The 55,838-nt window shown below is 73.8% G+C and carries 53 protein-coding genes (1 of these 53 running past the window's edge); 16 read left to right on the top strand and 37 right to left on the bottom strand.

Annotation, left to right across the window (positions count from 1 at the left end):
* Positions 1–708, top strand: partial view of a hypothetical protein gene (locus tag ACYVDA_RS19365; protein WP_460820143.1) — the 3' end only. Its footprint begins 780 nt before the window's first position; the window shows 708 of its 1,488 coding nt (coding positions 781–1,488); its start codon lies beyond the left edge, outside the window; it ends in the stop codon at positions 706–708.
* Positions 709–895: 187 nt separating this feature from the next.
* On the opposite strand, the gene ACYVDA_RS19360 is transcribed toward ACYVDA_RS19365, so the two are convergent.
* The 5 genes from ACYVDA_RS19360 to ACYVDA_RS19340 all read right to left on the bottom strand — a co-directional run bounded on the left by ACYVDA_RS19360 (position 896) and on the right by ACYVDA_RS19340 (position 6,005).
* Positions 896–1,984, bottom strand: a complete 1,089-nt coding sequence (locus ACYVDA_RS19360; protein WP_460820142.1) for an MBL fold metallo-hydrolase — start codon at positions 1,982–1,984, stop codon at positions 896–898.
* Entirely contained in the window at positions 1,981–2,760 is a 780-nt protein-coding gene (locus tag ACYVDA_RS19355; protein ID WP_460820141.1) for a sensor histidine kinase, read from the bottom strand. The genes ACYVDA_RS19360 and ACYVDA_RS19355 overlap by 4 nt, the downstream gene beginning before the upstream one ends.
* The gene (locus ACYVDA_RS19350) at positions 2,750–3,781 is read right to left on the bottom strand and encodes a cobalamin B12-binding domain-containing protein (RefSeq protein ID WP_460820140.1); all 1,032 of its coding nucleotides are present in this window, start codon (positions 3,779–3,781) and stop codon (positions 2,750–2,752) included. The genes ACYVDA_RS19355 and ACYVDA_RS19350 overlap by 11 nt, the downstream gene beginning before the upstream one ends.
* Positions 3,782–3,849: 68 nt before the next feature.
* Entirely contained in the window at positions 3,850–4,845 is a 996-nt protein-coding gene (locus tag ACYVDA_RS19345) for a PDR/VanB family oxidoreductase (RefSeq protein WP_460820139.1), read from the bottom strand.
* A complete protein-coding gene (locus ACYVDA_RS19340; RefSeq protein ID WP_460820138.1) occupies positions 4,842–6,005 on the bottom strand; it encodes an aromatic ring-hydroxylating dioxygenase subunit alpha in 1,164 nt (387 codons plus the stop codon). Before ACYVDA_RS19340 ends, ACYVDA_RS19345 begins: the two co-directional genes overlap by 4 nt.
* Before the next feature lie 107 nt (positions 6,006–6,112).
* Between ACYVDA_RS19340 and ACYVDA_RS19335 the strand changes: the two genes are divergently transcribed.
* Positions 6,113–6,922: an IclR family transcriptional regulator gene (locus ACYVDA_RS19335; protein WP_460820137.1), complete on the top strand. Its 810-nt coding sequence runs from the start codon at positions 6,113–6,115 to the stop codon at positions 6,920–6,922.
* Here ACYVDA_RS19335 and ACYVDA_RS19330 read toward each other — a convergent pair.
* Positions 6,854–8,263 (bottom strand): chloride channel protein, encoded by a 1,410-nt coding sequence (locus ACYVDA_RS19330; RefSeq protein ID WP_460820136.1) that lies wholly within the window; start codon positions 8,261–8,263, stop codon positions 6,854–6,856. The genes ACYVDA_RS19335 and ACYVDA_RS19330 overlap by 69 nt on opposite strands.
* Before the next feature lie 174 nt (positions 8,264–8,437).
* On the opposite strand from ACYVDA_RS19330, the gene ACYVDA_RS19325 reads away from it, so the two are divergent.
* Together ACYVDA_RS19325 and ACYVDA_RS19320 are read left to right on the top strand one after the other, a co-directional pair.
* Complete coding sequence (locus tag ACYVDA_RS19325; RefSeq protein WP_460820135.1) at positions 8,438–8,908, top strand: MarR family winged helix-turn-helix transcriptional regulator; 471 nt, start codon at positions 8,438–8,440, stop codon at positions 8,906–8,908.
* 37 nt (positions 8,909–8,945) lie between these two features.
* Positions 8,946–9,548, top strand: a complete 603-nt coding sequence (locus tag ACYVDA_RS19320; RefSeq protein WP_460820152.1) for a TetR/AcrR family transcriptional regulator — start codon at positions 8,946–8,948, stop codon at positions 9,546–9,548.
* A 95-nt stretch (positions 9,549–9,643) separates the two neighbouring features.
* Here the strand turns inward: ACYVDA_RS19320 and paaE are convergent, their stop codons facing one another.
* The 10 genes from paaE to nadA form a co-directional block, all read right to left on the bottom strand.
* Positions 9,644–10,720 carry a 1,2-phenylacetyl-CoA epoxidase subunit PaaE gene (gene paaE, locus ACYVDA_RS19315; protein ID WP_460820133.1) on the bottom strand — a complete coding sequence of 359 codons (1,077 nt, stop codon included), beginning with the start codon at positions 10,718–10,720 and terminating at the stop codon, positions 9,644–9,646.
* A 2-nt stretch (positions 10,721–10,722) separates the two neighbouring features.
* Complete coding sequence (paaD, locus tag ACYVDA_RS19310) at positions 10,723–11,292, bottom strand: 1,2-phenylacetyl-CoA epoxidase subunit PaaD (protein WP_460820132.1); 570 nt, start codon at positions 11,290–11,292, stop codon at positions 10,723–10,725.
* Entirely contained in the window at positions 11,289–12,224 is a 936-nt protein-coding gene (gene paaC / locus ACYVDA_RS19305) for a 1,2-phenylacetyl-CoA epoxidase subunit PaaC (RefSeq protein ID WP_460820131.1), read from the bottom strand. Before paaC ends, paaD begins: the two co-directional genes overlap by 4 nt.
* Positions 12,225–12,235: 11 nt before the next feature.
* Complete coding sequence (gene paaB / locus ACYVDA_RS19300) at positions 12,236–12,604, bottom strand: 1,2-phenylacetyl-CoA epoxidase subunit PaaB (protein ID WP_460820130.1); 369 nt, start codon at positions 12,602–12,604, stop codon at positions 12,236–12,238.
* A complete protein-coding gene (gene paaA, locus ACYVDA_RS19295) occupies positions 12,601–13,569 on the bottom strand; it encodes a 1,2-phenylacetyl-CoA epoxidase subunit PaaA (RefSeq protein WP_460820129.1) in 969 nt (322 codons plus the stop codon). The genes paaB and paaA overlap by 4 nt, the downstream gene beginning before the upstream one ends.
* A gap of 357 nt (positions 13,570–13,926) precedes the next feature.
* Positions 13,927–14,829, bottom strand: a complete 903-nt coding sequence (locus ACYVDA_RS19290) for an NAD-dependent epimerase/dehydratase family protein (RefSeq protein ID WP_460820128.1) — start codon at positions 14,827–14,829, stop codon at positions 13,927–13,929.
* Positions 14,830–14,863: 34 nt separating this feature from the next.
* A complete protein-coding gene (locus ACYVDA_RS19285) occupies positions 14,864–16,063 on the bottom strand; it encodes an MFS transporter (RefSeq protein ID WP_460820127.1) in 1,200 nt (399 codons plus the stop codon).
* A gap of 51 nt (positions 16,064–16,114) precedes the next feature.
* Positions 16,115–17,026, bottom strand: a complete 912-nt coding sequence (nadC, locus tag ACYVDA_RS19280; protein WP_460820126.1) for a carboxylating nicotinate-nucleotide diphosphorylase — start codon at positions 17,024–17,026, stop codon at positions 16,115–16,117.
* The gene (locus ACYVDA_RS19275; RefSeq protein ID WP_460820125.1) at positions 17,023–18,672 is read right to left on the bottom strand and encodes an L-aspartate oxidase; all 1,650 of its coding nucleotides are present in this window, start codon (positions 18,670–18,672) and stop codon (positions 17,023–17,025) included. Before ACYVDA_RS19275 ends, nadC begins: the two co-directional genes overlap by 4 nt.
* Complete coding sequence (gene nadA / locus ACYVDA_RS19270) at positions 18,669–19,673, bottom strand: quinolinate synthase NadA (protein WP_460820124.1); 1,005 nt, start codon at positions 19,671–19,673, stop codon at positions 18,669–18,671. Before nadA ends, ACYVDA_RS19275 begins: the two co-directional genes overlap by 4 nt.
* Positions 19,674–19,734: 61 nt before the next feature.
* On the opposite strand from nadA, the gene ACYVDA_RS19265 reads away from it, so the two are divergent.
* Positions 19,735–20,475, top strand: coding sequence for an NUDIX hydrolase (locus ACYVDA_RS19265; RefSeq protein ID WP_460820123.1), 741 nt, complete (start codon positions 19,735–19,737; stop codon positions 20,473–20,475).
* On the opposite strand, the gene ACYVDA_RS19260 is transcribed toward ACYVDA_RS19265, so the two are convergent.
* The gene (locus ACYVDA_RS19260; RefSeq protein WP_460820122.1) at positions 20,459–21,892 is read right to left on the bottom strand and encodes an MFS transporter; all 1,434 of its coding nucleotides are present in this window, start codon (positions 21,890–21,892) and stop codon (positions 20,459–20,461) included. The two genes, ACYVDA_RS19265 and ACYVDA_RS19260, sit on opposite strands and share 17 nt — an antisense overlap.
* 58 nt (positions 21,893–21,950) lie before the next feature.
* Here ACYVDA_RS19260 and ACYVDA_RS19255 point away from each other — a divergent pair, with 58 nt between their 5' ends.
* Positions 21,951–22,412 (top strand): winged helix-turn-helix transcriptional regulator, encoded by a 462-nt coding sequence (locus ACYVDA_RS19255; RefSeq protein WP_460820121.1) that lies wholly within the window; start codon positions 21,951–21,953, stop codon positions 22,410–22,412.
* A gap of 527 nt (positions 22,413–22,939) precedes the next feature.
* Here ACYVDA_RS19255 and ACYVDA_RS19250 read toward each other — a convergent pair.
* The 4 genes from ACYVDA_RS19250 to ACYVDA_RS19235 are packed head-to-tail and all read right to left on the bottom strand — an operon-like array spanning position 22,940 to position 26,362.
* Entirely contained in the window at positions 22,940–23,428 is a 489-nt protein-coding gene (locus ACYVDA_RS19250; protein ID WP_460820120.1) for a DUF1097 domain-containing protein, read from the bottom strand.
* A gap of 11 nt (positions 23,429–23,439) precedes the next feature.
* Entirely contained in the window at positions 23,440–24,465 is a 1,026-nt protein-coding gene (locus tag ACYVDA_RS19245; RefSeq protein WP_460820151.1) for an NAD(P)-dependent alcohol dehydrogenase, read from the bottom strand.
* Between the two features lie 5 nt (positions 24,466–24,470).
* Positions 24,471–25,313, bottom strand: coding sequence for a metal-sulfur cluster assembly factor (locus tag ACYVDA_RS19240; protein ID WP_460820119.1), 843 nt, complete (start codon positions 25,311–25,313; stop codon positions 24,471–24,473).
* Positions 25,310–26,362, bottom strand: a complete 1,053-nt coding sequence (locus tag ACYVDA_RS19235; protein WP_460820118.1) for an amidohydrolase family protein — start codon at positions 26,360–26,362, stop codon at positions 25,310–25,312. Before ACYVDA_RS19235 ends, ACYVDA_RS19240 begins: the two co-directional genes overlap by 4 nt.
* 220 nt (positions 26,363–26,582) lie before the next feature.
* Here ACYVDA_RS19235 and ACYVDA_RS19230 point away from each other — a divergent pair, with 220 nt between their 5' ends.
* The gene (locus ACYVDA_RS19230; RefSeq protein ID WP_460820117.1) at positions 26,583–28,091 is read left to right on the top strand and encodes an AAA-type ATPase lid domain-containing protein; all 1,509 of its coding nucleotides are present in this window, start codon (positions 26,583–26,585) and stop codon (positions 28,089–28,091) included.
* A gap of 259 nt (positions 28,092–28,350) precedes the next feature.
* Here ACYVDA_RS19230 and ACYVDA_RS19225 read toward each other — a convergent pair whose 3' ends face one another.
* From ACYVDA_RS19225 to ACYVDA_RS19200, 6 genes are all read right to left on the bottom strand, one after another.
* A complete protein-coding gene (locus ACYVDA_RS19225; RefSeq protein ID WP_460820116.1) occupies positions 28,351–29,001 on the bottom strand; it encodes a hypothetical protein in 651 nt (216 codons plus the stop codon).
* 102 nt (positions 29,002–29,103) lie between these two features.
* Positions 29,104–30,453 (bottom strand): lipase family protein, encoded by a 1,350-nt coding sequence (locus ACYVDA_RS19220; RefSeq protein ID WP_460820115.1) that lies wholly within the window; start codon positions 30,451–30,453, stop codon positions 29,104–29,106.
* 116 nt (positions 30,454–30,569) lie between these two features.
* A complete protein-coding gene (locus tag ACYVDA_RS19215) occupies positions 30,570–32,246 on the bottom strand; it encodes an urease subunit alpha (protein WP_460820114.1) in 1,677 nt (558 codons plus the stop codon).
* Positions 32,243–32,959 carry an urease subunit gamma gene (gene ureA / locus ACYVDA_RS19210; protein WP_460820113.1) on the bottom strand — a complete coding sequence of 239 codons (717 nt, stop codon included), beginning with the start codon at positions 32,957–32,959 and terminating at the stop codon, positions 32,243–32,245. The genes ACYVDA_RS19215 and ureA overlap by 4 nt, the downstream gene beginning before the upstream one ends.
* 4 nt (positions 32,960–32,963) lie before the next feature.
* Positions 32,964–35,924, bottom strand: coding sequence for an aminotransferase (locus ACYVDA_RS19205; protein WP_460820112.1), 2,961 nt, complete (start codon positions 35,922–35,924; stop codon positions 32,964–32,966).
* Complete coding sequence (locus ACYVDA_RS19200) at positions 35,921–36,973, bottom strand: agmatine deiminase family protein (protein WP_460820111.1); 1,053 nt, start codon at positions 36,971–36,973, stop codon at positions 35,921–35,923. Before ACYVDA_RS19200 ends, ACYVDA_RS19205 begins: the two co-directional genes overlap by 4 nt.
* A gap of 214 nt (positions 36,974–37,187) precedes the next feature.
* Here ACYVDA_RS19200 and ACYVDA_RS19195 point away from each other — a divergent pair, with 214 nt between their 5' ends.
* Together ACYVDA_RS19195 and ACYVDA_RS19190 are read left to right on the top strand one after the other, a co-directional pair.
* On the top strand, positions 37,188–38,048 hold the full coding sequence (locus tag ACYVDA_RS19195) for a 3-hydroxyacyl-CoA dehydrogenase family protein (protein ID WP_460820110.1): 861 nt from the start codon (positions 37,188–37,190) through the stop codon (positions 38,046–38,048).
* A gap of 79 nt (positions 38,049–38,127) precedes the next feature.
* Positions 38,128–38,526, top strand: a complete 399-nt coding sequence (locus ACYVDA_RS19190) for a PPOX class F420-dependent oxidoreductase (protein ID WP_460820109.1) — start codon at positions 38,128–38,130, stop codon at positions 38,524–38,526.
* Positions 38,527–38,562: 36 nt separating this feature from the next.
* On the opposite strand, the gene ACYVDA_RS19185 is transcribed toward ACYVDA_RS19190, so the two are convergent.
* From ACYVDA_RS19185 to ACYVDA_RS19175, 3 genes are all read right to left on the bottom strand, one after another.
* Positions 38,563–39,954, bottom strand: coding sequence for an NAD-dependent succinate-semialdehyde dehydrogenase (locus ACYVDA_RS19185; protein WP_460820108.1), 1,392 nt, complete (start codon positions 39,952–39,954; stop codon positions 38,563–38,565).
* Between the two features lie 88 nt (positions 39,955–40,042).
* Entirely contained in the window at positions 40,043–41,290 is a 1,248-nt protein-coding gene (locus tag ACYVDA_RS19180) for an NADH:flavin oxidoreductase/NADH oxidase family protein (protein ID WP_460820107.1), read from the bottom strand.
* 79 nt (positions 41,291–41,369) lie between these two features.
* Positions 41,370–42,002 (bottom strand): TetR/AcrR family transcriptional regulator, encoded by a 633-nt coding sequence (locus ACYVDA_RS19175; RefSeq protein WP_460820106.1) that lies wholly within the window; start codon positions 42,000–42,002, stop codon positions 41,370–41,372.
* A 77-nt stretch (positions 42,003–42,079) separates the two neighbouring features.
* Between ACYVDA_RS19175 and ACYVDA_RS19170 the strand changes: the two genes are divergently transcribed.
* The 4 genes from ACYVDA_RS19170 (at position 42,080) to ACYVDA_RS19155 (ending at position 46,501) form a co-directional block, all read left to right on the top strand.
* Positions 42,080–42,235 (top strand): hypothetical protein, encoded by a 156-nt coding sequence (locus ACYVDA_RS19170; protein WP_460820105.1) that lies wholly within the window; start codon positions 42,080–42,082, stop codon positions 42,233–42,235.
* Positions 42,232–44,172: a linalool dehydratase/isomerase domain-containing protein gene (locus ACYVDA_RS19165; protein WP_460820104.1), complete on the top strand. Its 1,941-nt coding sequence runs from the start codon at positions 42,232–42,234 to the stop codon at positions 44,170–44,172. Before ACYVDA_RS19170 ends, ACYVDA_RS19165 begins: the two co-directional genes overlap by 4 nt.
* Positions 44,169–45,110 carry an oxygenase MpaB family protein gene (locus ACYVDA_RS19160; RefSeq protein WP_460820103.1) on the top strand — a complete coding sequence of 314 codons (942 nt, stop codon included), beginning with the start codon at positions 44,169–44,171 and terminating at the stop codon, positions 45,108–45,110. The genes ACYVDA_RS19165 and ACYVDA_RS19160 overlap by 4 nt, the downstream gene beginning before the upstream one ends.
* A gap of 221 nt (positions 45,111–45,331) precedes the next feature.
* Positions 45,332–46,501 (top strand): PAS domain S-box protein, encoded by a 1,170-nt coding sequence (locus ACYVDA_RS19155; protein WP_460820102.1) that lies wholly within the window; start codon positions 45,332–45,334, stop codon positions 46,499–46,501.
* A gap of 1 nt (position 46,502) precedes the next feature.
* On the opposite strand, the gene ACYVDA_RS19150 is transcribed toward ACYVDA_RS19155, so the two are convergent.
* From ACYVDA_RS19150 to ACYVDA_RS19135, 4 genes are all read right to left on the bottom strand, one after another.
* Positions 46,503–46,928, bottom strand: a complete 426-nt coding sequence (locus ACYVDA_RS19150) for a DUF309 domain-containing protein (protein WP_460820101.1) — start codon at positions 46,926–46,928, stop codon at positions 46,503–46,505.
* 71 nt (positions 46,929–46,999) lie between these two features.
* Positions 47,000–47,965: an MsnO8 family LLM class oxidoreductase gene (locus ACYVDA_RS19145; protein WP_460820100.1), complete on the bottom strand. Its 966-nt coding sequence runs from the start codon at positions 47,963–47,965 to the stop codon at positions 47,000–47,002.
* A 121-nt stretch (positions 47,966–48,086) separates the two neighbouring features.
* A complete protein-coding gene (locus ACYVDA_RS19140; protein ID WP_460820099.1) occupies positions 48,087–48,992 on the bottom strand; it encodes a dioxygenase family protein in 906 nt (301 codons plus the stop codon).
* Positions 48,989–50,818 carry an FAD-dependent oxidoreductase gene (locus tag ACYVDA_RS19135; protein WP_460820098.1) on the bottom strand — a complete coding sequence of 610 codons (1,830 nt, stop codon included), beginning with the start codon at positions 50,816–50,818 and terminating at the stop codon, positions 48,989–48,991. The genes ACYVDA_RS19140 and ACYVDA_RS19135 overlap by 4 nt, the downstream gene beginning before the upstream one ends.
* A 76-nt stretch (positions 50,819–50,894) precedes the next feature.
* Here ACYVDA_RS19135 and msrB point away from each other — a divergent pair, with 76 nt between their 5' ends.
* Positions 50,895–51,317 (top strand): peptide-methionine (R)-S-oxide reductase MsrB, encoded by a 423-nt coding sequence (gene msrB / locus ACYVDA_RS19130; protein WP_460820097.1) that lies wholly within the window; start codon positions 50,895–50,897, stop codon positions 51,315–51,317.
* Positions 51,318–51,355: 38 nt separating this feature from the next.
* Here msrB and ACYVDA_RS19125 read toward each other — a convergent pair whose 3' ends face one another.
* On the bottom strand, positions 51,356–52,003 hold the full coding sequence (locus tag ACYVDA_RS19125; RefSeq protein ID WP_460820096.1) for a TetR/AcrR family transcriptional regulator: 648 nt from the start codon (positions 52,001–52,003) through the stop codon (positions 51,356–51,358).
* A 270-nt stretch (positions 52,004–52,273) separates the two neighbouring features.
* On the opposite strand from ACYVDA_RS19125, the gene ACYVDA_RS19120 reads away from it, so the two are divergent.
* Both ACYVDA_RS19120 and ACYVDA_RS19115 read left to right on the top strand, forming a co-directional pair.
* Positions 52,274–53,083, top strand: coding sequence for an acyl-CoA thioesterase (locus ACYVDA_RS19120; protein ID WP_460820095.1), 810 nt, complete (start codon positions 52,274–52,276; stop codon positions 53,081–53,083).
* Positions 53,080–53,907 carry an oxidoreductase gene (locus ACYVDA_RS19115; RefSeq protein WP_460820094.1) on the top strand — a complete coding sequence of 276 codons (828 nt, stop codon included), beginning with the start codon at positions 53,080–53,082 and terminating at the stop codon, positions 53,905–53,907. Before ACYVDA_RS19120 ends, ACYVDA_RS19115 begins: the two co-directional genes overlap by 4 nt.
* Positions 53,908–53,921: 14 nt before the next feature.
* Here the strand turns inward: ACYVDA_RS19115 and ACYVDA_RS19110 are convergent, their stop codons facing one another.
* Together ACYVDA_RS19110 and ACYVDA_RS19105 are read right to left on the bottom strand one after the other, a co-directional pair.
* A complete protein-coding gene (locus ACYVDA_RS19110) occupies positions 53,922–54,176 on the bottom strand; it encodes a YrhK family protein (protein WP_460820093.1) in 255 nt (84 codons plus the stop codon).
* Positions 54,177–54,613: 437 nt separating this feature from the next.
* On the bottom strand, positions 54,614–55,765 hold the full coding sequence (locus ACYVDA_RS19105; RefSeq protein WP_460820150.1) for a nucleotide-binding domain-containing protein: 1,152 nt from the start codon (positions 55,763–55,765) through the stop codon (positions 54,614–54,616).
* Positions 55,766–55,838 lie beyond the last annotated feature (73 nt).

Genomic DNA, 55,838 nt, shown 5'->3' with positions numbered 1-55,838 from the left:
CCGATCACCAAGATCAACGTGCCGAAGGTCTCCAGCGACTACACCACCATCGTCAACGCCAGCTACAGCGTCGGCGACGAGAGCATCACGCAGACCTACTACGTGCAGAAGACCGCCGACGGCTACGCGCTCAAGGACATGGGCGACGGCATCGACCTGAGCCGGCTTCGCGCCAACACCCTGCCGATGATGATCAACGGCAAGGAGGTGACCAGCGACAAGGTCTACCTCTTCCCCGGCGCCTACCAGTTCACGACCGGCAACGACAACGTCAGCTACGGCGACACCGGCAAGATCGTCATCAAGGGCGGCAGCGACTACGTCTCCACCCTCGACCTCGAGCCGACGCTGACCCAGACCGGCAGCCAGACCTTCACCCAGGCGGTGAAGGCCTCGGCCAACGCCTGCCTGCGCAAGAAGGAGATCTCGCCCGCCAACTGCCCCAACCGGGCCGGCAACAGCAAGAACTACTCGATCGACAAGAGCTCGATCGTGTGGCGGCTGAAGAACCAGGACGCGTTCGCCAACCTCAAGCCGCGTCTGGACTACGACAACCCGGCCCTGGCCAGCGTCTACCCGAGCCTGCAGTTCGAGGTGAAGGCCAACTGCAACGCCTCGAGCGGGCGGTGCAGCTCCTCGACGTACAGCAGCGGGAAGGTCGTCGTCGACCTGACCAAGGACCCGGTCACGGTCACCTGGGGCCAGTAGCCCGACCCCTGTGCACTCCCCCGACGACCCCGCTGCGGCCCGGTCGTCGGGGGAGTTCGCGCGTCGGGGGCGGCGTACGAGCGGCGACCGGGCGGCGTACGCCCTCCACCTTGTCGGGCGATCGGTGACCTCCTCGGCTGAACGTTCGGCCGAGAAGGTGACGTTTCCCCGGTAAACCGGGGAAACGTCACCCCCGCTGCACCACCGGAGCGAACCGCACCGCACCACCGGGGGTGGGCTCGGAGCGGGCCAGGCGGCCCTGGAGGGCCAGCAGCTCGAGGTGGGCCAGGGTCTCGAAGGCGGCCAGGGCGGCGTCGAAGGGGCCGAGGGCGTCGCGGTGGTGCTCGCGGCGGGTCCAGGGCAGCAGGCCCGCGACCTCCCAGGAGGTGCGCGCGCCGGCGTCGACGGCGTCCTGCGAGGCCCCGAGGCGTACGGCGTGGTGCTCGACCAGCTCGTCGATCCGGGCGTGCGAGGACTCGGTCACCGGGCCGTGGGCGGGCAGCAGCCGCAGGTCGGGCAGCGCCCGCACCTTGGCCAGCGAGGACAGGTAGTCGCGCAGCGGGTGACGCACCCAGGCCGGCTCGAAGCCGATCGAGGGCGTGATCGTCGAGAGCACGTGGTCGCCGGCGAGGAGCAGACCCGCGTCGAGGTCGGCGAAGACCACGTGGCCCTGGGTGTGGCCCGGGGTGGAGACCGCACGGAGACGGCGCGCGCCGAGGTCGACGTCGGTGTCGCGCTCGAGCCAGGTGTCGGGCGCGGCGTAGTCCTCGAGCGCCTCGGGGCGACGCGGCATCGCGGCGAGCCACTGCTCGGCGAGGTGACCGGCGCCGGCGGCGCGCAGCCGGGCGACGTTGGGCTCGGTGCGACCGGCGTCCCACAGGGCCCCGGAGTGCATCATCTCCAGGGTCGGGCGCTCACCGGCCCCCAGCGCGATCGGCGCCCCGAGCTCGCGGCCCAGCGCGACGGCCTGGGTGTAGTGGTCGCGGTGCATGTGGGTGACCAGGAAGCGGCGGATGTCGCGGACCCCGAAGCCCAGCTCGCGCAGCCCCGAGACCAGTGCCTGGCGCGACTCCGGGATGGCCCAGCCGCCGTCGACCAGCACCAGCCCTTCGTCGGTCTCCAGGACGTAGACGTTGACCGCCCGCAGCCCGTCCATGGGCAGGGGCAGCGGGATCCGGTGGACGCCGGGCGCGACGGTCTGCGCCCCGGGCTCGGCCCACGCGCCGCGGCCCGTCGAGACGTGCTCCGCGGCTCGGCCCCGGTCGGCGGTGGTCAAGCGTGGCGCGCGAGCGCGACGTCGACCGCGAGCGGCACGTGGAGCAGGAAGGTCGCACCGCGGCCGGGCTCGGACTCCACGACGACGCTGCCGCCGTGGCTCTCCGCGATCTGCCGCGTGATGAAGAGGCCGAGGCCCTGGCCGGGCTGGTTCCCGGTGCCGGGCTCGCGGTGGTAGACCTCGAAGATCCGGTCGAGGCCCTCCTCGCTGATCCCGGGGCCCGAGTCCTGCACCGCGATGGTGGCCCGGTTCAGGCCACGGTCGAGGGCGACCGAGACCGACGAGCCGAGCGGGGAGAACTTGATCGCGTTGCCCAGCAGGTTGCTCAGGGCCCGCTCGAGCTTGATCGGGTCGCCGTCGACCCAGCACCCGGAGCGGCCCCGGCGCTCGGGCTCGTCGACCATGAGCACCAGCTCCATGTCCTTCGACGCCGCCAGCACCCGGGTGCGCTCGACGACGGAGGTCACCAGCGCGACGAGGTCGATGCGCTTGAGGTCGACGCGGCTGTAGTCGTCGAGCTCGTAGCCCTGGCTCAGGTCGGCGATCAGCGCCGTCATGGTCTGGGCCGAGCGGTGCAGCTGCTCGATGCGGGCACGGACCATCGGCTCGAGACCGGTGAAGTCCAGCAGCAGCTCGCTCAGGCCGGTGATGACCTGAGCGGGGTTGGCGAGGTCGTGGACGGTCATGGCACTGAGCCGGCGTTGGGCCGCCAGCTCACTGTTCACCCGCCCGAGCTCCTGGAGGAGCAGCTCGTGACCTGCCTCGTCAGCCGGCACCGATCTTGTCCTCCGTCCAGCCTCGGCACAGCTCGAGCGCCCCCTGGGCGTCGGGCGCCCAGGCGTCGGCACCGACGCGGGAGGCGATCTCGGGGTTGATCGTGAAGGGGCGCCCGCCCACCAGGACGCGTACGCCGGCGCAGCGGGGGTCGGCGCGCACGGCGGCGATGAGCTCGCGCACGCCGCGGATGTGGCTGGCCATGGTCGCGGAGACGGCGAGCACGTCGGCCCGGTGCTGGGCGACCCGCTCGACGATGTCGAGGGTGGGCACGTCGGCACCGAGGTAGGAGGTGCGCCACCCGGCCTGCTCGAGCAGGTCGGAGATCATCCGGATGCCGACCTCGTGGGCCTCCGAGCCGACCGTGGTCAGCACGGCACTGCGACCGAGCAGGGTGCGGTTGAGCAGGAGCCGGGGGTAGAGCAGCGAGAGCGCGAGCTGGGTGATCGCCGTCGTGTAGTGCTCGTGGGCGATGCTGATCTGCCCCTTCTCCCACAGTCGCCCGAGCTCGTGCTGGGCGGGCTGGAGGATCGTGAGCATGATGTCGGCGACGTCGAGGTCGGCCATCATCGCCTCGCGGACGACCCGGATGGCGTCGTCGCGACGACCGGCCAGGGCGGCGGTGAGGTAGTCGCGGGCCGCGCCCGCCTCGAGCTCCACCACGTTGTCGAGCATCGAGCCGCTGGCACCGAGGACCGACGCGGCGTGCTGGTACTCCTGCACCTGCGCACGACCGGCCTCGTCCAGGTGGGGCGCGAGCGCCTCCCGCGTGGCCGCGTCGACCTGGTCGGGGCCGAAGGGGGCACCGGCACCCCGCAGACGCACGACCTGCCACCGGCGCTGGTCGGCCAGCAGCTCGGGAGCGTCCATGGAGATGGCGCTGTCGAGCGCCTCGAGGTTGAGGCGCACGACCTCGATGACGGAGGCGGAGACGAGCCCGAGATCGGCCGCTATGTCCTCGGCGAGCACCCGCGGCTCCACGGGGACACCCGAGAGAGCGGTGGCATCCCAGGAGACAGTCATGGGTCCACACTAGGTGCTTGAGCGTTGATAGACACGTGGTCGTCCAGATTCGTGCAGGTCAGCGCCCTTCACCCCAGCGACAGGGAGAGCGAGGCGGGTGCACCGCCGCCCCCGGAGGCCACCCGGGAGACGCAGGCGCAGACCGCCGTCCCCGCCTGCTGCTGCTCGCGGCTGAGGAAGACGTCGCGGTGGTCGAGCTCGCCGTCGGTCCCCACCACGCGCAGGCGGCACAGCCCGCACTCCCCCTTGAGGCAGTCGTACATCACCGGCGCACCGGCACCGACCAGCGCCTCGAGCATCGACTGCTCCGGGGCCACGGGCACCTCCAGGCCCAGGTCGGGGACGCGCACCACGAACGTCTCGGGCTCGAACCAGCCGCTGTTGCCGAAGGTCTCGAAGCGCAGGTTGGCGGCCGGGAGGTCGTGGCGCTCCCAGGCGCGGCGCACGGCGTCCATCAGCCGGATCGGGCCGCACACGTAGAGCTCGGTCGCGGCGACGGCCGCGTCGGCCGCCACCCCGGCGACCAGGGCCTCGACGTCCAGCCCGCTGCCCTCGTCCTCGACGTGGACGACGAGGTCCTCGCCGTGCCGGTCCGTGAGCCGGTCGACGTACGCGAGGTCGTCGCGGGTGCGGGCCAGCAGGTGCAGCTCGTGCTCGCGCCCGGTCGCCGCCAGCACCCGGGCCGTCTCGACCAGCGCGGTGACGCCGATGCCGCCGGCGACCAGGACGTAGCGTGCCGCCCCCAGGCGCAGCGGGAAGTTCTGCAGCGGCTGGCTGCACTCCAGGGTCTCCCCCACCCCCACCCCGTGGAGGTACGCCGACCCGCCGCGCGACTCGCGCACCCGCAGCACGGTGATGCTCAGCCGCCCGTCCTCGGAGTCCACCACCGAGTAGGACCGGGTGAGCAGGCGGCCGGGGTCGTGGGCCGAGGGCACCCGGAGGTCGACGTGCTCGCCGGCGACCGCGCGCCGCAGCCCGGGCCGCTCCAGGGTGATCCGTCGCGCGCGGGGGGTGACGTCCTCGACCGCGACCACCCGGGCCGGCGCCCAGCGGGTCTCGCTCACGCCCGCCCCTCCACCGGCACGGGCCGGGCGTCCCGCGACCCCGCCGCGGCGGCGCCGGCGCGGCCCTCGGCCTCGAGCATCCGGTCCAGGATCCGGCGGACCCACATGCCGCCGGCGTCGACGGAGAGGCTGTAGAACTCGTGGCCGGGGTTGGCCTCGATCGCGCGCTGCTGGGCGGCGAGCATGACCTCGTCCTCCCCGAACACCCCGTGCACGCCCTGGCGCAGCTGGGTGGTGATCAGCTGGCTCTCGAGGCGGTAGTTGCGCATGAACGCCCAGAAGTAGTGGCAGCTGCGCTCGTCGAGCGGGGTGATCGTGTTCATCACGTAGCCGTTGACGCCCTGGGACCGGTCGCCCTCGTGCGCCCCCGTGCCGGCCTTGGCCACCCCGACGTCGATGCAGATCGTCGACGGCGCGTAGTAGTGGATGACCTGCCAGCGGTCGACCGGGCCGGCGTACTCCGGGAAGACGTCGGCGAGGTTCTTGCGCCAGAACGGCGGCGGCTCGACGTCGAACATCCACCGCTCGACGGTGACGCTGCCGTCCTCCTCCAGCCGGGTGCTGAACTCCGAGCCGCTGAGCTCGGCCTGGCCCAGGCTGGCGCCGTGCACGAACTCCTCGTGGGTGAGGTCCATCAGGTTGTCCAGGACGAGCTGGTAGTTGCAGGGCGCCTCGATGGTCTCGCCGTCGCCGGCCCAGCCGGGGTCGTCCATCTGGTGCATGTCGGGGATCAGGTCGGGGTCGGCCAGGGTGACGTCGCCGGGCCACACCCAGACGTAGCGGTGCCGCTGGACGGCCGGGTAGGAGTCGACCATCGCGCTCGGGTTCACCGTCTCCTGGGCGGGCATCCTCGTGCAGCGCCCGGCGGAGTTGTACTGCAGCCCGTGGTAGGGGCACTGGATCCCGTCGGAGCCGACCAGGGTGCCCATCGACAGCGGCGCGAGGCGGTGCCAGCAGGCGTCGGCCAGCGCCACCGGGCGACCGTCGGCGGTCCGGTAGAGCGCCATCGGCCGGTCGGCGACCGTGCGGGCCAGGGGTGCCTTCGTGGTGACCTCGTGGTCCCAGGCGGCGGCGTACCAGGCGTTGAGCGGGTGGGGGAAGATCTTGGCGCTCACGCTGCCGGGAGGGGTCAGGCCGGCGGGGTGCGGGGTGGTCGTCATCGCGGTGCTCCTGGGGTGCGGGGAGCACCCACCCTGGACGTCCACCTGTGACGCCGACCACGGCCCTTCCGGTGGACGGAAGACTTCGTCGGTGCTTGGGTGGGCCGGTGACCACCCGGCCCGGTCCGAGCGTCAGCAGCCGCCTGCTCGGACTGCTCGACCACTTCAGCGCCGAGCACCCGCGGCTCACGCTGTCCGAGCTCAGCCGCGCCGCCGGGATGCCGCTGAGCACCACGCACCGGCTGGTGGCCGAGCTGGAGGACTGGGGCGCCCTCGAGCGCGGCGGCGACGGGCGCTGGCGGGTGGGGCTCAAGCTGTGGCAGGTCGGCTCGCTCGCCCCGCGCGGGCTGCCGCTGCGCGAGGCGGCGCTGCCGTTCCTGGAGGACCTCTACGAGGCCACCCACGAGAACGTGCAGCTCTCCGTGCTCGACGACGACCAGGTCGTCTACGTCGAGCGCCTGGCCGGGCGCGACGCGGTGCGGACCCTGGTCCGGGTCGGCGGCCGGTTCGCGCTGCACGCCACGGCCGGCGGTCTGGTGCTGCTCGCGCACGCCCCGCGGGAGGTGCAGGAGCGGGTGCTGGGCGAGCCGCTCGCGGCGTACACCCCCTGGACGGTGACGGCGCCGGGCGAGGTGCGGCGGACCCTGGCCGGAGTACGGCGGGACGGGTGGTGCTCCAGCGACCGGCAGGTCACCGAGGACGCCATGTCGGTCGCGGCGCCGATCCGCGACGCCCGCGACCAGGTGGTCGCCGCCCTGTCGGTGGTCGTCGCCCACGACCCGGGCCGCCGCAGCGAGCTGGTCGCCCTGGTGCGGGCCGGTGCCCGCGGGATCTCGCGGGTGCTGGGGTCACCCAGCGCCCGTCGCACCCCGGACGTCGCCCGCCTGGCCGACCGACCCGACCGGGGCCCCGCCTGAGGGTGCCGACGCAGCCGGGTCGGCCGCCACCAGGACCCCCTCGAGATCGATGCCCCGACGCAGCAGCTTGCGGGTGTAGACGGTGTCGTGGGACAGCAGGTGGCTCACCCCGGTGGCCAGCACGATGGCGAGCATCATCGGCAGGATGATCGTGTACTCGCCGGTCAGCTCGAACAGGATGACCACCGCGGTGATCGGGGCCCGGGCCGACCCCGCGAAGACCGCCCCCATCCCGACCAGGGCGTAGGTGCCGGGCGAGCCCCCGGCGCCGGGTGCCAGCTGGTGCACCACGGCGCCGAAGGCCGCCCCGAGCATCGCCCCCACGAACAGGCTGGGGGCGAACACGCCACCGGACCCTCCGATCCCGATGGTGAGGCTGCAGGCGAGCACCTTGCCCACCAGCAGCGCGAGCAGGAACGCCACGGCGTACCTCCCGGCGACGGCGTCGCCCAGGACGGGGTAGCCGACGCCGTACATCTGGGGCAGCGCGAGCAGGAGCAGGCCGAGCACGAGCCCGCCGACCGCCGGGCGCAGCCACTCCGGGCCGCGCCACACCCGGTCGCACAGGTCCTCCACGGCGTAGAGCACCCGGGAGAACCCGACGCCGACGACCCCGGCGAGGACCCCGAGGAGGGCGACGAGGGGGTACTGCACGAGGTGGGTGACGTGCAGCGCGGGCAGCCGCAGGAAGGGCGAGTCCCCGAGGACCGCGCGGCCCACCACGCTCGAGGTCACCGACGCGACCACCACCATCCCGAACGACTCGGCGGTCCAGGCGCCCAGGATCAGCTCCATCGCGAAGAAGACCCCGGCCAGCGGCGCGTTGAAGGTCGCCGCGATGCCGCCGGCCGCGCCGCACGCGACCAGGAGCCGGACCCGGCTCTCGTCCAGGCGCAGGACCTGGGCCAGCGAGGACCCCAGCGCCGAGCCGATCTGCACGATCGGACCCTCGCGCCCGACCGACCCGCCGCCCCCGATGCACAGCGCGCTGGCGAGCGACTTGACCAGGGCCACCTGGGGCCGGATGCGACCGCCGTGGCGCGCCACCGCGAGCATCACCTCGGGGACCCCGTGACCGCGGGCCTCGGGGGCGAAGCGGTGGACCAGCGGGCCGTAGAGGAGACCCGCGACGGCCGGCGCGAGCACCACGAAGAACGGCCCCAGCCAGGGCACCAGGGGGTTGGCCGCGTGCCCGGCGGCCGCGTAGTCCGCGTGCCCGCTGAAGAGCCGGGTCAGCCCCACGATCATCTCGCGGAAGACCACCGCCCCCAGCCCGGCGCCCAGGCCCACCGCCAGGGCCAGCCCGAGGAGCGCGAGCTGTCCGGGGCCGACCCGGCGCACGTGAGCAGCTCGGGACGGGACTGACGGGGCGACGGACATCATTCTTGCATTGTGCAATGATTGCAGGGACGAAGACAAATGGAGGTGACGCTGGGATGATGGCGAGGATGAACGGCTCACCGCACGACCCCGAGGACCAGACCCGCGCGGACCAGACCGTCGGGGACCACGCGCATGGGTGACGCCCCGGACCCTCACGACCAGGTCGTCAACGCCGTGCTCCGCGCCTCGAGGGCCCTGGTGGCGGTGTCGTCGCGGTCGCTGGCCGAGGTCGAGGAGACGCTGACCATGACCCAGTTCCGGACGCTGGTGGTGCTGACCGAGGACGGCCCGGTGAGCCTGCACCACCTGGCGACCCGGCTGGGGGTCGCCTCCTCCACCGCCCTGCGCACCGTGGACCGCCTGCTCGCGGCCGACCTGGTGACCCGGACCGAGAACGCCGAGGACCGTCGCCAGGTGGTGATCGCCCCGAGCGAGGAGGGCCACCACGTCGTCGCCGAGGTGACCGCACGCCGACGCGGGGAGATCGCCCGGGCGGTCGAGCGGATGACCTCCCCCGCGGCCGAGCTCGTGCGCGCCTTCGACACCTTCGCCGACGCGGTCGACCAGGCGCCCGAGCAGCTGCCCACCAGCCTCGGTTGGTGAGCCCCGGCCGCGCCGGCACCGTGAGAGCGTGGTCCCCATGGCGGGCGAGGGGGCGAGGCGGGGGCGGCCCGGCTACGACCAGGAGACCGTGCTGCGCCTGGCGGTCGAGCTGTTCAACCGGCAGGGCTACGACGCCACCTCGATGGGCGACCTGGCCCGCCACCTGGGGCTGAGCAAGTCCGCGATCTACCACCACGTCCCGAGCAAGGAGCACCTGCTCTCCACCGCGCTCGACGAGGCCCTGGTCGCGCTGGGCCGGGCCGTCGACCGGGCCGTCGACCCGGCCGCGGAGGACCGGGCGGTCGTGCGGCTCCGCACCCTGGTCCTCGCGTCGGTGCGGATCCTGGTCGACCACCTGCCGGCGGTCACGCTGCTGCTGCGGGTGCGCGGGAACAGCGAGGTCGAGCTGGACGCCGTACGCCGACGGCGCGAGCTCGACGACCGGGTCGCCGGCCTCGTGCGCCGGTCGGTGGCCGAGGGCGACGTCCGCGACGACCTCGACCCCGTGGTGATCAGCCGGCTGCTCTTCGGGATGGTCAACTCCCTGGTCGAGTGGGTCGACCCCCACGGCTCCCTGGACGCCGACGACCTCGCCACCACCGTCGCCGACCTCGCCTTCGCCGGCCTGCTGCGCCGCTGACACCTCCCGCGAGGAGGCCCACCTGGCGCCCGAGGGGGCTCGTCCGGCGGCCGAGGAGGCCCACCTGGCGCGCGAGGGGACTCGTCGGGCGGGCGTCAGGCGTCGAAGTCGACCGTGACCTGCTCGCTGACCGGGAAGGACTGGCAGGTCAGGACGAAGCCGCGCTCGACCTCGTCGTCGCCCAGCGCGTAGTTGCGGCGCATGTCGACCTCACCGTCGGTGACCCGCGCCCGGCAGGTGCCGCAGACCCCGCCCTTGCAGGCGAAGGGCAGGTCGCCGCGGGTGGCGGCGGCGCCGTCGAGCACGGTGACGTCGCGGGCGATCGGCGCGACCGTGGAGAGACCGTCGAGGACGATCGTCACCTCGCAGCGGTCGCCCCCCACCTCCTCCGTCGTACGCCGAGGGGCCGGCGGGGGCTCGTCGACGAAGAACAGCTCGGCGTGGACCCGGTCCGGGGCGACCCCCAGCTCGGTGAGCACGTCGCGGGCGTCGCCGACCATCCCGAACGGGCCGCACAGCCAGACGTGGTCGACGTCGTCGACCGGCACCAGCACGGTCAGCAGGCGCCGCAGCCGCTCGGCGTCGAGCCGGCCGGAGAACAGCTCGACGTCGCGGGGCTCGCGCGACAGCACGTGCACGAGCTCGAGCCGGGCGCCGTGACGGTTCTTCAGGTCGGCCAGCTCCTCGGCGAACATCACCGACCCGGTCGTGCGGTTGCCGTAGAGCAGCGTCACCCGCGCACCGGGGTGGGCCAGCACGGTGGCCGCGATCGAGAGCATGGGGGTGATGCCGGAGCCGGCGGCGATGCACAGGTGCCGACCGCCCGCGGCCGGGTCGGCCCGGAAGCTGCCCGAGGGGGCCTGCACCTCGACCACGTCACCCACCGCCAGCTCGTGCACCAGCCAGTGGGAGAACAGCCCGTCGGGGATCTCGCGCACGCCGATGCGGGGGGCCGCGCCGGCCGGGGCGCAGATCGAGTAGGACCGCCGGTGCTCCTGGCCGTCGACCACCCGCCGCAGGGTGAGCGACTGGCCGGCGGCGAAGTCGAAGGTGTCGCGCAGGTCGTCGGGGACCGCGAACGTCACCGCGGCCGCGTCGTCGGTGAGCGGCTCGACGGCGGCCACCCGCAGCTCGTGGAAGGTCGTGCGCGCCCGTGCCGGCGTGAGGGTCATCCTCAGATCTCCTTGACGTGCTCGAAGGGCTCGCGGCAGTCGGCACAGCGGTAGACCGCCTTGCAGGACGTCGCCCCGAACTCCGAGGTCAGCTCCGTGCGCGGGGAGCCGCAGCGCGGGCAGGCGAGGTCGCGTCGCACGGGCAGCAGGGTCAGCGGGACGGGGCCGTCGTGGCGCGGTGCGGGACCCGGGGCGGAGATCCCGGCCGCGGCCAGCGCCGTGCGGCCCCGCTCGCTGATCCAGTCGCTCGTCCACGCCGGGTGCAGGCTGACCCGCACCTCGACGTGGGGGTACCCGTGGTCGCGCAGCACGTGCACGAGGTCGTCGCGCATGGTCGCCATCGCCGGGCAGCCGGAGTACGTCGGGGTGATGGTCACGACCACCCGCCCGTCGTCGTCCACGACGACCTCGCGCAGCACCCCCAGGTCGGCCAGGGTCAGCATCGGCATCTCCGGGTCGCGCACCGAGCCGGCGAGGTCGGCGGCGCGGGCCGGTCCCGAGCCCGTCGAAGAGCCCCCGGCCCGCTCCCGGAACCGCGTCGAGCCGGCGTGGTGGCGCCCCGGGCCGCTCACCACAGCCCCCGCGGGTGCGCCCGCGCGACGACCTGCATCTCGGCCAGCAACCGGCCCATCGCCTCGGTGTGCCGACCGTCGCGACCGGCACCGCCGGACACCAGGCCCGCCGGGGGCAGGTCGGGACGCGGCACCCCGGCCGCGGCGAGCACCTGGTCGAGCACGGCGTCCACCTCCTCGACCAGCTCGGCCGGGTCCACCCCGACCCCCTGCTCGGCCGCGGCCCGCTCGACCGGGTGGGTGGTCAGCAGCTCCTCGCGCCAGGGCCACACCAGGGCCAGCCCGGCCAGCAGCCGCTGCCGGGACTCGGGCGTGCCCCGGCCCAGGATCACGCACCAGCGACCGGCGTGGTCGCGGTGGTAGGTGAGCTCCTTGACGGCCTTGGCCGCGATCGCCGCCAGCACCTGGTCACGGCTGCCGGTCAGCCGCTGCACCAGCGCGAGCCGGACCGTGCTGGCGACCAGCAGGCGGACCACGGTGACCGCGAAGTCGCCGTTCTCCTGCTCCACCAGCCGCACGTTGCGGAAGGCCGCCTCGTCGCGGAAGAAGGCCAGCGCGTCCTCGGGCGGCACCGGCGATCCCTCGGGGAGGACGGGCACCAGCCCGGGGTCGGCCGCGGCGGCACGCGCGAGCAGCAGCCGCGCCTGGCCGAGCAGGTCGAGCGCGACGTTGGCCAGCGCGATGTCCTCCTCGAGGTCCGGCGCGCGGCTCGCCCACTGCGAGAGGCGGTGGGAGTGGACCAGGGCGTCGTCGCCCAGCATCAGGGAGTACGCCGCCAGCACGCCGGCGTCGACGCCCTCGGGCAGGGTCGTGTCGACGCCGGCCAGGGGGTCCTCGAAGGAGGTCCCGAAGGCCCACTGCGACTCGTCGCCGGGGGCGCCGCTGCCCTCGTGGGCCAGCAGGCCGTCGTACACGCTCTCGTGGTCGCTCACCGGCTCAGCCCTCACATGTGGGGGACGTCGTCGGGGACGTCGTAGAAGGTGGGGTGGCGGTAGACCTTGTCGCCCGACGGCGCGAACAGCGGGTCCCGCTCGTCGGGGCTGGAGGCGACCACCAGGTCCGCGCGCACGGCCCAGATGCTGACCCCCTCGTTGCGTCGGGTGTAGACGTCACGGGCGTTGCGCAGCGCCATCTCGTCGTCGGCCGCGTGCAGCGACCCGACGTGCACGTGGTTGAGCCCGCGCTTGCCGCGCACGAAGATCTCGTAGAGCGGCCACTCCCCGCGCGGGCTCTCCCCCAGCCCGGTCGGGACGCCCTCCAGGGGGACGGCGCCGTGCCCGCCGTCGGCCGCGAAGTCGCTGCCCTCGCTCATGCGGACGCTCCGCGGGCGGCGTACGCCGTGGCGGCGTCGCGCACCCAGGCGCCGTCCTCGTGGGCCTGCCTGCGGTGCGCGACCCGCTGGGTGTTGCACGGCCCGGAGCCCTTCACCACGGCGGTGAACTCGTCCCAGTCGGGCTGACCGAAGTCGTGGTGGCCGCGCTCGGCGTTCCACACCAGGTCGGGGTCGGGCAGCGTGACGCCGAGCCGCTCGGCCTGGGGGACGCTCATGTCGACGAACTTCTGCCGCAGCTCGTCGTTGGTGTCGCGCTTGATCCCCCACGCCATCGACTGGGCGGTGTTGGGCGAGTCGTCGTCGGGCGGGCCGAACATCATCAGCGCGGGCCACCAGAACCGGTCCACCGACTCCTGCACCATCGCGCGCTGCTCCGGCGTGCCGCGCATCATCGTCATCAGGAGCTCGAAGCCCTGGCGCTGGTGGAAGGACTCCTCCTTGCAGATCCGGATCATCGCGCGGCCGTAGGGCCCGTACGACGTCCGGCACAGCGGCACCTGGTTGGCGATCGCGGCGCCGTCGACCAGCCAGCCGATCGTGCCGACGTCGGCGTACGACAGGGTCGGGTAGTTGAAGATCGAGGAGTACTTCTGCTTCCCCGAGATCAGCTTCTCGGTCAGCTCCTGCCGCGAGACGCCGAGGGTCTCGCACGCGGAGTAGAGGTAGAGCCCGTGGCCGGCCTCGTCCTGCACCTTGGCCAGCAGGATCGCCTTGCGGCGCAGGGACGGCGCCCGGGTGATCCAGTTGCCCTCCGGCTGCATCCCGATGATCTCGGAGTGGGCGTGCTGGGCGATCTGGCGCACGAGCGTGGCGCGGTACTTCTCCGGCATCCAGTCGCGCGGCTCGATCCGGTCGTGCCGGGCGATGATCCGGTCGAAGGCGTCCTGCAGGTCGTCCTCGCCCCCGGGGGACGTGGCCGGCGACGGGGGTGCGGTGACGCTCACGGGGCCTCCAGCTATTTCCTGACCGATCGGTCGGTAAAGTCTACGCGCGGTCGCCGGCGGTGTCCACGGGCCGGGCCGGGATCAGCAGGGGCCGCCGGCGCACGGGGGGCGGGAGACCCAGGTCACCGCCACCCCCCGGGTTGCGTGCCGGGCCGGCGGGCACTGTCCCGCCACGCGGGCCGGGCCGACCGGTCCACGCCGGACCGTGCCCGACCACGCCCGCCACCCAGGAGACCCGCATGTTCTTCTTCTTCAGCAACCGTCTCGGCTGCCTCGGCTCGATCCTGCTCTCGCTCGTCGTCACGGGCGTGCTGCTGCTCCTGCTCAACCGCTGAGGTCGCAGGCGCGTCGGGTCGCTCAGGCGGGTCGCCCCGGGTCGTCCAGGACGTCGCGCCAGGAGTGCTCGGGCTCGTAGCCGAGCAGCTCACGCGCCTTGTCGATGGCGTAGAAGGTCTCGTCGCGCCCCATCTCGCGACGCACCTCGACGCCCTCGTAGAACCGCTCGCGGACCTCCTTGGTGGTGGCGGCCACCGACATGTCGGCGTTGGCGACGTTGAAGACCTCGTAGCCCAGGCCGTCGGTCTCCAGGCACCGCTGCACCAGCTGCCCCAGGTCGCGCGTGTCGATGTAGGCGAAGACGTTGCGTCGGCGCAGCGAGGGGTCGGTGAGGAACGGCGGGAACATCTCGGCGTACTCGTGGGGCTCGATCACGTTGTTGATCCGCAGGCCGTAGACGTCGGCGCCGGTGCGGCGCTGGAACGAGCGCGCGGTCACCTCGCCGGCCACCTTGGACATCGCGTAGGCGTCCTCGGGCACCGTCGGGTGCTCCTCGTCGACCGGCACGTAGACGGGCTTGCGCTCGCCCTGGGCGAAGCAGATGCCGTAGGTCGTCTCCGAGGAGGCGAACACGATCTTGCGGATGCCCAGCCGGGTGGCGGCCTCGAGCACGTGGAAGGTCGAGAGCACGTTGGTGGCGTACGTCGTGGCGTCGTCGGTCAGCAGGATCCGGGGCACGGCGGCGAAGTGCACCACCGCGTCGTACGCCGGCGCCCGGTCGAGCTCCAGCTCGTCCATCGTGGCCAGCCCGGCCATCGCGGAGAACACCTGCCCGCCGTCGGTCAGGTCGACCTTGAGGTCGGCGACGTCGTCGTGGCCGAGCGGGACGAGGTCGGCGTTGGTGACCTGGTGGCCGAGGGAGGCGAGGAAGGGGGCGACGTGGTGACCGGCCTTGCCGCTGCCGCCGGTGAAGAAGATGCGCATGGGCCCTTCGTACCCCGTGGCACCCACACGTCCCTCAGCGGGCGTGCGGACGGGCCGGGCTGACCGCACCCAGCGCGCGCCGCCCCAGGCCCCAGACCACCAGCGCCACCCCGAGCACGGCGACGCCGCCGACCATCACCGCCCACCAGCCGCCGACGTGCCACAGCACGCCGGCCAGGGCCGAGCCGATGGCGCCGCCGATGAAGTTGCTGGTCACGAAGGCGGTGTTCATCCGGCTGCGGGCCTCGGGGTCGACGCCGAGCAGACGGGTCTGGTTCAGGATCATCGCGCCCTGCACGGCGACGTCGAAGAGCACGATCGCGACCAGCAGGACGACCAGGTGGCGCTGCCCCGCGCCGGCCAGCAGCAGGGCCGCGATCCCCAGCACGAGCAGCGAGCCCGTGGCCGGCACCGAGAGCCCGCGGTCGTGCAGCCTGCCGGCTCCCCGCGCAGCCAGCGCCCCGGCCAGGCCCGCGAGGCCGACCAGCCCGATCTGGGTCAGCGAGTAGTCGTACGGCGGCCCGGTGAGCAGGAAGGTCATCGCGGTCCACAGCATGGAGAACGTGCCGAACCCGCAGGCGCCGAGGACCAGGGTGACCGGGACGGCGCGGGCCGTGCGAACCACGGCCAGGGTGGAGAGCAGCAGCCGGCCGTACGGCACGTGGTCGCGCGGCGGGAGGGTCGGCAGCACGCGGTGGAGCACCAGGGCCAGTCCCCAGGCGACCGCGCCGGCGATCACGTAGATCGCCCGCCAGCCGAGCAGGTCGGCGACCACCCCGCTGATCGTGCGCGAGAGCAGGATCCCGATCAGCACGCCGGAGGCGATCGTGCCGACGACCTGGCCGCGCTGCTCGGGATCGGCCAGGTCACCGGCCAGCGGGATCAGCAGCTGCGCCCCGACCGAGGTCAGACCGACCAGGGTGAGCGCCGCCAGCGCGAGTCCCCAGCCGGGTGCCGCCGCGGCCGCGAGCAGCGCCACCCCCGAGGCGACCAGCACGCCCGGGACCAGGCGGCGACGGTCCACGACGTCCCCCAGCGGCACGACGAGGAAGATGCCGACGGCGTACCCGACCTGGGTGACGGTGACCAGCAGCCCGGCCACCCCCTGCGCCACCCCGAAGGACCGGGCGATCTCGTCCAGCAGCGGCTGGGCCCAGTAGAGGTTGCCCACCGCCGCCCCGCCGGCCACGGCGAACAGCAGGGTCAGGGCACGGGTCATCCGCGGGGCAGGCACACGCTCGATCGTCCTCCCCGGCGCGAGGCGGCCCTCCGCCGGGGCGGGCGCTCAGTCCCGGCCCTCGTCGAGCCCGATGTCGAGCGCGGGTGCGGAGTGGGTCAGGCCGCCCACGGCGAGCAGGTCGACCCCGGTCTCGGCGACGGCCCGGGCGACCTCGAGGGTGAGGCCGCCGCTGGCCTCGAGCAGCGTGCCGGGGGCGCGCAGCCGCGTGCGCCGCACGGCCTCGCGCAGGTCCTCGAGCGAGAAGTTGTCGAGCAGCACCTGGGGCGCGTCGTGGTCGAGCGCCTCGTCGAGCTGGTCGAGGTCGTCGACCTCCACCTGCACCGGGACCTCACGGGCCACGGGCAGCGCGAGGACGGCGTCCAGGGCCGGCCCGACGCCTCCGGCCGCGGCGACGTGGTTGTCCTTGATGAGCACCCCGTCGTGGAGTCCGGAGCGGTGGTTCACGCCGCCGCCGCAGCGGACGGCGTACTTCTCCAGCGCGCGCAGCAGCGGCATCGTCTTGCGGGTGTCGCGCACCCGCGCACCCGTCCCCTCGACCGCCGCGACCCAGGCGGCGGTGGCGGTGGCCACGCCGCACAGGTGGCTGAGCAGGTTCAGCGACGTGCGCTCCAGCAGGAGCACCCCGCGCGCGGGCGCCCCCAACGAGGCCAGCACGTCGCCGGGCCCGACGCGGGCGCCGTCCTCGACGTGCGCGGCGAACCTCGCCTCCGGCCCCAGGGTGTCGGCCACCATCGCGGCCAGCACCGGCAGTCCCGCGACGGTCCCGGGCTGGCGGGCGACGTAGCGCACGTCGAGCCAGGCCTCCGCCGGAACCGTCGCGTCCGAGGTCAGGTCACCGCGCTCGCCGAGGTCCTCGGCCAGCGTCGCCCGCACCAGGCCCAGGACGGCGTCGGGGTCGAGCCCGGCGGCGGTCAGCCGGGACGCGACGTCCGCGGACCCGCTCGTCGCGGCGATCACGCGACCCTCCCGACGGCCGGGTCGGTCGAGGTGTCGGCCCGGGGTGCGCCGTCTTCGTCGAGCCGCACGGTCACGTGGTGGCGCCAGCGCTCCGAGGTGGTGGGGTGGTCGGCGCGGAAGTGGGCGCCGCGGCTCTCCTCGCGCGCGGCCGCCGCGGCCACGACGGCCCCGGCCACCAGCCGCACGGGGTCGCCCGCGGACCCGTCCGCGAGCACCCGGGCGGCCTCGGCCAGCCCCTCCGCGGTGCGCACCACCCCGGCGTGGGCGCTCATCGCCTGCTGGATCCTCCGCACCGCCGGGACGGCGTCGACGGTTGGTGAGGCCGGGCCGGGCCCAGCCGCACGCGGGGAACGGTCGGGCTCGGGCGGGGCCGGGTGCGGGGTCGAGGGCGCGGAGGCCGCCGATCCGAGGACCGCTGCCGGCAGCTCCCCGACGGCCGCCTCGGGCAGCTCCAGGGCGAGCCGGGCGGCGAGCCGGCGCCCGACCACCAGCCCCTCGAGCAGGCTGTTCGAGGCCAGCCGGTTGGCGCCGTGGACGCCCGTCGCGGCGACCTCGCCGACGGCGTGCAGGCCGGGGACGTCGGTGGCGCCCCAGCGGTCGGTGGCCACGCCTCCGCACCAGAAGTGCTCGGCCGGCGAGACCGGCAGCAGGTCGGCGGCCGGGTCCAGCCCGACCCGCGCGCAGGACGCCGCGATGGTCGGGAACCGGCGGGTCACTTCGGCCACGCCCGTCGCGTCGAGCCAGACGTGGTCCTCGCCGGCGGCCGTCATCGCCTCGTGGACCGCGCGGGCCACCACGTCGCGGGGCGCCAGGTCGGCCAGCGGGTGCCGCCCGGCCATGAAGGGGCGGCCCTCGTGGTCGCGCAGGATCGCGCCCTCGCCGCGCAGCGCCTCCGAGACCAGCGGCACCTGACCGTGCCGGGCGCCGGTGTGCAGCGCGGTGGGGTGGAACTGCACGAACTCCGCGTCGCGCAGGGTCGCCCCGGCGAGCAGGGCCAGCGCCGCCCCCTCGCCGGTCACGCCGGACGGGTTCGTCGTCACGGCGTACGCCGACCCGATGCCGCCCGTGGCCAGCACGACCGCGCGGGCCCGCACGGCCACCGGCCCGCCGGGCCCCTCGAGCAGCGCGCCGGTCACCTGGGGACCCCGGCCCCCGACCCCGCGGGTCAGCCCGACCACGCGCGTGTCGCGCCGGTGGACCAGGCCCCGCTCCCGGGCCACGTCGGCCGCCGCGACCAGCGTGCGGAGCACCTCGGCACCGGTCGCGTCGCCACCGGCGTGCACGACGCGGTGGCGGTGGTGCCCGCCCTCCCGGGCGCGCTCCAGGCGCCCGTCGGGTCGCCGGTCGAAGCGGGCCCCCAGGCCGATCAGCTCCGCCAGCCGCTGCGGCCCCTCCTCGACCAGGCAGTCCAGGACCCGTGGGTCGCACATCCCGGCGCCGGCGAGCGCGGTGTCGCGGGCGTGCTCGACGGGATCGTCGCCCTCGGCGTACGCCGCGGCGACCCCGCCCTGGGCCCACCCTGTGCTCCCCTCGCCGGAGGAGACCAGGAGGACGCTGCGGCCCGCGGCGTGCAGGCCCAGCGCGGCGGACAGGCCGGCGACGCCGGCGCCGACGACCACGACGTCGACGGCCTCGGGCGCGCTCACTCCCCGCCCCCGGGCTGCCCGATCGCCAGCATCCGCTCGACGGCGCGGCGGGCGCGGGAGGCGACGTCGGCCTCGACGTGCACCTCGTCACCGCCCCCGCGCAGCGTCGCGAGCAGCAGCTCGGGCGTGGTCATCTTCATGTAGCGGCACGACGCCTGGTCGTTCATGGCCAGGAACGTCGTGGACGGGTTGGCCTGGCGGAGCTGGTGCAGCATCCCGACCTCGGTCGCGACCAGCGCGGTCGGCGCCGTCATCGTGCGGGCGGCCTCGAGCATCCCGCCGGTGGAGAGCACGTGGGTGCGCCCCGCCGGCAGGTCACCGGTGCCCGAGAGCCACAACGCCGAGGTCGCGCACCCGCACTCGGGGTGCACCAGGAGCTCGGCCTCGGGGTGGTCGGCGACCTGGCGGCGCACGTCGGCCGGGGTGATCCCGGCGTGCACGTGGCACTCCCCCAGCCACACCTTGAGGTTGTCGCGACCGGTCTGGCGACGCACGTGGGCGCCCAGGAACTGGTCGGGCAGGAACAGCACCGTGCGGTCGCGCGGGATGGACTCGACCACCTCGACGGCGTTGGAGGAGGTGCAGCAGTAGTCCACCTCGGCCTTCACCGCCGCGCTGGTGTTGACGTAGGCCACCACGACGGCGTCGGGGTGCTCGGCCCGCCACGCGCGCACCTGCTCGGCGGTGATCGAGTCGGCCAGGCTGCAGCCGGCCTCGGCGGTCGGGGCGAGCACGGTCTTGCTGGGCTTGAGGATCTTGGCGGTCTCGGCCATGAACCACACGCCGCAGAACACGATCGTGCTGGCGTCGGTCTCCGCGGCGATCCGCGACAGCGCCAGCGAGTCGCCGACGTGGTGGGCGACGTCCTGGATCTCGGGGCGCATGTAGTTGTGCGCCAGGACGACGGCGTCGCGCTCCCGGGCCAGTCGGCGCACCTCCTCCTGCCAGGGGTGCGGCCACCCGGTGCGGGGTTCGCCGGTCTCGACGGGCTGGGCGCTCATGGGTTCTCCCGGGGTTTTCGACTGTTAGGCAACAACCACGGCCGACGCTAGCATGACCGCCATGCCCACCCCCGGTCCCCACCACGAACCGGCGGGCGGGACGACCGGCGGGCCGACGGGTGCGTCGGGGTTCGCCGGCTTCGCCCACGAGGTGCTCGCCGTGGTCCTCTCCGTGCGCGAGGGCCGGCTCTCGGTGCTGCTGTGGCGGCGCGAGCAGGACCCGGACGCCGGTCGCTGGGCGCTGCCGGGGGGCGGCGTACGCCCGGACCAGCGGCTGCGCGAGGCGATCACGGCCCACCTCGCGGCCAAGGTCGACGTGCGCGAGATCTCCTGGCTCGAGCAGGTCGCGACCCACAGCCGGGTCGACCGCGACCCGCGCGAGCGCGTGCTGGCCACCGGCTACCTCGCCCTGGTGCCGGTCGACGCCACCCCGACCCTGCCGCCGGACACGGCGTGGTTCGACGTCGCCGACCTGCCCGCGACCGCCTTCGACCACCACCACTTCGTCGCGGCGGCCACCGACCGGCTGCGGGCCAAGCTGAGCTACACCAACATCGGCTTCGCGCTCGCACCCGACGAGTTCACGATGCCGGTGATGCGCGACATCGTCAGCGCGGCGCTCGGCCACGCCGTGACCACCACCAACCTGACCCGCGTGATGACCCGGCGGGCGATGGTCGAGCCGACGGGCGCGACCGCCGCGCCGGGGCCGAGCGGCGGGCGTCCGGCGCTGGTCTACCGGTTCCGCGAGCACACCCTCACGGTCACCGACCCGTACGCCGTCCTCAGGCCGCCGGACTGACGCCCGCAACCGCCTCGGCGGCCACCGGCTCCCGGACAGCCCGGGTCCGCATGCCCAGCGCGGCGACCGCGGCCAGCAGGAGCACGACCGCCGCCACCGTCCAGGTCCTGCGGAAGCCGTCGACGGCCGCGGCGCCGACGTCGTCACCGACCAGCGCGAACAGCACGCTGACCCCGACCACGAACCCGATCTGGCGGGCCATCGTGACCACGCCGCTGCCGGTGGCCGACATCGAGGCGGGCAGGTCGTGGGTGGAGCCGGCCATCAGGTTGGGCAGCGCCAGACCCACGCCGACACCCCCGACCAACCAGGCCGGCAGGTAGTCGGCGGCGTACGCCGGGGAGCCGCCCATCCGCAGCGCCGCCAGCCAGCAGCCGACCGCGCACACCACCGAGCCGAGCGCCACCAGCCGGCCCGGCGCGACACCCGGGGCGAACCGCTGGACCAGGGCGGCGGTGACCGGCACCATCACCGGGCCGACGGCGACGCCGAGCCCGGCGCGGAGCACGCCGTACCCCCACACCTGCTGCATCCACAGCACCCCGACCAGCAGGTTGGCCGCGAAGCTGACGTTGAACAGCAGCATCGCCAGCAGCGCCCAGCGGAAGCTCGGCACCCGCAGCAGCGCGGGGTCGATCACCGGCACCGGGTGCCGCGAGGACCGCAGCGCGAAGAGCGCGGCGAGGACCACGGCCAGCCCCAGCGCCCACCAGGTGCGGCCCGAGGTCCAGCCCCACGTGTGGCTCTTCACCAGGCCGAGCGCGAGCAGGCCGACGGCGCCCGCGATCAGACCGGCCCCCAGCAGGTCGGGGGTCGGCGCGTCGTGGTCGACCGGCTCGTCGCGCACCACGCGGACGGCGGCCACCAGGATCACGATGCCGACGGGCACGTTGACCAGGAAGACCCACCGCCAGGAGAGCTCGGTGAGCAGGCCGCCGACCGTGGGACCGATGGCGGCCGCGACGGCGCCGACGGCCGCCCAGATCCGTACGCCGACCAGCCGGCGCTCCGGCGGCAGCGCGGCGAGCAGGATGCCCAGGCTGGTGGGCGTCATCGCCGCGGCCCCGACCGCCTGGAGGCCGCGGAAGCCGACCAGCACCCACACGTCGCCGGCGGCCGCGCAGGCCGCGCTGGCCGCGGTGAACAGCGCCACCCCGAGCAGGAACAGCCGACGCCGCCCGTAGCGGTCGGCCAGCCGGCCGAAGGGCACGAGCAGCGCGGCGAAGACCACGGCGTACGCGTTCAGGACCCAGCTCAGGTCGCCGGCCGTCGGCCCGCCCGGTCGACCGACGCCGAGGTCGCGCCCGATCACGTCGAAGGCGACGTTGACGACGAAGAGGTCGAGGCTGGAGAGGAAGGCCGCCCCCACGGTGACGGCGAGCACGGCACGGGCGACTCGCTGGCTCTGCATCTGCATAGCCAGCAACCTAGAGGCTGGCTGTGGAAACCACAAGACAGGACCTAGGGTGGGTCACATGCCCCTGCGCGTCTCCGGAAGACTCACCCGCCGCCGCGGTCCCGTCGGCGACCGGTGCCCCATCGACCGCACGCTGAGCGTCGTGAACAGCCGCTCGGCGTGGCTGCTGCTGCGCGAGGCGTTCTACGGCTCGACGCGGTTCGACGACCTGGTCCGGCTGACCGGCCTGAGCGAGGCCGTCGTCGCCTCCCGGCTCAAGGAGCTCGTCGAGCACGAGGTCCTCGAGCGCCGGCCCTACCAGGAGGAGGGCCGCCGCACGCGCCAGGAGTACGTCCTCACCGAGCGCGGCCACGACCTGCTCCCGGTCCTCCTCGCCCTGGGCCGCTGGAGCCGCAAGCACTCCCCCGAGGGCGGCTCCCCCACCTGGCTCCACGACGGCTGCGACCACGAGGTCGACCTCGACCTGCGCTGCACCGCCGGCCACCACGTCGTCGAGAACGAGCTGGTCGTCACGAGCTGAGGGGTCGTCGGGTGGGCGGCCTGCGGGTGGGCGGCCTGCGGATGGGTGCCCGGCGGGCGGGGCCCTGCAAATGTGGCGGGTGGGTCTCCCTGGCGGAGCGGGCTGGCCCCGGTCGTCACATTGGCACGGCAGACCACTGCCAATGTGGCCCGTGGGATCCCGCCCCGGCGTGGAGGTGGTCTCGGCGTCACATTGGCAGAGCGATCCCGTGCGAAAGTGGCGCCCGGTGATCGACGTACGGCACACCAGGCTCACGCGCGACATTTGCAGAGCGGGGCCGCACCTGTAGGCCTTACCCGACCTCCGACCCCCGACCCCCGACCCCCCGACCGCCCCCCGCACGCCGCCGTACGCCGACCTCCCCGCGCCGGGGGTACCCCCCTGACGACCTGGTCGTCCGGTGCCCGGTTCGTCCAGCCACATCGTCAGGGACTACCCCGCCACCCCGGGCGCCACCGCCCACCGGACACCCCCGGCACACCAGCAACCCCGGCCCACCGATCAGGTGGGCCGGGGTCGCGGAGGGGTCAGGCGTGCGCTGCCGTGGTGCCGGCGGGCGAGCCCTGGTGGTCGACGGCGGCCTGGATCTTGCCGGCGAGGAACTCCGAGGCGAAGCCGAGGAGCGCTCCGGCGACGACCGCGACCAGGGTGCCGGTGAGGTCGAAGGCGGTGCCGAAGAAGACGGCCGTGCCGGCGAAGCCTCCGGGGATGAAGGACAGCAGCGGCAGGGCGGCCTCCAGGCAGAGGATGAAGGCGATCACCGTGACCATGACCGACAGGGCCAGCGTCGACTTGCTGACGTGGTCCAGGCCCTGGCTGATCACCCAGCCCCAGAAGACGCCGGCGACGTTGGCGGCCAGGCCCTTGGCCAGCCCCCCGGTCCCTCCGCCGGCGGCGAAGAAGCAGGCCCAGGCGACGAACGCCACCCAGGTGACCAGCGTCAGCTCCACGCTGACGAAGGTCCACAACCCGGCGAGCACGCCGACCGAGATCGCGACTCCCAGCAGACTCTTCATGACTACTTCCTTTACGGGGTGAGGATGGCGCGACCGCGGATGCGGCCGTTGTCCAGGTCGTCGACGGCGCTCTGGAAGTCGTCCAGGGCGTACTTCGCGGTGTGCAGCTTCACGTCGCCCTGCGCGGCGAGGACCATCAGCTCGGACAGGTCGTTGTAGGAGCCGACCAGGTTGCCGATGAAGTTGATCTCGGTGGAGACGATGTCGATCGTGGGGACGTCGATGTTCTCGCCGTACCCGACGACGTGGTAGTCGCCGGCCCGCCGCAGCATCCGCACCCCCTCGGCCGTCGCGCCGCCCTCGCCGACGAAGTCCACGACGACCTCGGCGCCGTTGCCTCCGGTGAGCTCGAGGACCTGGTCGACCTGCCCGCCCTCGGCGACGACGCCGTGGTGGGCGCCGATCGAGAGGGCCAGCTTCACCGCGTCGGCGTTGCGGTCGACCACGACCAGCTGGGCCGCGGTCATCGCCTTGAGCACCTGGATGCCGATGTGGCCCAGGCCGCCGGCGCCGATCACGACGCAGGTGTCCCCGGGACGCAGCCGACGGGCCGCCTTCGCCGCCGCGTGGTACGCCGTGAGCCCGGCGTCGGCGAGCGCGGCGATGTCCGACGGCTCGAGCGAGGCGTCGATCTTGACCACGCTGCGGGCCGAGGTCTTGAGGTACTCCGCGTAGCCGCCGTCGGTGTCGATCCCGGGGAACTGGCTGGCCTCGCAGTGGACGTCGTCACCCGACCGGCACGCCCGGCACAGCCCGCAGGTGACCAACGGGTGCACGATGACCGTGTCGCCCTCCTTCACGTTGGTCACCGCGCTGCCGACCGCGTGCACCCAGCCGGCGTTCTCGTGCCCGATCGTGTAGGGCAGCGCGACGTTCGACTTCTCCTGCCACTGCCCCTCGAGGATGTGCAGGTCGGTGCGGCACACCCCCGCTCCGCCGATCTTCACGATCACGTCGAAGGGGCCGGTCGGCTCCGGGACGGGCAGCTCGGTCATCTCGAGCTTCTGGTGGTAGCCGACGACCTGGACGGCTCGCATGGTGCTCACTGGGGGGCCTCCTCGAGGGTGCGGGTGGGGATCTGGGGCACGGGCAGGAACGTCGGGTCGTACGCCGCGTCGGCGGGCTCGGCGCCCTCGGGACGGTTGACCTGGTCGGCCTCCGACCCGGGGTAGCGGGTGCGCAGCAGCCCCCGGCAGAAGTGGGCGTTGCCGTCGATCGAGATCCGTGTCGAGCGGGCCAGGCGCAGCTGCAGCGGCGCGTCGACCTCGGCGTACCCCTGCCCGGTGTGGTCGACCAGCACCAGCGCGTCCGGGTCGTCGGGCAGCCCGACGCCCTCGCGGCGCCGGGTCAGCGCCGCGCGCTGCGGACCCTCGGGCAGGTCCCGCAGCCGTACGCCGGCCACGTCGGCCTCGGTCAGGTCCGGACGGGCGCGCAGCAGCGCGGTCAGCGCCCGCTCGCTCGCGGCCGTGTGGGCCTTGCGGCGGAAGGTCGCCCGCAGCTCCTCGAGGTCCTGCTCGGCCTCGTGCTTGAAGGTCCCCTTGTAGCCCGCGTCCGCGGCCAGGCCGACGTTGATCAGGTCGGAGTCGTGGTGGTCGTCGAGCTCGACGACCACCGGGCGGCCGCCGTTGAGGGCGACCAGCGCGTCCTTGCTGTCCGAGGCCATCAGGTAGGCGAAGTTCGGCGAGCAGAACGACGTGGGCAGCCGCAGGTGCACCTCGACGGCCCCCTCGTCGGAGACCGCGACCGAGCGCACGAAGCCCAGGTCGGTGATCGGCTCGTCGAGCTCGGGGTCGATCACGACGTCCAGCGCGCGCAGCACCTGCTCCCGACCGAGGACCGGCCGGACGGGTGGGACGGGCGCCTCGTGGCGCAGGGTCGCCGTCATCGGGCGCCGGCCAGGTCCCGGTCCGCGGCCTCGGGCTCACGGGGACCCGTGGCGGGCTCGTCGGCGTCGGGCAGCTGCAGCTCGGCCGGCACCGGGATGTCGTACATCTTGGCGGCGTTGAGGCCGAGGACCTTCTTCTTGGCCTCGGTGGTCAGCGGGGCGTACTCGCTCATGTCCTCGGGGATCTGGAAGTCCACGAACGACTCGACCAGCCACTTCGGCGTCCACAGCGCGTAGTCGGAGGAGAACTGGATCCGGTCCTCCCCGATCCAGTACATGAGCTCGCCGATGATCTGGGCGAAGTAGCGCGGACGGGTGTGGATGAAGGGCATCGCGACGGCGAGACCGGCGTGGACGTTGGGCTCCTGGGTGGCGATCCAGCAGAAGTCCTCCAGGCGCGGCAGTCCGCAGTGCTCGACCACGAAGTTGAGGTCGGTGAAGTCGGTGGCGACCTTGTCGACGTCCGCGACGTCGAAGGCGTCGCGGTCCAGGGGGCGGATGGTCGGGCCCTTGTGCACGTGGACGTTCTTGATCCCGACCTCGCGGCAGACCTCGAAGTAGCGGTAGGCCCACGGGTCGTCGAGCTTCCAGCCGCGGGACTCCCCGTGCCACTCGGCGGTGTAGAGCTTGACGCCCTTGAGGCCGAAGCGCTCGGCGTCGGCGCGGAGCTGGTCGAGGCCGGCCTCGCCGTTGCGCGGGTCGAAGTTGTGGTTGTAGGTGAGCTTGTCGGGGTTGGCCTGGGTGAGCGCGAAGGCCTCCTCGGTCTGGCCGAAGCCGTTGTTGTAGAACTCCCCGAGGTACGCCGGCTGGAAGATCGCGTGGTCGACGTACCCGTCGGTGAAGAGGTCCTTCATCAGGCGCTCGCCGCCCTGGTAGAGGTAGTCCTCGTAGGTCCACGTCTCCGACTCGGGGCTGAGGTTGGCGTGGTAGTCGTAGAAGCAGTCGATGAACTGCTTGCCGTGGATGTTGCGCTGGTTCTCGGGCCGCGCGTCCCACAGGGCGACGTGGGCGTCGACGATGAAGTAGTTCTCGCCGTCCTTGCTGTACATGAAGGGCTCCTCGCGTTCGTCGTGACGTCTGTCACACTCGGTGCGGGCGACGCTAGGTCGGAGCCAGGCCCCGCGGCCGGTCGCGGAGTCTCAATCTGAGACTGGCGCGTCTCGTCCTGAGACACGGGTCGGTCGCGCACGACCGACCTCGCTCTGTAACCTGGGTCACACCGCGACGCGGCCCACTCCGGCGCCGTGCCGGGCAGGTCGGAGGTGCGGGGTGACCGAGCGGTCCCGGCTGGCGCACGACCTCGACGCGGGGGCCGGCCACGTCGTCCTGGACCAGCTGCCCCACCGGCTGCGCGAGTCCTGGCGTCGCAGCGAGGACTACGGTGTCCCCCTCGAGAGCGTCGAGCCGGTCTTCACCGGCACCCACGACGTCGGGTCGCTGTTCCAGGAGTGCGGGCACGAGGTGCTGACCGCGCTCCACCGGACCCTGGCCGACGAGCCGGTGAGCATGATGCTCACCGACGCCGAGGGCCTGGTCCTCAACCGGTTCAGCGGCGACCACGCCCTGCTCCGGGCCCTGGACCGCGTCCACCTCGCGCCGGGGTTCGCCTACAGCGAGCGGGAGGCCGGCACCAACGGGCTCGGGCTCGCCCTGGCCGATCGGGCGCCGGCCCTGGTGCGCGCCGAGCAGCACTACTCCCTGAGCCTGTGCACCTACACCTGCGCCGCCGTGCCGGTCCTGGACCCCCACACCGGCCGGCTCGAGGGGGCCGTCAACCTGACCACCTGGTCGGACTCCACCTCGGAGCTGCTGCTGGCCCTGGCCCAGTCGGCGGCCAGCAACACCTCCTCGCTGATGCTCTCGCGCTCGGGCGGCCTCCAGGCGCGGCCCGCCGCGCGCGGGGAGGTCTTCCGGGTGGTCCCGCCCCGTCTCGAGCCGGGCTCGGGGACGACCGCCGACCTCGGCCACACCTGGACCGACGCGTTGCGCCGGGTGCGGGAGGCGCTCCGCGACGGCCGGGTGGTCGCGGTCGTCGGCGAGGCCGGGGCGGGCCGCACCACGCTGCTGGCGCAGGCCGTGCGCCTGCACCACCCGCGCGGCCGGATCCTGGCCGCCAGCCCGCCGGACCCCCAGGACGCCGAGACGTGGCTCTCGCTGTGGCTGCCCGAGGTCGGCAAGCCGCACACCGCCGTGGTCGCGCGCGACGTCGACCACCTCCCGGTGTGGGTGGCCCAGCGGATCGCCGACCTGACCGTCCCGGCCCTGACGCACGCCCGGAGCTCCTCGAGCGGCCCAGCGGCGACGACCGACGTGCCGCTGTGCCTGACCGCGGCCCGCTTCGAGGACATCCCGGCGCCGCTGGCCGCGCTGGTCGACACCGTCGTGCCGCTCCCCCCGCTGCGCGAGCGCACCGACGACGTCGTGGCCCTGACCCACCACCTGGCCCGGCGCACCCGCGGCCGCGACATCGGCGTCACCTCGGCCGCCGAGCACGTGCTGGAGAACCACGCCTGGCCCGGCAACGTGGCCGAGCTCCAGGAGGTGGTGCGCCAGGCCGCGATGATCACCGACACCATCGACCTGCGTCACCTGCCGCCGGCGCTGCTGTCGGGCTCGACCCGCAAGCTGTCGCGGATCGAGAGCTTCGAGCGCGACGAGATCATCCGGGTGCTGACCCAGGAGTCGGTCACCATGGCGGCGGCCGCCGAGGAGCTCGGGATGAGCCGCGCCACGATCTACCGCAAGCTCGCCCAGCTCGACATCAGGCTGCCCCGCTGAGGCGGCGGCACACGACGTCGGCCGGGTGAGGGCCGCCGCGGATGACTCCCCCCGGTGCCACCCACGACGACCCTGCCATCTCCGCTTTGGGCGAGACACCCCGATCGTGCCGTTCGTGAGCATTGAGCGGTACTAGCCACGCGGCTAGTTCTGCCGGGCCGGTCCAGGCCGGGGCAGCGGGCCGGGGACGACGAGACCCCCGGACCAGCAGGGCGGTCCGGGGGTCGGGACTGTTCTCCGGGCTGTTCCTCCGGGTGGGTCAGCGACCGAGGACGGTGCGGTCGACGCGGCGGTGGAAGGCCATGCCGGCCAGGCCGCCGAGCACCGCGCCGACCAGGGCCACGACCACGACGCCGACCAGAGCGACGACGGCGGCCAGGGTCAGGTCACCGAAGCTGGACGGGATCCGGGGGAAGCTGTTCAGGTTGTTCAGCACGTCGAACTTCGCGCCACCGATGGCACCCAGGACCGCCACGACGATCGCCGCGACGACGGCCCAGCCGAACACGGCCAGGCCCTGACGGGCACCGTCGAAGCGCGCCATGCGGCCCGCGACGTAGCCACCGCTGTAGTAGGACACGAACACCACCACGAGCAGCGCGATCACGCCGATCCAGCCGATGTCGCTGGTCGAGATCCCCTGGCTCTTGGCCGCACCGGCGACCTGCGAGGCGCTCGAGACCAGCCCGACACCCGCACCCGCAGCCGCGATCAGCGCGGTCAGCAGCACGGCCATGCCGGTCGCGGTGATCCACCCGAAGAACGCGCAGAAGACCTTGACGCCGCCGAAGCGCTCCTTGCCGCGGGCCACGGCCTCCTTGCGGCTCAGGGTGGCGGGCTCGTCGGCGACAGGACGGCCGGTGCGGTCGGCGGGCTCGCGGTCCAGCGGGGTCTTCTCGTGGGTGCTCATGTCTCTCCTGGTGAGGTGGGGAAGCCCCGCACCACGGGCGGCGCGAGGTCCCTCAGGAGTGCCCCACAAGTTGAAGATGAAACCAGGAGTGCACGACCGAATTCAGGCGGCCCCGGCCGTGGGGGCCGGCGACGAGTCGGCCACCGGGGCCGCGGCCTGCCTGCGGGCCGCCCCGCCGCGACCGAGGAGCAGGCGCAGCGTCGTGGCGAGCAGGGCGGCGTACCCACCCCAGGAGCGCGGGTCGAGCACGAGCGCGGACGTCGCCTGGCCCGACGGCGCCGGGAGGCCCTCGAACCGCGCCTCCATCCAGGCCAGCATCATCGGCTGGGCCAGCACCATCAGCCCGATGTGCTCGCTCACCTGGTCGCGGACGTAGCGGACGGTGGCGCCACCGGCGACGTACCTCTCGACCAGGGCGTCGACGTCGCGGACGTCGATGACCAGGTCGCGGGTCGCCTGCACCACGAGCAGCGGGCACTGCGGCACCTCGTGGCCCAGCCGCAGGTCGTCGAAGACCTCGATCACCTCGGGCCGGGCCAGCACGTCGGCCAGCGGCACGTCCACGAAGTCGTCGAAGTCCTGGTGGCGGTGGCGCAGCACGGCGGCCGTCGTGGTGAGCCGGCGCAGCCGCGCCAGCCGGCGCTGGCCGCGCTCGGTCGTGGTCTCCTCGATGACCTGCTCGAGGCCGGGGTAGACCTCGGCCAGGCCCGCCACCACCATGGCCGGCAGTCCGGCGAAGAAGGTCGCGTTGAGCTTGACGAAGGCCTCGCCCGGGTCGCCCACGGGGGAGCCCAGGACGCCGCCGACCAGGTCGATCTCGGGGGCGTACGCCGGCGCCTCCTGCGCGGCCCACGCCGAGGCCATCCCCCCGCCGGAGTAGCCGAAGAGCCCCACCCGGCTGCGCGGCGACAGCCCCGCGGGCTCGAAGGCGAGGCTGGCCCGGACGCCGTCCAGCACCCGGCGACCGGGCTCGCGGGGCGCGCCGAAGACTCCGAGCAGCCCCTCGTGGTCGGCGACGGAGACCGCGAACCCGCGCTCGAGCAGGTCGCCGATGAAGGACAGCTCGAGCGGCGGCAGCGCCCCGAGGGGCAGCTTGCCGGCGCGCAGCGCGTAGGAGGGGAAGCACAGGTCGGAGACCGCGTCGATGGCGCACTGGTAGGCCACCAGCCCGCGCGGAGCGCCGCCAGGTGCCAGGTGCGGGAGCACCAGGGTGGTGACGGCCAGCTCCGGCCGGCCGTGCAGGTCGGTGCTGCGGTAGGCCAGCTGCCAGGCGGTCATCCGCTCCTGGCGCACGGCTCCGAGGTAGGCCAGCGACACCGACCGGCTGCGCACGAGCTCGCCCGGCGCCAGCTCGGCGAGACCGTCGGGGGCCCGGTGGAAGGGGTCCTCGCGCGGCCGCAGCCGGGGGCCGGGCTCGGGCGTGGGGTGCTGGGCGTGCGGGCGGTGCGACATCGGGCTCCCGGGCGTCGACCCGGCCGAGCGGCCGGGTGCTCCACGATGATCCCCGTCCGGCCCCGCCCGCACCTCCCCGTCTCACCGCCGGGCCGCGCCGCGCCCCGGGCCGGGAGTCAGAGGAAGTACAGCCGGGACAGCGCGACGGTGTCGGCCGGCTCGGAGTGGACGTGCTCGCCGTCGACGGTGACCCGGCCCACCGGGTCGACCCGCACCTCGGCGACGCGGTCGTTGTGGACCATCTGGGCCGGGCCGATCCCGCGGGTGCCGCGCACCGCGACCCGGCGGCGACGGGTGGCGAGGTGGTCGTCCTCGGACTCCGCGGCTGCCTGGCTCACGAACGCCACCGACAGCTCGGCGGCGGTCGGCCCGTGGGCGCCGAGGTGCGGCCCGATCACCAGCGGCTCGGCGGCGTCGATGCTGGCGTTGGGGTCCCCCGTCACGCCGTACGCCGGGAAGCCGGCCTTGAGGACCAGCTCGGGCTTGGCCCCGAAGTGGTCGGGCCGCCACAGCACCACGTCGGCCAGCTTGCCCACCTCCAGCGAGCCGACCTCGTGGGCCAGCCCGTGCGCGATCGCGGGGTTGAGGGTCAGCTTGGCGATGTAGCGCCGCGCCCGGTCGTTGTCGTGGCGCAGGTCGACCGCCCCGCGCTCGGCCTTCATCTTCGAGGCCATCGCGAAGGTCCGGCGGATCGTCTCCCCGGCCCGGCCCATGCCCTGGGCGTCGGAGGAGGTGATCGCGATGATGCCGAGGTCGTGCAGCACGTCCTCGGCCCCCATCGTGCTGGCCCGGATGCGCTCGCGGGCCATCAGGGCGTCCCCGGGCAGGTCGGGCTTGAGGTCGTGGGCGTCGACGATCATGTGGAAGTGCTCGTCGACCGCGTCACGGCCGAACGGCAGCGTCGGGTTGGTCGAGGACGCGATCACGTTCGGCTCGCCGGCCAGGCGCATCACGTTCGGCACGTGCCCGCCGCCGCAGCCCTCGACGTGGAAGGCGTGGATCGTGCGTCCCTCGAGCACCGCGAGGGTGTCCTCGACCGAGAGGCACTCGTTGAGGCCGTCGGAGTGGAGGGCGACCTGGACGTCGTACGCCTCGGCGGCGGTGAGCGCGGAGTCCAGCGCCCGGGTGTGCGCGCCGATGTCCTCGTGGACCTTGAAGCCGCACACCCCGCCCTCGACCAGGGCCTCCTCCAGGGGTGCCTGCGCCGAGGTCGACCCGCGGCCCAGGAAGCCGACGTTGACCGGCCAGGCGTCGAACGCCGCGAACGCCCGGCGCAGCGCCCACGGCGTGCTGATGCCGGGACCCCACACGGGCCCGAACTCCTGGCTGATCACGGTGGTGACGCCGGAGGCCAGCTCGGCCTCGACCACCCGCGGGGAGAGCAGGTGGACATGGGTGTCGATCGCGCCGGCGGTGGCGATCAGGCCCTCGCCCGCCACGATCGTGGTGCCGGTCCCGACGACCACCTCCACGCCGTCGAGGGTGTGCGGGTTGCCGGCCCGCCCGACCGCGGCGACCCGCCCGTCGCGGATGCCGATCGAGGTCTTGCGCACCCCCAGGACCGCGTCGATCACCAGCACGTTGCTGATCACCAGGTCGCAGGTCTCCCGGGCCTTCGCGGCGAGCACGTGCAGCCCGTCGCGGGCGGTCTTGCCGAACCCGACGACGAACTCGTCCCCGGCGCGGCTGCTGTCGGACTCGACCTCGACGACCAGGCCCGTGTCGCCGAGGCGCACCCGGTCGCCGGCGCGTGGTCCGTAGGCGCCGACCTGGTCGCGTCCGGTGAACGTCACGACGCCTCCTGCGGGCCGGCGTACCCGACCTCGTGCTCGTAGCCGCAGGCGACGGCCCGCTCCAGCGCCTGCTCGCGCGCGCCGGGGGCGTCGAGCGGCCCGTCGACCAGCCCCGCGAAGCCGATCGCCACCCGCTGACCGCCGATCGGTGTGAGCCCGACCGTGCGGGTCTCGCCGGGCCCGAAGCGCACCGAGGACCCGGCGGGCACCGCCAGCCTCCGGCCGTACGCCGCCGCACGGTCCATCCGCAGCCGCGGGTTGGCCTCCAGGAAGTGGAAGTGCGAGGTCACGCTGATCGGGACCTGCGCGGTGTTGGTGACCACCACCTCGACCACGTCGTCCCAGGTCAGGTCGGGCGCCGGGCCGAGCAGCACGCCGCCGGGCGGGAGGTCGCCCTCCTGGGGGTCCGGGCCGCCGACGGGGTCGGTGACCACGACGAGCCGGGTGCCGTCGTCGAAGACCGCCTCGACCTTGACCACCCCGACCACCTCGCGCACGCCGGGCAGCACGTCGTCGGGCCCGAGCACGGCGCGTCCCGCCGCCTCGGCCTCGGCCAGGCGCCGTCCGTCGCGGGCGGCCTCGCACACCGTGTCGGCCACCAGCGCGGTCGTCTCGGGCACGTTGAGCAGCAGTCCCCGCGCCCGTCGGCGCCGGGCCAGGTCGGCGGCCGTCGAGATCAGCAGCCGGTCGCGCTCGGAGGGGGTCAGGCGCACGCGGTCACCACCCCTCCCCCAGCACCCGGTCGAGGGTGTCGACGAAGAAGTCGGCCGAGGCGACGTCCAGGCACAGCGGCGGCTTGATCTTCAGGACGTTCTGCCGGTCGCTGGTGGGCTGCACGACGACCCCGAGCTCGAGCATGCGCTCGCAGATCGCGGCGGTCTCCTCGGCGGCCGGCTCCAGGGTGACCAGGTCGCGGACCAGCTCGACCCCGAGGTAGAGGCCGTGGCCGTGCACGGCACCGACGAGGTCGTGCCGCGCGACCAGCTCCCGCAGGCGCGTCGCCAGGTGGTCGCCGACGACGCGGGCGTTGTCCTGGAGGCCCTCGTCGCGCAGGACGTCGAGGACGGCCAGACCGATCCGTGAGGACACCGGGCTGCCGCCGGCGGAGGAGAAGAAGTAGCCCGCGCCCCGGTAGGCGTCCGCCACGGCCCGGGTGGTGACCACGGCCCCGACCGGCGAGCCGTTGCCGACCCCCTTGGCCACGGCGACGACGTCGGGGACGACCCCCTGCTGCTCGAAGCCCCAGCGCCAGTGCCCCAGGCGGCCGTAGCCGACCTGGACCTCGTCGGCGACGGCCAGACCGCCGTGGCGACGCACGGCGGCGTACACCTGCGCGAGGTAGCCGTCGGGCAGGGCCATCCCGCCCGCGTTGCCGTAGTAGGCCTCCGCGACGAAGGCGGCCGGCGGGCGACCGGCCGCAGCCAGCGCGTCGATGCGCGCGACCGCCTCGGGGGCGTAGCGCCCGGCGTCAGACCCCCGGTGGGCACCGCGGTAGGGGTTCGCCGCCGGGACCGTGTGCACCCAGTCCGGGCGGGTCTCCAGGGCGTGGGGGTTGTCCGCGACCGAGGTGGACACGGCGTCGGAGGCGTAGGTCCACCCGTGGTAGGCCTCGGCCATCGCGACCACGTCGTGGCGCCCCGTGCCCACCATCGCCAGCCGCAGCGCGAGGTCGGTCGCCTCGGAGCCGGAGTTGACCAGGAAGACCGTGTCCAAGGGGTCGGGCAGCAGCTCGCCCAGCCGGTCGGCGAACTCCGCGATGGCCCCGTAGTGGAACCGCGAGTTGGTGTTGAGCAGCCGCAGCTGCCGGGCGGCCACGGCCGCGATCCGCGGGTGGGAGTGGCCCACGATCGCCACGTTGTTGATCATGTCGAGCAGCGGCCGGCCCTCGTCGGTGACCAGGTGGTGCCGCCAGCCGCGCTCGACGCGCGGCGGCGTCCGGTAGTAGTGCTCCTGCACCTCGGCCACGGTGCGCTCGCGCCGCCGCAGCAGCGCGTCCGCCGTGCCGCTGCCGACCACGTCGGCGGCCGGCGTCGGCGCCAGCCCGAGCAGGGGGGCGGGGTCGAGGACGCCCGCCAGCCACCCCGGGGCGTACGCCGCCGCGACCGCCTCGGGGGTCCGCGCGGCGTCCCGCCCGAGGGTGATCCGCACCCGCGAGCCGGGGGTCGTCGTGCCCAGGACCTCCCCCGCCGCGACGGTCGTCCCGGCGGCCGGGTCGGGCCGCCCGGACAGCCCCGAGAGCACGAGGTCGAGGTCGTCCACGGCCAGGACGACCCGGCCGTGCTCGTCGCGGGTCACCCGACCGGCCCAGGGGGCCCGCAGGTCGGTCGGCGCAGCCGTCCACAGGTCGACGCCGGTGGCGACGGTGGCCGGCGCCTCGTGGGCGGGGCCGGTGGTGCCGGCCAGCCGCGCCTCGCCCCAGCGGGTCACGACCGCGCGCCGCCCCACCCCGAGGAGGTCGCCCACGACCCGGTCGACGACGTCGGGGTCGCGCCAGGCGCCCTCGTCCACCAGCGGCGAGGTGGAGCCGAGGTCGAGCACCTCGACGCCGGACGGCCCGGTCTGGTCGGCCGGGTCGACCAGGTCGGCGACCGGACCGTGCGACTCCGGCAAGGCGCCGGCCCCGGACGGGAGGCCCAGACCCGCACGCAGGACGCCGGTCATCACCTCGGCGGGCAGCGACAGCGCCTGCTCGGTGATCCGCCACTCGCGGACCAGCCGGGTCTCGGCGTACGCGTTGTCGCCGTCGAGGGCCGTCTGGTGGCAGCCGCTCGCGACGAGGACGGCGGCGCGGAGGACGACCAGCGGCCAGAGCGCGTCGACCTCGGCCGCGCTGAGCGGTCGCACCGCGTGGAAGGCGCGGACCGCCGGCAGCACGTCGACCGCCGCGTTGCCCGGGTGGTGCAGGACGGAGCTGATCGTGATCGCGAGCTCGGCCACCGTCCAGGTGCGGGTGAGGTCACCGAGGTCGATGACGCCGTCGAGGCGGCCCGGTCCGAGGACCGTGTTGTCGTCGGTGAGGTCGAGGTGGACGACCTGCAGCGGCAGCTGGTCGGCGAGGGCCGCGACCCGGTCCCACGCGTCCGCGGCCGCCGCCAGCACCCGCGCGCGGCGGTCCTCGGGCAGGGACGCCCCCAGGGCCGCCAGCACGTCGGCGGCGTGGCGGGGGTCCCACTGCGCCAGCCGGGCGGGCTCGGGGACGTCGAGGTCGGCGCCGGCCAGCGCGACGTCGACCAGGGCCGCGAGCTCCCCCAGCCGGGCCACGACCGCCCGGGAGAGGTGACCCCGGTCGGCGAGGGTGCCGCCGCCGAGGAACCGCACCAGGCGGGCCACGGCGGGGCCGTCCGGGGTGTCCACGAAGGCCCGCAGCGCCGCGCCGTCCGACCCGCGGAGGACCTGCGCGACCCGCAGGTCGGGCCGTGCCGCGGCGATCGCGTCCGCCGCCCGGTCCTGGGCCTCCACCTCGGCGAGGGTGAACACCGGGTTGGACACCTTGAGGACCGCGACGGGCTCGCCCGCGGGTGAGGTCAGGAGGAAGTTCGCGTCCTGGTTGCTGCCCAGCCCCCGCGCGACGACCTCGCGCCCGAGACCCCCGAAGTGCGCGGCCACCGTCCGCACGGCCCAGTCCGCGTCGACCTGCGGTGCCGGCAGGTCGACCAGCTCGCGCGGGTGGGCACTCACCCCGTCACCGCCCCGACGACACCCGCGACACCCGCAGCCGGCTGCTGCTGGGTGATGCAGTGGATGCCCCCGCCGCCGGCGAAGACGTCACGGGCCGGGACCATCACGACCCGACGACCGGGGTACGCCGCCTCCAGGACCGCCTTCGCCTCGGCGTCGCGCGGGTCGTCGAACGCGCACCCCACGACGCCACCGTTGACCACGAGGTGGTTGACGTAGCTGTGGTCCACCCAGCCCTCCTCGTCCCGCAGGCCCTCGGGCGCCGTCAGCTCGAGGACCTCCCAGGTGCTGCCGTCGGCGTCGTGGCTGGCGCGGAGCACCTCGAGGATCTCGCGGGTGATCGCGTGGTCGGGGTGGGCCGGGTCGGGCTGCACGTGCACGAGCAGGACCCCGGGCGAGGGGATCGTGGCGGTGATGTCGACGTGGCCGCGGGTGCCGAGCCGCTGGGAGTCGCGGTGCAGGCCGCGCGGCAGCCAGACGACGTGGCGGGCGCCGATCGTGCGGGCGAGCTCGGCCTCGACGTCCTCCTTGCTCCAGCCCGGGTTGCGGCCCGGGTCGAGCTGGACGGTCTCGGTGACCAGGACGGTGCCGCGTCCGTCGACGTGGATCGCGCCACCCTCGTTGACCAGCGGGGACGACACGACCAAGACGCCCAGCCGGGCGGCGACGTGGCGGGCGACCTCTTGGTCCCGGTCCCAGGTCGCCCAGTCCTGCTGGCCCCAGCCGTTGAAGACCCAGTCGACCGCGCCGAGGCGCCCGTCCTCGTCGAGGACGAAGGTCGGGCCGATGTCGCGCATCCAGGCGTCGTCCAGGGGCACCTCGACGACCTCGATGCCGCCGGAGAGGTAGCGGGACGCCGTAGCTGCATCGGCCGGGTCGACCACCATCGTCACCGGCTCGAACTCCGCGACGGCGTGCGCCACCCGGGCCCACGCCGTGCGCGCGCGGTCGGCCGCCTGCGGGCTGTCGGCGACGTACGACGCACCGGGCGGGAACGCCATCCAGGTGCGCTCGTGCGGTTCGGTCTCGGCGGGCATGCGCCACGACATGGGGTTCTCCTGGGGGGACGGGCGGGAGGGAGTCGCAGTGCCGCGATCCAACCACGCCGAGAGGGGGATCCGCGCACGCCCATCCACGCCGAGAGGGGGATCCGCGCGCGCCCGATCGCACCGGGAGGCGGATCCGCGCACGGGGTGGGCGCACCGCCGGCCCGTGGCAGGGTGCACCCACGTCCGCGTGCACGACCCACCCCAGGAGGACCCCGTGACCGACCACCCCACCGGACCGGTCGCCGTGCTCGGCGCCGGCACGCTCGGCCGCCGCATCGCGCTGATGCTGGTCGCGGGCGGCACCGACGTGCGGCTGCACTCCCGCAGCGCGGAGACGCTGGCCGCGGCGACGGCGTACGTCGACGACCAGGTCCGCGCCCTCGCCACCGAGCTCGGGCCGGACCGCCCCGGCGAGGTGACCACCCACACGACCCTGGCCGAGGCCGTCGAGCGCGCCTGGCTGGTGGTCGAGTCGTTGCCGGAGGACCTCGCGCTCAAGCGCCGCGTCCTGGCCGAGGTCGACGCGCTGGTCGGGGCCGACGTCGTGCTGGCCACCAACTCCTCGTCGTACGCGAGCAGCGACCTGGTCGACGCGGTGAGCCACCCCGAGCGGCTGCTCAACGCCCACTTCCAGATGCCGCCGACGATGACCGCGGTGGAGCTGATGTCGTGCGGGCACACCGACCCCGCGCTGGTGCTGATGCTCTCGACCTTCCTCGAGCGCCACGGGCTGCAGCCGTTCCACGTGCGCACCGAGAGCGTTGGGTTCCTCTTCAACCGGGTGTGGGCGGCGATCAAGCGCGAGTGCCTGATGGTGCTCGACGAGGGCGTCGCGACACCCGAGGAGCTCGACCGGATCTTCCGGCTCTCGCTCGGCACCTCCCGCGGCCCGTGCGAGCTGATGGACCAGGTCGGGCTGGACGTGGTGCTGGCCGTCGAGGAGCACTACGCGCAGGTGCGCGACGGGCTGCCGGAGGGACCGCGCCGCCTCCTGAGGGCGTACGTCGACCGCGGCGACCTCGGGGTCAAGTCCGGCCGCGGCCTGCTCGACGACCACGCCCGCACCCCTGGCTGAACCCCCCCTGCTGAACTCCCTGCTTGCGAGGCCCGGCCTAGGCTCGGCGCGCCGACCCGACCGCACACCGAGGAGCGCCATGACCACCACCCTGAGCGACGAGATCGTGACCCTGCTGCGGTCGGGGGCGACCTGCTACGTCGCCACCACCATGCCCGACGGCTCGCCCCAGCTGACCCAGACCTGGGTCGACCACGACGGCGAGCACGTGCTGGTCAACACCGTGGTCGGCTACCAGAAGGCCCGCAACGTCGAGCGCGACCCGCGCATCGCCCTGACCGTGTCGGACCCGGCGAACCCGAGCCGCTACCACGAGATCCGCGGCGAGGTCGTCGAGGCGACGACCGAGGGCGGGGAGGAGCACATCGAGGTCCTGGCCCAGCGCTACCTCGGCCGGTCCTACCCGCGCTACGGCGGCGCCGACCAGCAGCGCCTCGTGCTCAAGATCGACCCGCGCCGCGTGCACTCGATGGGCTGAGGCCCGGCGGCGCGACGCGGGTCGATCCAGGGTCGCTCAGGCGTCGCCGGCGACGTACAGCAGGCGCTTGTTGACGAACTCGTCCATGCCGAACGGTCCGAGCTCGCGCCCGAAGCCGCTGCGCTTGACGCCACCGAAGGGCACCTCGGCGCCCTCGCCGGCGGGGGTGTTGACGTTGGACATGCCCACCTCCAGGCGGCTGGCGACTGCCTGGGCGCGGGCGGTGTCGCGGCTGAACACGGCCCCGCCGAGGCCGTAGTCGGAGTCGTTGGCCAGCGCGAGCGCCTCCTCGTCCGAGGAGACCTGGTAGACCACGGCGACGGGGCCGAAGAGCTCCTCGCGGTAGGCCTTCATCGACGAGGTGACCCCGGTCAGCACCGCCGGGGAGAAGTACGCCGCGTCCCCCTCGGCCAGCTCCCCGCCGACGTGCAGGGTCGCGCCCTGGGACACGGCCTCCTGCACCTGCGCGGCCAGCGTCTCGGCCGCGCGGCGCGAGGACAGCGGGGCGTACTCGCCGTCGGACAGCGACATCGGGTCGCCCGGGGTCAGGCCGCGGGCCTGCTCGACCAGCGCGTCGACGAACGCGTCGTAGGTGTCGTCCAGGACGATCATCCGCTTGTTGGAGTTGCACGCCTGGCCGGTGTTGTAGATGCGGGTGCCCCACGCGGTCTCCGCGGCAGCGGAGACGTCGTCGGTGTCGAGCACCACGTAGGGGTCGGAGCCGCCGAGCTCGAGCACGCACTTCTTCAGGTGCTGCCCGGCCAGCGCGGCGACGGCCGAGCCGGCCCGCTCCGAGCCGGTCAGCGAGACGCCCTGCACGCGGCGGTCGGCGATGACGGTCCCGACCTGGTCGTGGTCGACGAAGACGTTGCGGTAGACGCCCGACGGCAGCCCCGCGGCGTCGACGACCTCCTGGATCGCGAGCGCGCAGCCGGGCACCGACTCGGCGTGCTTGAGCAGGACGGTGTTGCCGAGCACCAGGTTGGGCGCCGCGAACCGGGCCACCTGGTAGTAGGGGAAGTTCCACGGCATCACGCCGAGCAGCAGCCCGACGGGACGGCGCTGCACCACGGCGCGGTCGCCGTCGGTCGAGATCTCGATCGGCTGGTCGGCGCCGAAGCGCGGGCCGTTGTCGGCGTAGTAGTCGAAGATCGCGACGCAGAACTCGACCTCCTCCACCGCCTCCGACCGGGGCTTGCCCATCTCGCGCACGGCAAGGTCGGCGAGCTCGTCGACGCGCCGCTCGAGCTCGCGGGCGATCCCCTTCACGACGGCGGCGCGGTCCTCGAGCGTGCGGGCGCTCCACTCGGCGTACGCCGCGTGGCCGGCGGCCAGCGCCGACTCCAGCTCCTCGCCGCTGATCGTGTCGTGGTCCGACTGCACCTCCCCGGTCGTGGGGCTGACGGAGCGGTAGGGCACTGGGCTCATGGCGGGGGTTCCTCCTGGGACGATCGTGCTGACGAGGCCCAGCATGCTGCACCGACCGCACCCGCCGACACCCCGCCGCCGGTGGTCCTCAGCCGCGCCGGCGCCGCAGCACGTTGCGGCCGTCGCGCAGCAGCGCGTCGAGGACCGCGCGGCGCGGACCGTAACCGGGGTCCGGCTCCAGGCCCGCCCCGAGCCGCTGCACCTGGTGCTGGGTCCACCACAGGTCGGCGGCCGCGTCGAGCTTCTTGACCCCGAACGGCTTGAGCTCGAACGAGGACGTCGTCGACGCGGGGTCGGCCACCAGGCGGCGGGGCAGGTCGGGCTCGAGGGCCAGCGGCCGGGCGAGACCGACGAGGTCGGTGGCCCCGGAGGCGAGGGCCTCGGCCATCCCGGCGCCGGTGCGGAACCCTCCGGTCACCAGGATCGGGAGGCGGCTGACGGCGCGCGCCTTCTCGGCGTACTCCAGGAAGAAGGCCTCGCGGCGACGCGTGCTGTCCCGGACCGGTGCCCGCCCGCCGTCGCTCATCGCCGGGGACTCGTAGGTCCCGCCCGAGATCTCGACCACGTCGACCCCCTCGTCGTCGAGCAGGGCGACGACGGCCAGCGACTCCTCCTCAGTGAACCCGCCCCGCTGGAAGTCGGCCGAGTTGAGCTTGACCGACAGCACGCGGTCGGGCCCGATCGCGGCGCGGACGGCCCGCAGCGACTCGAGCAGGAAGCGGCGCCGGCGCTCGGCGTCGCCGCCCCACTCGTCGTCGCGCCGGTTGACCCGCGGCGAGAGGAACTGGCCGACCAGGTAGCCGTGGGCCGCGTGCAGCTGCACGCCGTCGAAGCCCGCCTCGACCACCAGCCGCGAGGTCTCGGCGAACCGGGCGACGAGCTCGGGCACCTCCTCGGTGCGGAGGGCCCGCGGCTTGGCGAACGCCGGTCCCAGGTCGAGGCGCACGTCGCTGGGCGCGACCACCCGTTCGGAGGTGCCGGCGAGGATCTGGCGGCCGGGATGGTTGACCTGGACGATCGCGGTCGTGCCACCGGACCGGGCGGCGCGGGCCCAGCGGCGCAGGGCCTCGAGGTCCCGGTCGTCCTCGACGACGACGTTGCGCGGCTCGCCGATGGAGCGGCGGTCGATCATGACGTTGCCGGTGACCACGAGGCCGGCGCCCCCGGCGGCCCACCGCGCGTAGAGGCGCTCCAGCTCGGGCGTCGGGGCGTGGTCGACGGTGGCCAGCTGCTCGCTCATCGCCGCCTTGACGACCCGGTTGGCCAGCACGTGGCCGCAGGGCAGCGTCAGCGGCACCCCGAGGGTCGGGGTGGGAGTGCTGGTCTCGGCGGTCATGCGGGGATCCTGGCAAGCGAGGGGGTGGCGGGGAAACGGCGGGGGGTGCCCGGCGACCACCGTGTCCGGGCCGGCGTGCTCAGGCCGGGCCGAGCTGCTCGACGGCAGCGACCCCGATCGCGGTCAGGCGACCGACGAGCTCGTCGCGGTCCAGGTCGAGCTCGCCGCGCAGCCACACCGTCGCCACGTGGGTGGTGCCGGAGACGAGCAGGTGGCCGAGCAGCTGCGCCCGCGGATCGGCGTACGACGGACCGACGACCTGGCGCAGGACCTGGTCGACGAACTCCTGGGTGGCCCGCTCACGGATCGCGTGGGCCGCGGGGACGGCCGCCGACTCGACGTAGAGGCGCGCCGCCCGGGGCTCCTCCAGGGCCGTCAACGCGGCCCGCACGGCCGCCCCGATCACCTCGGCGGGAGCAGCCCCCGGCCCGAGGTCGGACCCCTCGACGTCGCGGGCGACCTGGTCGAGCACGGCCTGCAGGGCCACCCCGACGGCCTCGTCGAGGGAGGCGAAGGTCTCGTAGAAGTAGCGCTTCGACAGGCCCGCGTGGGTGCTCACCGCCGCGACGGTCAGGCCGGCCACCCCCGACTCCCCCACCAGGTCGAGGGTCGAGGAGACCAGCTGGTCGCGCCGCCGTTGCCGACGCTCGTCGCCCCCGACGCCGGCGTACGCCCGGGGCCTGGACTCGGGGGTGCGGGAGGTCTCGGGCACCGCGCCATCTTGACACCCCGCACGGTCGGGGACAGCATCTAGAACCAGAACGTTCTCGTTTCTCACTGGAGCTTCCGATGATCTGCTGCGTCGCCGCCCTGGTCGTCGTGGGCCTCCTCACCTCCGCCGCCGAGGGAGTACGCCGCCTGCTCGGGCGCCCGGACCCCGCCGAGGCCGGGACCGGGTTCGCCCCTCCGGCCCGGCACCCCGTGGACGCGGGTGCGGTCCGGTGACGGCCACGCGGAGCCCGGCCGAGCGGGACGGCCAGGTCGGCTCAGGGGTGCGGTTGACGCCGCTCGACGACCGGGCGCCGCTCCTGCCGCCCGTGACGCGGGCGAGGCTGCTGCGCCTCGCCCGGACGTACGCCGCCCTGTGGCTGGTCGCCGTCGCCCTCGTGCTGACCGGCCGGGCGCCGCTGGTCGGTCTCGGCGCCTCGCTCGCCCTGCCCGGCGGCGCACACCTCGCGCGCGGCCACGTCCTCACCGCGCTCGCCGTGCTGCTCACGCTGGCCCTCGCGGTCCTCACCTGGTGGGTGGTCGGCGCCTTCGTGGCGCCCTTCCTGGTGTGGGGCGCGGACCTCGTCCTCGCCGTGGCGCTACCGCCCCACGGCACGTCGACCGCCGGGCTGGTGACGACCTTCGCGGCCGTGCCCGTCCTGGTCGTGGCCGCGGTCGCGGTGCACGCCGTCCGGCACCACCGGCGGCTGCGCACTGCGACCCGGCTCAACGCCGCGATGGCCCCGGTGCGGGTGACGGTGACCCCGCTGCCCTCGGCGCCGGACCTGCCCGTCCGCGAGGCCGACGTGGCCGACCTCAAGCGCCTGCGCCACGCGGTGGACCTCGCACTGCAGAGCGGCGACGGCTTCGCCGGGTTCGACCGGCGCGACCAGTTCCGCGAGGCGGCGCTGCGCTACCAGCTGTGCCTGCTCGGCTACGCGATCGCGTCCTACCGCTACACCTGCGCGCCGGCCTTCTCCGGCTGGGCCGCGGCCGCCCACGCCCGGGCGATCGAGCGCACCGGGGAGCGGCGGGTGTGGGGCTACTGGGCGCTGGAGAACGCCTGGGGTCGGCTCTCGCTCGGGCGCGACCCCGTGGACAACGGAGACAACATCATGCTGACGGGGTGGCAGGGGACCTCGGTCGGCATGTTCGAGTCCTTCGGCGACGACCGCTTCTCCGCGCCCGGGGCGCTGACCTACCGCTGGTCGGAGCAGGAGGCCCACGCCCATGACTTCGGCTCGCTGGCGCGCTCGATCGAGACCAACATGCACCGCTCGGCGTACACCTTGTTCTCGTGCGAGCCGCGCTGGATCTACCCGGTCTGCAACACCTTCGGCGTCAACACCCTGGTGATGCACCAGCGGCTCCACGGCGGCACGGCGTACGACGACCTCCGCGAGCGCCTGAGGACGGCGTACGTCGAGGAGTTCCACCGCCCCGACGGCCGCGTGGTCGGCGTCCGCTCGGAGACCCTGGGCCTGTCGTGGAGCCCGTGGGCCGGCGACGGCGTGTGGCTGCCGACGACCTTCTGGCTGCACGCCGCGATGCCCGACCTCGCCCACCGGTCGTGGTGGCTGATGCGCACCACCGTGCTGCGCGAGCACGAGGGGCGCTTGGTGCTGCCGCCCTCGCTGGCGAACCGCTGCGACTCCGGGTCCTACGCCTTCGGGGGCGAGGCGTTCGGCCAGGCGCTGCTGGCCGCCGCCGCGCGCGAGATCGGTGACGAGGAGGTCGCCACGGCCACGCTGGTCCACCTGGAGCGCACCGCCTCGCTCGAGCGTGCCGACGGTGCGGCCCGGTACGCCGACCTGTCGACCCAGGGCAACCTCTACGAGCTCCTCGCGCGGTTCGGCCGCGCGTCCGGGGTGCGTGACCTGGTGGGCCACGGGCTGCCGCGGGCCTGGCTGGACGGACCGCGGCTGGCCGACGCGGCGTACCCCGACGTGCTGGTGGCCCGCGCGGTCACCGACGGACGGGCCCTGGACTGCGTGCTGCGTCCCGGCGACGGCGGCCGCCGCGTGACGCTGGTCCTGGACCGGCTCGTGCCCGACGGCCGCTACCGCGCCGCGGGCTCGGTCGAGCGCGAGGTCGTCGCCGACGGCGAGGGTCGTGCGCGGCTGCGGATCGACCTCGACGGGCGCACCGAGCTGCGCGTGGAGCCGCTGCCGTGACGCGCGTGCCCGGTCGCGTCGTACGCCGGCGGTTGGCCGCGCTCGATCCCCGCCGCGACCACGTCGAGGTCGCACGCGCCTCGCTGGTGACGTTGCACGGGCACCCGACCGTGGTCCACGCCCTGTTCACGGTCGCGTTCCTGGAGCAGGTCGCGGTGCCGGCGATGGCGCGCACGCTGAACCGGCGCGGCACCGGCGACATCGTGGTCGACACCCTCCAGCGCACCGACGACACGATCGTGTTCTTCGGCCAGCTCCTGGACCACGGTCCCGACTCACCGACCGGTCGAGCCTGGATCGAGAGGCTGACCCAGATCCACGCGCGCTTCCCGATCCGCGACGCCGACTCGCTCTTCACCCTGGCCACCTTGGCGCTGGACCCCCACGACCTGACCCAGGCCCTCGGCGCATCGCCCTTCGGCGAGGCCGAGCAGGAGGCGCACTGGTGGTTCTGGCGCGCCGTCGCCGAGGCCCAGGGCATCCCAGACCTGCCGACCGACCGGCACGCCCTGCGCGCGTGGGCATCGGCGTACGCCCGCGACGAGTTCGCCGCCACCGAGGACGGCCGCCACGTCGCCGCGGCCCTGGTCGACGCCTTCGGCCGCCGCTGCCTGCCCCGTCCCCTGAGACCGCTCGCCCCGCGCGTGGTCTCCGCCCTCTGCTCGCCGCAGCTGCGCCGGGTCCACGACCTGCCGGAGCCCGGCGCGGTCGTGAGCTGGGGACTGCGCCTGCTGCTGCGGGCCTACGCCCGCACCGTCGACGTGCGCCGGGTCCCGCTCGACCGCTCGCTCGCGGTCGACTTCGGCGACCGGCGCCACGGGATCCGCGAGCCGGCCGAGGTGGGCCACCGGGCACGCGCAGGCGCGCCGGGTCCCGCGTCCACGGGCGAGGAGTCCACCTCCCGCGACCTCCCCGCGGCGTCATGGGCCGGGCCCTAGGCTGAGGCCGGTCGCCGACCAAGACCACCCGGTGACCGAGCCGGGTCCGAGCCGCACAGGGAGACCGCACCATTCCCGAGCACCACGGCAGTGACGCCCTCGCCCCGGCGCGGCGGACGATCCTGCTCAGCCCCGACTGGTCCCGCGCCCTCGACGCGAGCACCACCTGCCGCTTCCAGCTGCGCCTGAGTCGCGAGGACATCCTGGCCGGCACGACACCGGTGTTCGACCCCGGCGACGAGCGGGTCGCCGCGGCGCGCGAGGTGCAGCGGCGGACGGGCTCCTTCACCGGCCACCTGCGCCTGCTCCCCCGGGGCGGCGCACCGTTCGAGGCCACCGTGTCGGTGACCTCGGTCGCCGCGGGAGCCACGGCCGAGGGCGGCGACCCCGAGCGGCCCGGCGAGCTCGCCGTCCTGGAGTACGACGTGGAGCGGCAGGTGCCGGCCGGCGTCGAGCAGGAGTGGTCACGCCACCCCCTGCACCACTCGCCCGACGTGGTCGCGCTCTACGAGTCCGACGGGACGCTGCGCTACATCAGCTCCTCGGTCCAGGACGTCCTGGGCTACACCCCGGAGGAGATGACGGGTCAGGTCACCATCAGCCTGGTGCACCCCGACGACGTCGAGCCGATGATCGACGCCATGCTCGCGGTCGGCGAGGCCACCGGTGCACCGACGCCGGTCGTCTTCCGGGTGCGGCACGCGGACGGCCGCTGGCGCCACCTGGAGGTCATGCTCAAGGACCTCTCCGACGATCCCGGCGTCGGCGGGTCCACCGTGCACTTCCGCGACATCAGCGACCGCGTCGAGGCGCTGGAGGCCAGCTACTTCGAGGGGCTGAGCGACCGGGAGGACACCTCGGGCGGCCTCGCCCACGTGCGGCCCGACGGGTCGGTCGTGCGCCTGGACGACCGGTTCGCGGACATCCTCGGTCGCTCCCGGCAGGAGCTGCTGGACCTGCCCGACCTCGGCGTGCTGGTGCACCCCGACGACCGCGCGGCCCACCGGGCCGAGCTGGCCGCCGCTGCGGCCGGCGAGACACCGCCCACCTCGGAGCAGCGTCTCGCCCGGCCCGACGGCTCGGTCGTGTGGGTCACCTCGCGCGTGCGCCGGCCGGCCGCCGTCCCCCCGTCGAGCGACGTGCTCGTGGTGACCGTCGAGGACGTCACCGACCGCAAGGTGGCCGACGAGCGGTGGCACCGCCTCACCCCGCGCGAGCAGGAGGTGCTCGGCCTGGTGGCGCAGGGCCTGAGCAACGTTGAGATCGCCCGGGCCCTGCACGTGAGCACCCACACCGTGAAGCACCACGTCGCGGGCGTGCTCCGCAAGCTCGAGGTCCCCGGCCGCACCGCCGCCGCTGCCGTGGTGGCGGCGATGTCGACCACGGGGTGAGTCAGCCGGCGTCGGCCAGGTCGCGGATCCAGGTGCGGAACGCCGTCAGGTCCACGCCGTACGTCGGCCCGCCGGTCGCCGCGTAGCCCTCGAGCCTGCCCTCGCCGCGCCGCAGGAGCCGCTCCGCGCCGGCGCGGTTGCCGCGCAGGGCGTGGGTGAGCCCGACGCACAGCTGGGCCAGCCCCTGCCAGAGGTCGCGCTCGGCGTCGGGGGCGTCCTTCCAGCGGGCCTCGAAGACCTCGTGGGCGGAGAACGGTCTGCCTCGCCCCAGCAGCTCGGTGGCGAACCGCACCGTCTCCTGGGGCGGCAGGGGCTCCTCCGAGACCGGCTCGACGCCGGGGGCGTCGTACGGCAGCGGTCGGCCGAGCTCGTCGCGCGGCCGGCCCTGGCGCGGGCGTCCCTCGTCGTCGCGGTCCCGGGTCGTCATCCGCCCACCCTGGGGCCTCGTGCACCGTGAGACAAACCCCGGTCCCCGACCGTCCGCCGCCGACTGTGGCGTCACCCCAGGAGGTCGAGCAGCATCTCGTCGGAGGCGAACAGCGCCTCGCGGTCGTGGGTGGAGGCGCTCGACATCACCTCGTCCGCGCCGGTCGCGGTGACCAGCCGCTCCAGGCGGCGCCGCACGGTGGCGGGCCCCCCGGTCACGGCCGTGGAGAGCCAGCTCGCGATCCGCCGCTCCACCTGGGCCGAGCGCGGGGCGTCCTCCACGTCCTCGACGGGCTCGAGGGGCGGGAACTCCCCCGTCTGCCGCGAGCGCGCCATCGCCCACGCCTCGGGGAGTGCGAGCCTGCGGGCCGACTCGTCGTCGTCGGCCACCAGGACGTCCAGCGAGATCGTGACGTGCGGCGAGCTGTCGTCGTACGACCTGAACTCGCGGCGGTACCGGCGGAGCGCCTCGCCGACCTCGCTGCTGCCGAGGAGCGGCCCCCCGACCACCACCGGCAGCCCGAGCCGCGCAGCGAGCTCCACGCCCCGGTTCGTGGCGAGGACGTGCATCGGGACCGGCCCGGAGGCGGGACGGGCGGTCACCTCGGCCCGCCCGCCGAGGTGCGCGCGCAGCTCGACGAGGTCGTCGGCGAAGGCGTCGACGGCGTCCAGGTCGCGCCGCAACGCGCGTCGCACGGGGGCCGTGAACCCGACCGACCGTCCGAGTCCGAGGTCCACCCGACCCGGGTAGAGCGCCTCGAGGACGAGGAACTGCTCGGCGACCACGAGCGGTTGGTGGAGCGGCAGCATCACGCCCCCCGAGCCGATCCGGATCCGCGACGTGCGCGCTCCGACCGCGCCGAGCAGGACGGCCGGCGCCCCTGAGGCGATGCCGGGCACGCCGTGGTGCTCGGCCACCCAGAACCTGGCGTAGCCGACCCGTTCCGCGTGCACCGCTCGGTCCACGGTCCCGCGCAACGCCTCGGCGTCCGAGACGCCCGTACGCGTCCTCGAACGGTCGAGCAGCGAGACCTCCACGTCTGCTGAACGCCCTGCCGGGGCCAGGACTTCCCGGTGCCCGTGTGCGTGCGCACGACGGAGGAGTAGTCGGCGATGCCGGCGGTGCAGGACTCCGGGCCGCCGAGCTCGTCCTAGGGGCTCACCGTTCGGGGCTCGGGGCAAGCGAGATGTCGAAGCGGGTGCGGGACCAGGTCCCCTCGATCGCGCGCCCGTCCGGCGTGGCCGTCCCGGCCGGCTGCTGGGCGAACTCCTTGACCAGGGAGTCCTTGACCCCGAAGACGCTGTCGGAGTCGAGCAGCTCGTCCCCGGCCACGAAGATGTGGGTCACCAGCGTGCGGCAGCCCGGGTGGGAGACCAGGAAGTGCAGGTGGCTGGCCCGCATCGGTGAGCGGCCGACCGCCTCCAGGAGCTGACCGACCGGGCCGTCGTGCGGGATCGGGTACGGCGTGGGCGTGATGCCCCAGAAGCGGTAGGACCCGTCGTCCTCGGTGCGCAGGTGGGCGCGGGCCGCCGTGCGCTGGTCGGCGTGCTGCACGTCGTACAGGCCGTCCTCGTCGGCCTCCCACACCTCGATCAGGGCCCCCGCCAGGGGCGCGCCGGTGTGGTCGGTGACCGTGCCCTCGACCCAGCAGGGCTCGCCGGGAGCACCGAACGCCATGTCCCCACCGTTGGCGATCTCGGGTGAGCCCTCGACGAAGAAGGGCCCCCACACCGTGGCCTCGGTGGCCTCGCCGTGCGCGGGGTTGTTGACCGCGATGCTCTGCATCGAGGCACCCAGGACGTCCGAGAGCAGGATGAACTCCTGGCGCCGGTCGTCGGTGATGTGGCCGACCCGGGTGAGGAACTCGATGGCCTGACCCCACTCCTCCTCGCTCAGCCGGGTCTGGCGGATGAACGAGTGCACGTGCTCGGTCAGCGCCACCATCAGCTCGCGCAGCCGGGGGTCGGCGCAGGTGTCGAAGGAGCGGCGTACCCGTTCGACCAGGTCCTCCTCCCGGGCGCGCTGCTCGGCGTCGACCTCGGTCGCCTGCGGGTCGTTGCTCATGCTCGCGCCCGCCGTCCGAGCAGCTGGGCGAACGCCTCGCGCAGAGCGCCCTCGGGATCGTCGGGCAGGGACGCGGCGCGCCAGGCCACGTGCTTGTCGGGTCGTACCAGCAAGGCACCGGACTCCTCGACCTCGCGCAGCCGGGACCAGTCGTAGTACAGGTCGGTGACCGCGCGGCCCGGCCCGATCACCACGGTCCCGACCGGCACCCCGAGCTCGGCGGACACCCGCGTGGCGGCCGCCTCCCAGGCCTCGCCGGCGACCCCGGTGATCAGCGTCCACCGGTCGTACGGCGCGAGGTCCATCATCGCGTGCTTGGCCAGGTTGTCCCCGACCCAGGCGTGCGGCAGGTGGGCGCCGGGCGAGGTCGACACCACGTGGTAGAGGTCCTCGTCGCGCGAGGGTGCCGGGCGGGTGCCGTCGCTGACCACGGCCGAGGACTCGTAGAACTGACCCAGCTCGACCCCGTGGGCGTTGAACTCGTAGTTCTTGCGGTCCATCGCCGCCACCAGGGCCGCCCGCTTGGCGGCACCGGCGGGGGTGTTGGCCTTGCGCTCCTCGATCGCCGCGGCCATCTCGGCCCCCTCGAGCCCCACGACCCCGAGCGCCTCGAACAGCTCGGCGAACTCCCGCGCGCTCTGGTTCGCCCGGGTGACGATGCGCTCCGCGACCGGGGCGCGCTCGGCGGTGTAGGACTCCAGCAGGGCGGGGTCGGCCTGGTCGCGCAGCACCGCGGCCAGCTTCCACGCCAGGTTGTAGGAGTCCTGGATGCTCGTGTTGGAGCCGAGTCCGTTCGACGGCGGGTGCCGGTGGATCGCGTCGCCGACGCAGAAGACGCGGTCGCGCTGCAGGGTCGTGGCGTACATCTCGTTGACGCCCCACAGGCTGTAGCCGGTGATCTCCGGCTCCAGGTCTGTCATCCCGAGCAGGTCACGCACGATCTTGGTGGCCGACGCGTCGTCGAGCACCGGCGGGGTCGAGGCGATGTCGTAGCCCCACACGATCAGCCACTCGTCCCACGGCCGCACCATCCGGACCAGGCCCGTGCCGATGCCGCCCACGTTCGACCCGGGCTGGATCACCCAGTAGAGGACGCTGGGCCGGTGGTCGACCAGCGCGGAGATGTCGGCCTTGAAGGTGATGTTCATCGACCCGGCGATGTCCATGGCCCCGCGGTAGGGCAGGTCGATGTCGGCGGCCACCTGGGACCGGGCCCCGTCGGCGCCGATGAGGTACTTCGCCCGGACCTGGTAGCGGTGACCGGTGAGCCGGTCGCGGACCTGCACCGTGACCCCGTCCTCGTCCTGGGTGTGGGAGAGGTACTCCGTGGCGAACCGGGACTCGGTCCCGCGGACGGTGGCGTTCCTGACCAGGATCGGCTCGAGGTAGGTCTGCGGGATGTCGACGGTCAGGCACGGCGAGGCCAGCCGGTAGTCGGCCTCCCGGTCCGGGCGGGTGCCCCAGGTGCGGATGCGGCCGATCTCCTCCCCCGCGATCGAGGTGCAGAAGACCGTGTCCCCGACCAGCTCGTGCGGGGTGGCGTCGGCCAGCACCTGGTCCTCGATCCCCAGGTCGCGGAAGATCTCCATCGCGCGCTGGTTGGTGATGTGCGCCCGCGGCGTGTTCGCCGTCCACCGGTACTTGGTGATCATGATGTTCTCGATCCCGAGCGTGCTCAGGAACAGCGCGGCCGACGCACCGGCCGGCCCCGACCCGACGATGAGGACCTCGGTCTCCACCAGGTCCTCGCGCTCGGGGACCTCGGTCTCGCTCAGGCCGTCGTTGAACACTGCCACGTGGATCTCCTCCGCTGCCGGTCGGTGCATGGACGCACCCTGGAGAGATTGTGCGCCCGACCCCGTGACGGTGGGCTTCCTCGCGACCCCGACCTACGCTGGCGACATGTTCAGGCGCCGCTCACGTCCCCAGCCCGAGGTCGTCCGTTCGGACGCCGAGTGGCGCGCGAGCCTCGACCCCGCGGCGTACCGGGTGCTCCGCCGATCCGGCACCGAGGCCCCCCGGACCAGCCCGTACGAGCACCCGCCCGCGGACCGGGCGGGGGTCTACCGGTGCGCCGGCTGCGAGGCCGAGCTGTTCGCCGCCGAGGACCAGTTCGACTCCGGGTCGGGCTGGCCCAGCTTCACCACCCCCGCGACCCCGGAGGCCGCGAGCACCCAGCTCGACTTCTCGATGCTGGTGCCGCGACGCGAGGCCACCTGTACCCGGTGCGGTGGCCACCTCGGACACGTGTTCGCCGACGGTCCGGGGCCCACCGGTCAGCGGTGGTGCATCAACGGCGCCGCCCTCACCCTCGACGAGTCCTGAACGCAGGGGCCTCGTCCCCTCTGCGCACAGCGGTCGGGTCAGCGCTGCTGGAGGAACGGCTCGCCGGGCGGGCCCGAGCCGGTGGCACCCAGCGACCGGTCGACGGCTCGCAGCACGTTCTCGAGGTGGGAGCCCTCGTCGACCTCACCACCGCCCGTGACGTGCCCCGCGAGGCGGAGCAGCGAGAAGCCGTGCACGGTGGACCAGCAGAGCTCCTCCGCCCCGGGTCGCACCTCCGGGTGGAGGTAGCCGACCTCGACGAGGTCGTCGAGCGCGCTGCTGAGCAGGCGGTACGGCGACGCCTCGGACGCCCGCGCCTCGTCCCGGCCGACGTAGGAGGAGAACGCGACCTGGAACAGGCCGGGCTCGGCCAGCGCGTACTCGACGTAGGCCCGGCCCACGCCCGCGAGCCGCAGCCGCGCCCGGAGCACCGGGTCGGGCTCGTCGACGGCGTCGAGCTGGCGCTGCATCGCCTCCACGAGCCCGGACATCGCGTGGTCGGCCACCACGGCGACGAGGTCGTCACGGTGGGCGAAGTGGCGGTACGCCGCGTTGTGGGAGACCCCGACCCGACGCGCCAGCTCGCGGAGTGCCAGGCCCTCGGGTCCACGCTCGCGCACCGCGGCGACCGCCTCCTCGACCAGCGCGGCGCGCAGGTTCCCGTGGTGGTAGGCAGCTCGAGGCACGCCGCTCACCGTAGCCGGACCCCGACCCCGGATCTCAGCGCTGCCCCGACGCCGACCACGACGCCGCCGCGCTCGAGGCCGTCGAGGAAGGCGGCGCCCAGCGCTGCCGGGCACACGATCAGCTGGGTCGGCTGCTCGCGGTCACACAGGACTCCTGGTCGATCCGAAGTGGGCGTTGTCCACATCACCCTTGCGCAGCAATGTTGACAGTGTCAATATTGAGTCCTGGCAGCCGGACGCGCTGCCCCCGTCGAACCTCGAGGACCCCGCATGGACAGCACCACCGACACCGCACCTGCGGGCCGCGCCCCGGTGACGACGGGCTCCCTGGTCGACGCGATGCAGGTCTCGGACGGCACCGCCACCCTCGACCGCAGCTGGTGGTCCTGGGCCGGGCCCCACGGCGGGTTCGTCGCCGGCCTCTGCGTGCGGGCGAGCCTGCCCCTCCTGGGCGAGGGGCGGGTTCCGCGCTCGCTGCACGCGGTGTTCCTCGAGCCCGCCGCCGAGGGTGAGCTCGCCCTGGACGCCGCCGTAGTGCGCGAGGGCGGGTCGTCGATCGTCGTCTCGGTCACCGCCGGTGACGCGGTGCGCGCCACGGTCGTCGCCGGCCGTCCGCGAGGCGACGCGGTGGTCCCGGCCGAGCCGCTGCCGGACGTGCCCGGGCCGGAGGAGTGCGACGAGACCCCGCTGCCCGCGGACGTCGTGCCCTTCAGCCAGCACCTGCGCTTCCGGTTCGCCACCGCCGCCCGGCCCTTCGCCTCCGGCCCCGAGGCCCAGCTGGTCGCGTGGGCGAGGCTCGTCGACGACGTCCCCCTCGACCACGCCGCCCTGGTGATGCTGGTCGACGCGATGCCTCCGGCGGCGTACGCCGTGGCGGCGACCCCCGTGGCCGTGCCGACGGTCGACCTGACCGTGTCGTTCACCGACGCTCCCCCGGCGAGCGGCTGGGTGCTGCTGCGGATCACCACGCGCTCCGCCGCAGGTGGCTGGTGCCTCGACGACAGCGAGGTCTGGGACGCGGACGGTCGCCTGCTCGCGCGCGGCCGACAGACCCGGCGCGTGCTCGGGGAGTGGGCATGAGCGCCGCGACCGAGCGCGCCGCGCCCGTCGCACTCGTCACCGGAGCCACGAGCGGCATCGGCGCCGCAGCCGCGTCCGCCCTCGCTGAGGCTGGCTACCGCGTCGTCGGCACCGGCCGCCGCACCTCCGGCCTGACCGCACCTCACGGGGTCCGGCTCGTCGACCTCGACGTCCTGGACGACGCCGCCGTGACCTCGGTCGTGGACCAGGTCGTCGCCGAGCACGGTCGGCTCGACGTCCTGGTCAACAACGCCGGCAGCGGCACCGCCGGTGCGGTCGAGGAGCTTTCCGTCGCGGAGGCGCAGCACGTCTTCGACGTCAACGTGTGGGGCGTCCTGCGCACCACCAAGGCAGCCCTCCCGCACATGCGGGCCCAGGGCAGCGGGCGCATCGTCAACATCTCCTCGGTCCTCGGGCTGATCCCCGCGCCCTTCTCCGCGGCGTACGCAGCGGCCAAGCACGCGGTCGAGGGCTACTCGGAATCCCTCGACCACGAGGTGCGCGAGCACGGCATCCGCGTGGTGCTGGTCGAGCCGGCGTACACCCGCACCGGCTTCGAGAAGAACCAGCTCCGGGCCGAGCGGTCCCTGCCGGCGTACGCCGAGCGCCGCCGCGACTTCGAGCAGGGCATGGCCGAGAGCATCGAGAAGGGTGACGACCCTGCCGTCGTGGCGAAGGTGGTCGTGAAGGCCGCCACCGCCGCCAAGCCCCGGCTGCGCTACACCGCCGGCCCGGCCGCGGCGCAGGTCAGCGTGGCGCGACGTCTGGCCCCCGCGAAGATCTTCGACGCCCAGATCCGCAAGCTCAACCGACTGCCGCGCTGAGACCTGGCGGAGTGTCAGGTGGAGCGGGTGGCGCTCGGCAGCGCGCCGCCGAGGCGCCCGCGTCGTTCGTCCTCGTGCTTGGTCAGCTTCTCCCCGATGCTGTCCAGCATCAGCCCGAGCGAGGCGCCGATGAAGATCCACGTGCCCGTGATCACCAGACCCTTGAACAGGAAGAACACGCTGCCGATGACGAACAGCGCGTTCCCCACCAGGCCCATCCACCGGTGGAACCACGGGTAGTCGTGCACCAGCGTCCGAAGTGCAGCCATGCGCACGGGAGCTCCTCTCGAGGGCTGCCCGCGTGAGTGGGTGCAGGCCTCGACGTCACCCTCCCAGCACCACCACCACCGGCGTACGCCGACCTGTCGTCCACGTCCTCGACCACGAGGCGTCCGTCAGCACCGCACCGTCGGCGCGGCTCGGTCGCGGCCGTCGCCCGCAATGAGCTCGAGGGCACGACGCCCCACACGCTGCGCCGCACCACCAGCACCCAGGAGATCGTCCTCGCCAATGCGCGCAAGCGGCCCGGCCACGCCCACCCCGGTGCCGCAGGCCGCGATCAAGTCGCTCGCGGGGAGAGCGGCCCCGACGTCCGGGACGGACTATCCGCCTTCTTCGCGGAGGACGGCAAAGCCACTGCGCACTCCTCAGCCTCATAGACCGTGCGCGCACACGGTCTAACTGCACACTGCCCAGATAGACGCACTCAGATGACGATGACTTCCTGACGGCTCTTGGCGACGCAGACCCCGTCCTTCACGATCATGGCTTCGACGTAGTGGTGCCCGACGTATGACGTCGATTCGGTGCGGCTGCGCGTGCCGGTGTCCCTATGGATGTCGCCGCGCAGCGCGTTGGCCTCCTCGGCCTCGTCGCCGTAGTTGCGGACTTTCCAGTAGACGTCGTACGGCTCAGGGATGTTCGACTGCTCGACCTTGAACTTCAGGCTGCGGTGCTTCCCAACTCGGTCCCCTCGCTTGGGCAACGGACCGTCACGGAAGCCGCTCTTCGGAATTACGTAGCCGACAGTCTTGAAGCGGTAGGCGGGGTTGAGCACCTCGGAGATGCTGAAGTCACGGTCAAGGAACTGTTCTGAAGCCGGCGTCATCGATTTCGACATCGCGAATGCCGCCAGACTGGCCGACTCTTCGATCGTGCCGAAGTCGCCACCGAACAAATCTCGCCAGATCTTTAAGGCCTTGGTGTAATCCGACTCGTCGCACGCTTCACCAATCTTTGCGGCATACGAAGTAAAGACCAACCGGAAGGTCCGGTAGTTCTCGTCCTTCCAACGATCGGTAAGATCCTGGCCCGTCCCAGGGTCCTTAATGTAGGGGGCTGTGTAGGGGTGACCGGCGACCTGAACCGCCAACTCCTCCGACAGCGTACGCAGCGTGTTCGCGACGTTCTTGTACGCGTCCGGGTCGAGAGTCTTGGTGGTCTCGCTCACGTGGTGAGCCAGAGCGGCCGTCAACGTCACGGACGGGATCGTGTACCGGGTTTTGTGGTCCCGCAGGTACTTCAGGAGCCGAATGACCTTCACCAGGTTGCCTTTGGTGATCCGGTTCTTGCCCTCCAACCACTCAGTGAAGTCGTCGGGCGCAGCCAGCTCAAACTGTTCAGTGATCCTGTTCGTCACGTAGGTCGCGCCATGGCGGGTGACGAAAGGGACAACGTCTACGTGGAAGTCGCCCGCATAATCGATCTTCACGCAGCGCTTGCCGCGTGACCGCATCGACTTATACGTCGCACTACGACCGAACGCCTCGTACAACTTCTGCACGTAGTCCTTCGCAACCCACCCTGTTGCGTGCCGGGTCCGATGGAGGCTCTCATTCCACGGAAGGATGAGAGTCATGGCAGCACCGAGGAAGTACCCCGACGAGCTCCGTGAGCGAGCGATCCGGATGGCGGTCGATCTGCGACGTGAC

Source organism: Nocardioides korecus (assembly GCF_054778395.1).
This window is presented reverse-complemented; position numbering and strand designations above follow the sequence as displayed.

Coding starts and splice junctions, on each gene's coding strand:
- ACYVDA_RS19225 (WP_460820116.1), bottom strand. CDS start 29,001: ATGAGCACCCACGAGAAGACCCCGCTGGACCGCGAGCCCGCCGACCGC.
- ACYVDA_RS19150 (WP_460820101.1), bottom strand. CDS start 46,928: ATGACGACCCGGGACCGCGACGACGAGGGACGCCCGCGCCAGGGCCGG.
- ACYVDA_RS19255 (WP_460820121.1), top strand. CDS start 21,951: ATGCCCCTGCGCGTCTCCGGAAGACTCACCCGCCGCCGCGGTCCCGTC.
- ACYVDA_RS19235 (WP_460820118.1), bottom strand. CDS start 26,362: ATGTACAGCAAGGACGGCGAGAACTACTTCATCGTCGACGCCCACGTC.
- ACYVDA_RS19290 (WP_460820128.1), bottom strand. CDS start 14,829: ATGCGCATCTTCTTCACCGGCGGCAGCGGCAAGGCCGGTCACCACGTC.
- ACYVDA_RS19115 (WP_460820094.1), top strand. CDS start 53,080: ATGAGCGCCGCGACCGAGCGCGCCGCGCCCGTCGCACTCGTCACCGGA.
- ACYVDA_RS19250 (WP_460820120.1), bottom strand. CDS start 23,428: ATGAAGAGTCTGCTGGGAGTCGCGATCTCGGTCGGCGTGCTCGCCGGG.
- ACYVDA_RS19185 (WP_460820108.1), bottom strand. CDS start 39,954: ATGAGCCCAGTGCCCTACCGCTCCGTCAGCCCCACGACCGGGGAGGTG.
- ACYVDA_RS19220 (WP_460820115.1), bottom strand. CDS start 30,453: ATGTCGCACCGCCCGCACGCCCAGCACCCCACGCCCGAGCCCGGCCCC.
- ACYVDA_RS19190 (WP_460820109.1), top strand. CDS start 38,128: ATGACCACCACCCTGAGCGACGAGATCGTGACCCTGCTGCGGTCGGGG.
- ACYVDA_RS19340 (WP_460820138.1), bottom strand. CDS start 6,005: ATGACGACCACCCCGCACCCCGCCGGCCTGACCCCTCCCGGCAGCGTG.
- paaE (WP_460820133.1), bottom strand. CDS start 10,720: ATGACCCTCACGCCGGCACGGGCGCGCACGACCTTCCACGAGCTGCGG.
- msrB (WP_460820097.1), top strand. CDS start 50,895: ATGTTCAGGCGCCGCTCACGTCCCCAGCCCGAGGTCGTCCGTTCGGAC.
- ACYVDA_RS19200 (WP_460820111.1), bottom strand. CDS start 36,973: ATGTCGTGGCGCATGCCCGCCGAGACCGAACCGCACGAGCGCACCTGG.
- paaB (WP_460820130.1), bottom strand. CDS start 12,604: ATGAGCGAGGGCAGCGACTTCGCGGCCGACGGCGGGCACGGCGCCGTC.
- ACYVDA_RS19265 (WP_460820123.1), top strand. CDS start 19,735: ATGCCCACCCCCGGTCCCCACCACGAACCGGCGGGCGGGACGACCGGC.
- ACYVDA_RS19320 (WP_460820152.1), top strand. CDS start 8,946: ATGGCGGGCGAGGGGGCGAGGCGGGGGCGGCCCGGCTACGACCAGGAG.
- ACYVDA_RS19170 (WP_460820105.1), top strand. CDS start 42,080: ATGATCTGCTGCGTCGCCGCCCTGGTCGTCGTGGGCCTCCTCACCTCC.
- ACYVDA_RS19105 (WP_460820150.1), bottom strand. CDS start 55,765: ATGACTCTCATCCTTCCGTGGAATGAGAGCCTCCATCGGACCCGGCAC.
- ACYVDA_RS19325 (WP_460820135.1), top strand. CDS start 8,438: ATGGGTGACGCCCCGGACCCTCACGACCAGGTCGTCAACGCCGTGCTC.
- ACYVDA_RS19260 (WP_460820122.1), bottom strand. CDS start 21,892: ATGCAGATGCAGAGCCAGCGAGTCGCCCGTGCCGTGCTCGCCGTCACC.
- ACYVDA_RS19140 (WP_460820099.1), bottom strand. CDS start 48,992: ATGAGCAACGACCCGCAGGCGACCGAGGTCGACGCCGAGCAGCGCGCC.
- nadA (WP_460820124.1), bottom strand. CDS start 19,673: ATGAGCGCCCAGCCCGTCGAGACCGGCGAACCCCGCACCGGGTGGCCG.
- ACYVDA_RS19350 (WP_460820140.1), bottom strand. CDS start 3,781: ATGACTGTCTCCTGGGATGCCACCGCTCTCTCGGGTGTCCCCGTGGAG.
- ACYVDA_RS19120 (WP_460820095.1), top strand. CDS start 52,274: ATGGACAGCACCACCGACACCGCACCTGCGGGCCGCGCCCCGGTGACG.
- ACYVDA_RS19135 (WP_460820098.1), bottom strand. CDS start 50,818: ATGCACCGACCGGCAGCGGAGGAGATCCACGTGGCAGTGTTCAACGAC.
- ACYVDA_RS19245 (WP_460820151.1), bottom strand. CDS start 24,465: ATGCGAGCCGTCCAGGTCGTCGGCTACCACCAGAAGCTCGAGATGACC.
- ACYVDA_RS19180 (WP_460820107.1), bottom strand. CDS start 41,290: ATGACCGCCGAGACCAGCACTCCCACCCCGACCCTCGGGGTGCCGCTG.
- ACYVDA_RS19240 (WP_460820119.1), bottom strand. CDS start 25,313: ATGACGGCGACCCTGCGCCACGAGGCGCCCGTCCCACCCGTCCGGCCG.
- ACYVDA_RS19110 (WP_460820093.1), bottom strand. CDS start 54,176: ATGGCTGCACTTCGGACGCTGGTGCACGACTACCCGTGGTTCCACCGG.